The organism is Paraburkholderia sp. J8-2, from assembly GCF_905220195.1.
Classification (GTDB): domain Bacteria; phylum Pseudomonadota; class Gammaproteobacteria; order Burkholderiales; family Burkholderiaceae; genus Paraburkholderia.
Genome location: NZ_CAJMZA010000002.1, coordinates 1 through 57,671 on the forward strand (window position 1 = coordinate 1; position 57,671 = coordinate 57,671).

Annotated in this window: 41 protein-coding genes and 1 pseudogene (1 of these 42 running past the window's edge); 24 read left to right on the forward strand and 18 right to left on the reverse strand. The window is 61.9% G+C overall.

The window, feature by feature from the left end:
* The 6 genes and pseudogenes from U5A52_RS05355 to U5A52_RS05380 form a co-directional block, all read left to right on the forward strand.
* A pseudogene (locus U5A52_RS05355) lies at window positions 1-226 on the forward strand (C4-dicarboxylate ABC transporter substrate-binding protein); the annotation flags it as partial.
* A 437-nt stretch (window positions 227-663) separates the two neighbouring features.
* Window positions 664-1,983, forward strand: coding sequence for an FAD-binding oxidoreductase (locus tag U5A52_RS05360; protein ID WP_321934185.1), 1,320 nt, complete (start codon window positions 664-666; stop codon window positions 1,981-1,983).
* The gene (locus tag U5A52_RS05365; RefSeq protein WP_321934186.1) at window positions 1,983-2,726 is read left to right on the forward strand and encodes an SDR family oxidoreductase; all 744 of its coding nucleotides are present in this window, start codon (window positions 1,983-1,985) and stop codon (window positions 2,724-2,726) included. Before U5A52_RS05360 ends, U5A52_RS05365 begins: the two co-directional genes overlap by 1 nt.
* Window positions 2,723-3,148 carry a GtrA family protein gene (locus tag U5A52_RS05370; RefSeq protein WP_321934187.1) on the forward strand — a complete coding sequence of 142 codons (426 nt, stop codon included), beginning with the start codon at window positions 2,723-2,725 and terminating at the stop codon, window positions 3,146-3,148. Before U5A52_RS05365 ends, U5A52_RS05370 begins: the two co-directional genes overlap by 4 nt.
* A 150-nt stretch (window positions 3,149-3,298) precedes the next feature.
* Window positions 3,299-4,729 carry a UbiA family prenyltransferase gene (locus tag U5A52_RS05375; protein WP_321934188.1) on the forward strand — a complete coding sequence of 477 codons (1,431 nt, stop codon included), beginning with the start codon at window positions 3,299-3,301 and terminating at the stop codon, window positions 4,727-4,729.
* Between the two features lie 461 nt (window positions 4,730-5,190).
* Window positions 5,191-6,369 carry a hypothetical protein gene (locus tag U5A52_RS05380; RefSeq protein WP_321934189.1) on the forward strand — a complete coding sequence of 393 codons (1,179 nt, stop codon included), beginning with the start codon at window positions 5,191-5,193 and terminating at the stop codon, window positions 6,367-6,369.
* Window positions 6,370-6,616: 247 nt separating this feature from the next.
* Here U5A52_RS05380 and U5A52_RS05385 read toward each other — a convergent pair whose 3' ends face one another.
* From U5A52_RS05385 to U5A52_RS05395, 3 genes are all read right to left on the reverse strand, one after another.
* Complete coding sequence (locus U5A52_RS05385) at window positions 6,617-7,783, reverse strand: hypothetical protein (protein WP_321934190.1); 1,167 nt, start codon at window positions 7,781-7,783, stop codon at window positions 6,617-6,619.
* Window positions 7,784-7,949: 166 nt separating this feature from the next.
* Window positions 7,950-9,821, reverse strand: a complete 1,872-nt coding sequence (locus U5A52_RS05390; RefSeq protein ID WP_321934191.1) for an HAD-IIIC family phosphatase — start codon at window positions 9,819-9,821, stop codon at window positions 7,950-7,952.
* A 323-nt stretch (window positions 9,822-10,144) separates the two neighbouring features.
* Window positions 10,145-11,083, reverse strand: coding sequence for a glycosyltransferase family 2 protein (locus U5A52_RS05395; RefSeq protein ID WP_321934192.1), 939 nt, complete (start codon window positions 11,081-11,083; stop codon window positions 10,145-10,147).
* Window positions 11,084-11,876: 793 nt separating this feature from the next.
* Here U5A52_RS05395 and U5A52_RS05400 point away from each other — a divergent pair.
* The 9 genes from U5A52_RS05400 (at window position 11,877) to U5A52_RS05440 (ending at window position 32,460) form a co-directional block, all read left to right on the forward strand.
* On the forward strand, window positions 11,877-12,587 hold the full coding sequence (locus U5A52_RS05400) for a 4'-phosphopantetheinyl transferase family protein (protein WP_321934193.1): 711 nt from the start codon (window positions 11,877-11,879) through the stop codon (window positions 12,585-12,587).
* A gap of 433 nt (window positions 12,588-13,020) precedes the next feature.
* Window positions 13,021-22,944: a non-ribosomal peptide synthetase/type I polyketide synthase gene (locus U5A52_RS05405; RefSeq protein ID WP_321934194.1), complete on the forward strand. Its 9,924-nt coding sequence runs from the start codon at window positions 13,021-13,023 to the stop codon at window positions 22,942-22,944.
* 3 nt (window positions 22,945-22,947) lie between these two features.
* Window positions 22,948-25,251, forward strand: coding sequence for a condensation domain-containing protein (locus tag U5A52_RS05410; protein WP_321934195.1), 2,304 nt, complete (start codon window positions 22,948-22,950; stop codon window positions 25,249-25,251).
* Window positions 25,252-25,282: 31 nt separating this feature from the next.
* Window positions 25,283-26,503, forward strand: coding sequence for an SGNH/GDSL hydrolase family protein (locus tag U5A52_RS05415; protein ID WP_321934196.1), 1,221 nt, complete (start codon window positions 25,283-25,285; stop codon window positions 26,501-26,503).
* Between the two features lie 41 nt (window positions 26,504-26,544).
* A complete protein-coding gene (locus tag U5A52_RS05420; RefSeq protein ID WP_321913024.1) occupies window positions 26,545-27,531 on the forward strand; it encodes a cupin-like domain-containing protein in 987 nt (328 codons plus the stop codon).
* Between the two features lie 195 nt (window positions 27,532-27,726).
* The gene (locus tag U5A52_RS05425; RefSeq protein WP_321913025.1) at window positions 27,727-28,809 is read left to right on the forward strand and encodes a glycosyltransferase family 2 protein; all 1,083 of its coding nucleotides are present in this window, start codon (window positions 27,727-27,729) and stop codon (window positions 28,807-28,809) included.
* Complete coding sequence (locus tag U5A52_RS05430) at window positions 28,802-29,257, forward strand: GtrA family protein (protein WP_321934197.1); 456 nt, start codon at window positions 28,802-28,804, stop codon at window positions 29,255-29,257. The genes U5A52_RS05425 and U5A52_RS05430 overlap by 8 nt, the downstream gene beginning before the upstream one ends.
* A gap of 391 nt (window positions 29,258-29,648) precedes the next feature.
* Window positions 29,649-31,415 carry a hypothetical protein gene (locus tag U5A52_RS05435; RefSeq protein WP_321934198.1) on the forward strand — a complete coding sequence of 589 codons (1,767 nt, stop codon included), beginning with the start codon at window positions 29,649-29,651 and terminating at the stop codon, window positions 31,413-31,415.
* Between the two features lie 127 nt (window positions 31,416-31,542).
* Entirely contained in the window at window positions 31,543-32,460 is a 918-nt protein-coding gene (locus U5A52_RS05440; protein WP_321934199.1) for a transcriptional regulator, read from the forward strand.
* A gap of 224 nt (window positions 32,461-32,684) precedes the next feature.
* Here U5A52_RS05440 and U5A52_RS05445 read toward each other — a convergent pair whose 3' ends face one another.
* From U5A52_RS05445 to U5A52_RS05495, 11 genes are all read right to left on the reverse strand, one after another.
* Complete coding sequence (locus tag U5A52_RS05445) at window positions 32,685-33,761, reverse strand: glycosyltransferase (protein WP_321913029.1); 1,077 nt, start codon at window positions 33,759-33,761, stop codon at window positions 32,685-32,687.
* Window positions 33,762-33,793: 32 nt separating this feature from the next.
* Window positions 33,794-34,900 carry a glycosyltransferase family 1 protein gene (locus U5A52_RS05450; RefSeq protein WP_321913030.1) on the reverse strand — a complete coding sequence of 369 codons (1,107 nt, stop codon included), beginning with the start codon at window positions 34,898-34,900 and terminating at the stop codon, window positions 33,794-33,796.
* Window positions 34,901-35,155: 255 nt separating this feature from the next.
* The gene (locus U5A52_RS05455; RefSeq protein ID WP_321934200.1) at window positions 35,156-36,250 is read right to left on the reverse strand and encodes an acyltransferase; all 1,095 of its coding nucleotides are present in this window, start codon (window positions 36,248-36,250) and stop codon (window positions 35,156-35,158) included.
* Between the two features lie 21 nt (window positions 36,251-36,271).
* Window positions 36,272-37,180: a glycosyltransferase family 2 protein gene (locus tag U5A52_RS05460; protein WP_321934201.1), complete on the reverse strand. Its 909-nt coding sequence runs from the start codon at window positions 37,178-37,180 to the stop codon at window positions 36,272-36,274.
* A 130-nt stretch (window positions 37,181-37,310) separates the two neighbouring features.
* The gene (locus tag U5A52_RS05465; RefSeq protein ID WP_321913033.1) at window positions 37,311-38,609 is read right to left on the reverse strand and encodes an oligosaccharide flippase family protein; all 1,299 of its coding nucleotides are present in this window, start codon (window positions 38,607-38,609) and stop codon (window positions 37,311-37,313) included.
* Entirely contained in the window at window positions 38,602-39,876 is a 1,275-nt protein-coding gene (locus U5A52_RS05470) for a hypothetical protein (RefSeq protein WP_321913034.1), read from the reverse strand. Before U5A52_RS05470 ends, U5A52_RS05465 begins: the two co-directional genes overlap by 8 nt.
* Window positions 39,877-40,065: 189 nt before the next feature.
* A complete protein-coding gene (locus U5A52_RS05475) occupies window positions 40,066-41,283 on the reverse strand; it encodes a glycosyltransferase family 4 protein (RefSeq protein ID WP_321913035.1) in 1,218 nt (405 codons plus the stop codon).
* A complete protein-coding gene (locus U5A52_RS05480) occupies window positions 41,271-42,374 on the reverse strand; it encodes a glycosyltransferase family 1 protein (RefSeq protein ID WP_321913036.1) in 1,104 nt (367 codons plus the stop codon). The genes U5A52_RS05475 and U5A52_RS05480 overlap by 13 nt, the downstream gene beginning before the upstream one ends.
* Window positions 42,375-42,683: 309 nt before the next feature.
* Window positions 42,684-44,882, reverse strand: a complete 2,199-nt coding sequence (locus tag U5A52_RS05485; RefSeq protein WP_321913037.1) for a GNVR domain-containing protein — start codon at window positions 44,880-44,882, stop codon at window positions 42,684-42,686.
* A 112-nt stretch (window positions 44,883-44,994) separates the two neighbouring features.
* Entirely contained in the window at window positions 44,995-46,089 is a 1,095-nt protein-coding gene (locus U5A52_RS05490) for a polysaccharide biosynthesis/export family protein (RefSeq protein WP_321913038.1), read from the reverse strand.
* Between the two features lie 278 nt (window positions 46,090-46,367).
* A complete protein-coding gene (locus U5A52_RS05495) occupies window positions 46,368-47,474 on the reverse strand; it encodes a sugar transferase (RefSeq protein ID WP_321934202.1) in 1,107 nt (368 codons plus the stop codon).
* Between the two features lie 586 nt (window positions 47,475-48,060).
* Here U5A52_RS05495 and U5A52_RS05500 point away from each other — a divergent pair.
* From U5A52_RS05500 to U5A52_RS05510, 3 genes are all read left to right on the forward strand, one after another.
* Window positions 48,061-49,452 (forward strand): calcium-binding protein, encoded by a 1,392-nt coding sequence (locus tag U5A52_RS05500; protein WP_321934203.1) that lies wholly within the window; start codon window positions 48,061-48,063, stop codon window positions 49,450-49,452.
* A gap of 130 nt (window positions 49,453-49,582) precedes the next feature.
* Entirely contained in the window at window positions 49,583-50,686 is a 1,104-nt protein-coding gene (locus U5A52_RS05505; protein WP_321934204.1) for a glycosyltransferase, read from the forward strand.
* 132 nt (window positions 50,687-50,818) lie between these two features.
* Entirely contained in the window at window positions 50,819-50,953 is a 135-nt protein-coding gene (locus tag U5A52_RS05510; RefSeq protein WP_158757106.1) for an entericidin A/B family lipoprotein, read from the forward strand.
* 35 nt (window positions 50,954-50,988) lie between these two features.
* On the opposite strand, the gene U5A52_RS05515 is transcribed toward U5A52_RS05510, so the two are convergent.
* Complete coding sequence (locus U5A52_RS05515) at window positions 50,989-51,117, reverse strand: hypothetical protein (RefSeq protein ID WP_321934205.1); 129 nt, start codon at window positions 51,115-51,117, stop codon at window positions 50,989-50,991.
* Window positions 51,118-51,459: 342 nt separating this feature from the next.
* Here U5A52_RS05515 and U5A52_RS05520 point away from each other — a divergent pair, with 342 nt between their 5' ends.
* Complete coding sequence (locus U5A52_RS05520) at window positions 51,460-51,915, forward strand: host attachment protein (protein ID WP_321913042.1); 456 nt, start codon at window positions 51,460-51,462, stop codon at window positions 51,913-51,915.
* A 72-nt stretch (window positions 51,916-51,987) separates the two neighbouring features.
* Here the strand turns inward: U5A52_RS05520 and U5A52_RS05525 are convergent, their stop codons facing one another.
* Together U5A52_RS05525 and U5A52_RS05530 are read right to left on the reverse strand one after the other, a co-directional pair.
* Window positions 51,988-52,164 (reverse strand): DUF1427 family protein, encoded by a 177-nt coding sequence (locus U5A52_RS05525; RefSeq protein ID WP_321913043.1) that lies wholly within the window; start codon window positions 52,162-52,164, stop codon window positions 51,988-51,990.
* A 27-nt stretch (window positions 52,165-52,191) separates the two neighbouring features.
* Window positions 52,192-53,160 (reverse strand): zinc-binding alcohol dehydrogenase family protein, encoded by a 969-nt coding sequence (locus U5A52_RS05530; RefSeq protein ID WP_321934206.1) that lies wholly within the window; start codon window positions 53,158-53,160, stop codon window positions 52,192-52,194.
* Window positions 53,161-53,430: 270 nt separating this feature from the next.
* On the opposite strand from U5A52_RS05530, the gene U5A52_RS05535 reads away from it, so the two are divergent.
* Window positions 53,431-54,534 (forward strand): acyltransferase, encoded by a 1,104-nt coding sequence (locus U5A52_RS05535; RefSeq protein ID WP_321934207.1) that lies wholly within the window; start codon window positions 53,431-53,433, stop codon window positions 54,532-54,534.
* An 83-nt stretch (window positions 54,535-54,617) separates the two neighbouring features.
* On the opposite strand, the gene U5A52_RS05540 is transcribed toward U5A52_RS05535, so the two are convergent.
* Window positions 54,618-55,505 carry an MBL fold metallo-hydrolase gene (locus U5A52_RS05540; protein ID WP_321934208.1) on the reverse strand — a complete coding sequence of 296 codons (888 nt, stop codon included), beginning with the start codon at window positions 55,503-55,505 and terminating at the stop codon, window positions 54,618-54,620.
* A gap of 116 nt (window positions 55,506-55,621) precedes the next feature.
* On the opposite strand from U5A52_RS05540, the gene U5A52_RS05545 reads away from it, so the two are divergent.
* The 4 genes in view from U5A52_RS05545 to U5A52_RS05560 are tightly spaced (at most 29 nt apart) and all read left to right on the forward strand, a layout consistent with a single transcriptional unit that may run on beyond the window.
* Window positions 55,622-55,969, forward strand: coding sequence for a metalloregulator ArsR/SmtB family transcription factor (locus tag U5A52_RS05545; RefSeq protein ID WP_321913047.1), 348 nt, complete (start codon window positions 55,622-55,624; stop codon window positions 55,967-55,969).
* Window positions 55,966-56,400, forward strand: a complete 435-nt coding sequence (locus tag U5A52_RS05550; RefSeq protein ID WP_321913048.1) for a YeeE/YedE family protein — start codon at window positions 55,966-55,968, stop codon at window positions 56,398-56,400. Before U5A52_RS05545 ends, U5A52_RS05550 begins: the two co-directional genes overlap by 4 nt.
* Window position 56,401: 1 nt before the next feature.
* Window positions 56,402-56,854 (forward strand): YeeE/YedE family protein, encoded by a 453-nt coding sequence (locus U5A52_RS05555; RefSeq protein ID WP_321934209.1) that lies wholly within the window; start codon window positions 56,402-56,404, stop codon window positions 56,852-56,854.
* 29 nt (window positions 56,855-56,883) lie between these two features.
* On the forward strand, window positions 56,884-57,671 hold the beginning of the coding sequence (locus U5A52_RS05560; RefSeq protein WP_321934210.1) for a TIGR01244 family sulfur transferase. 832 nt of this gene lie beyond the right edge of the window; 788 of the gene's 1,620 nt are visible here — the first part of the coding sequence; it begins with the start codon at window positions 56,884-56,886; its stop codon lies off the right edge, out of view.

Consider the following 57,671-nt stretch of genomic DNA (forward strand, 5'->3'; position numbering starts at 1 on the left):
AAACCTGCAGGATCACGGCCATCCGAAGTGGAAGCAGGTGAAGCTTGAACTACCCAGCCTCGGCAAAGGCTGGCAATACTATCAGCCCGTCGAGCGGCGCCTGAAGGCGTGTTTCGCGCATCGCGCCGCGGTGCAGGCGGCCGCGCCACCGCGCGCCGCCGCCACGCAACAAGTCAATGCGCGGCCATGCTCGGACCAGGAGCGCCTGCTGCTGCTTTGCAAGTAATGACACGAAGTCGACATCCACCAACAGGCGGCGGAACGTGTGCGCGGAACCGCGCGACAAAGATGAATCTTCGTGCAACTGGCTCGTGATCGGCGATATCGCGCAATAATTCGAGCGCAACCTCAAAATTCGCAATTCTGAACCGACAAATGACAGGCTTGTTCCGCCACGCGGCGCAGCCGTGCCCCCGGATGCGCTAAAAATACAGCGCGCCGACCGCGAGACGACCACGCGGTGCACTCGCCCCGCGTTCGGCGACACCACGTATCGTTTATTCTTAGGTACGTATCGCGATCAGATGGGAGCGCGTGTGATCCCGAACCCTGTCAGCCAGGGAGCATGCGCGTGTTCGAAGGCGGGCTTTGTGCTCCGGCGAACGGTAATCCCGGGGCGGTCTGCCTAACATGCGTCAATTGTCAATTGTCCGGCGACTGCACATGAGCGTCTCGAAGCTCAGTTCCTGGGGCCACTACCCGTACGCACCACAAACCGGCCGTGAACCGGGTTGGCGCGAGAACGCGCAATCCGCACTACGCGACGCGGGTACCCGCTTCGGCACGACGTTGCCGTTCGGCAACGGTCGCAGCTACGGAGATAGTTGTCTCGCCGCCACCGATCACGTTCTTGCGCTGCGTGGTCTCGATCGCTTCATTTCCGCAGACTGGAAAACCGGCATCGTGCGCGCAGAGGCGGGCGTCACACTCGGCGAAGTGCTCGAACTTGCGGTACCGCGCGGCTGGATGTTGCCCGTTACGCCCGGCACGCAATTCGTCACGCTCGGAGGCGCACTCGCCAACGACGTACACGGCAAAAACCACCATGTGCGCGGCACCTTCGGCCGACACGTGCGACGCTTTTCGCTGCTGCGCTCCGACTGTGAGCCACTTGAGTGCGCGCCAGAAGAAAACGCCGAGTTCTATCGCGCAACAATCGGCGGTCTTGGCCTCACTGGGATCGTCGAATGGGTGGAACTGCAACTGATGCCCGTCGAGTCGAGCCGCCTCGCCACCCAAACGATTCCGTTCGGCAATCTCGACGAGTTCCTCGCGCTGTCGCACGAATACGACGCACAGCATGAATACGGCGTGGCATGGATCGACTGCCTGGGGCGCGGCACGTCGCTAGGACGCGGCATTTACGTCTGCGCCGACCATGCCACCGACCAGTGTTTCGATATGCCGCGCCGCCCCATGCGGCGGGTACCGTTCGCCCCGCCCTGGTCGCCCGTGAACCGTTACACGCTGAAGCTCTTCAACGAGTTCTACTACCGCCGGGCAGCGAACAAGGCAGGCCCCGCCGTGGTCAACTGCGCGAGCTACTTCTACCCGCTCGATAGCATCAGGGACTGGAATCGCCTCTACGGACGGCGCGGCTTCCAGCAGTACCAACTGGTCGTGCCCGACGCAACGGCCCGCGACGCGTTGCACGCGTTCCTTGACACGATCGCGTCGACCCACGCCGGTTCGTTCCTCGCGGTGCTCAAGCGCTGCGGCCCGCTCGTCTCTCCAGGACTGCTCTCATTCCCAATGCAGGGAATCTCGCTTGCACTCGATTTCCCCCAGCACGACACACGCAACGCCACGCTTTTCGCGCGCCTCGACGCGATCGTTCGCGAAGCTGGCGGCCGCCAGTATCCGGCCAAGGATGCTCACATGAGCGGTGCGGATTTTCGCGCCGCCTATCCAGCGTGGCAGGCGCTCGAACAACTGCGCGACCCGGCCTTGATGTCGCGCTTCTGGCAACGGACAACCCGGTAATGGACAAGAACATTCTGATCATCGGTGGTTCCTCCGCCATCGCAGTGGCGTGTGCTCGAGAATGGATCAAGCGCGGCGCGAACTTCATGCTGGCCGGCCGCCATGCGACGCGTCTTGAGGTCGTCGCGCAGGATCTGCGAGTACGTGGCGCAGGGCGTGTCGGCACCTTCGTTCTCGACGTCAACGATTTCGAACAGCACCGCCCCATGCTCGACGCCGCAATGACCGAGCTTGGCCGCATCGACATCGTTCTGCTCGCGCACGGCACGCTCTCAGACCAGTCGGAGTGCGAGCGCGACCCGCAGGCCGCGGTGCGAGAAATCACCGTCAACGCACTCTCGACTATCGCACTACTCACACTCCTCGCCGGTGCGTTCGAAGCACAAAAGAGCGGTTCGATCGCCGTTATCTCATCGGTAGCGGGCGACCGCGGACGCCCTTCGAACTACGTCTACGGCACCGCGAAGGCCGCCGTGACGACCTTCTGCGAAGGGCTGCGCGCGCGGCTCTTCAAGTCGAACGTGAAAGTACTGACTATCAAGCCAGGTTTCGTGAACACGCCGATGACAGCCGGACTTGCGCTGCCCGGCCCGCTTGTCGCGTCGCCTGAGCGCGTGGCGACAGACATCGTGCGCGCCGTCGAGCGCGGAAAGGATTCGATCTATACGCCGTGGTTCTGGGCCGAAATCATGCTCGTAATCCGCTCGCTGCCCGGCTTCGTATTCAAGCGGATTTCTCTATGAGCAGCCCGGCCACCGGCGTCGTGCTGAGCCGTTCCCGCCTCGTCTTCTGGTACGCGGTGTTCGCCGCCATTTCAATCGGCGCGAATCTAGGCAGCCAGAGCCTGGCGTTCCATTTGTACCAGGGTGCATTTGCGGTACCCATTTCGGTATGCGTGGGTACAGGCGTCGGGCTCATCGTCAAATACCTGCTCGATAAGGCCTGGATATTCCGCTACGAGCACCGCAGCGTCGCGCACGGCGTACGCACGTTCACGCTGTATGTCGCCATGGGGCTCGGCACGACGGTCGTTTTCTGGGTCGTGGAATTCGCCGCGGACGCGCTCTTTCACAATGAAATCGCGCGCCTCGCCGGCGGCGCACTCGGTCTGGTGATCGGCTATGTCACAAAATATCACCTCGACAAGCGCTTTGTATTTGCGTGAACCCGTGTGCGTTGCAGCACAGACCCCGCACGGCACCGCGATTACGATGCTTTCCCGGATCGCGGACCGCGCACGTGCCGCCGGTGCCGCACTCCGACCAACGCCTCACGAAGTGATCCCCTTGTTCCTGCCCCGGCACGGAGAATGAACATGGCCACGCCCGCAACCCACCCAGTCCCGCTGTGTGTGGATCTGGACGGAACGCTCACTCGTACCGATCTGTTGTTTGAAGCGTTCTTCGTGCTCGTCAAGCAGAGCCCACTATCGATCTTCCTGTGTTTCGCTTGGGCGCTGCGCGGGCGCGCCTACCTGAAGGAGCAGATCGCACAGCGTGTGAACATCGACGTTGGCGTGCTGCCCTACAACACTGAGTTGCTCGCGTGGCTGCGCAACGAACGGGCAAGCGGGCGCGAGTTGTATCTTTGCACGGCCACAAACCAGCGTCTCGCCTCCCAGATCGCCGCACACGTTGGGCTCTTTACCGGCGTGCTCGCGAGCACGGTCAGCAACAACCTGCTCGGCAAAAACAAGGCGCGGGCGCTCGTTGAGCAGTTCGGCGACCACGGCTTCGACTATTGCGGCGATGCGCGCGCGGACCTACCGGTATGGCGCCAGGCACGCCAGGCGATCGTGGTTGGAGACAAACACATTGCCGCCGCGGCACGCAAGACTAACGCCGCCATCATCTTCTTCGAGCAAAAGCGCCAGCTGATTCCGCTCGTGCTCAAGGAGATGCGCGTGCATCAATGGGTGAAGAACGTGCTGATCTTCGTGCCGCTTCTCACCGCCCACCGTTTCACAGACCGTTCCGCGCTCGCTGCCACCTGCATCGCGTTTCTGTCGTTCAGCCTGGCCGCGTCGTCGGTGTACCTCCTCAACGACATGCTCGACCTGGACGCCGATCGCCGCCACGCGCGCAAGCGCAGCCGGCCATTCGCTTCGGGCAAGCTGTCGCTGAAATTCGGCATCGTGCTGACTGTCGCGCTGTTCGCTGCAGGCGGTGCCCTCGCGGCACTCCTGCCGCGGGAGTTCGGGGTCATACTCGCCGCCTATTTCGTCGCGACGGTCGCCTACTCGTTCGTTCTCAAGCGCATGACACTCGTCGACGTGTTCACGCTTGCGTGCCTGTACACCGTGCGTGTAATCGCCGGCGGCTCGGCGACCGGCATTCCGCTCTCGTACTGGCTGATCTTGTTCTGCGTGCCGATCTTCCTCTCGCTCGCAATGGTCAAACGCTATGTCGAACTCGACACGATCCTGCGCGAAGGCAAGACGGAAGCCGCGGGGCGCGGTTACATCACGCAGGACATTTCGATCCTGCGCTCTTTCGGCACGGCTTCCGCTTATCTCGCCGTGCTCGTGCTCGCGCTTTATCTGAACACGCCGGAAATGAAGACGCTATATCTCCACCCGCAGGCATTGTGGGCCACGTTCGCGCTCACGCTGTTCTGGGTGAGCCGGATCTGGATGTGCGCGTTTCGTGGCACGATGCACGACGACCCCATCGTGTTTGCGTTCAAGGATCGTGCGAGCCTCGCCGTAATCGCACTGTCTGGGCTCAGCATGTTGCTCGCCATCTGAACATGCCGCGATGAAAGATCTAGACACCGTGCACCTGCTCCTACGGTGACAGGCCCAGGAATGCCACTGTCTGCGGAGATGAGGCATGGTGACGCGTACTTGGGGCACCCAGCACCCGTAAGTGGGACGTCGTTTTGGCGTTCGCGTTCGCCTTAGCCGGTGACGTACGCTGGCGTACAGACGGACGCACCACAATGCCCTACGGTTGTTCACTGGGTCCGGTAAGGCTCGAGCGACATTCCGAGGAACCTGCGAACACTGTTCGCGCTTGCGCCCTTTGAGCTAAGCCAAAGAGGGCTCCCCACGTTTCACCGACGAATGCACGATAAACCGATCACCCTCACGATCCAAGCCCGTGTGAGCTGCGCTGCGATCGCCCGGGGAATTCGAGGATGAAACTCGTGTTTAACCATCAAACCTGCCATGATTTTTGACGGTCATTGATCGAGATGGGGACATAATTGAAGCTAGAGACGGGGACCGCTAACGACAACAAGGCGTGGCCGCTATGGAATTTATCTGCGGCCACTTGCTCCTTATTGGTTCTCGCATTCAGCGGGCAAACTGACTCATTCTTCTGGGACTACCACGTCTATGAGAAAGGTTTGAGTTGCTATTCGTCTGCACCGGACCCCTACGCGTGTGCTGCGGGCGATTTTCCATTTGTCTACCCACCCGTTTTTCTCAAGATATTTTCCGTTGTCGATTTCCCAACCTCTTTTGTTCTCCTGGTTCTAGCTTCACTGGCGGGAATTGCATGTGTTTGCATTAGTCTCAAACGCTTCATTCCATATCATCGCCTGGCGCCCTGCCTGATTCTTGGCTTTCTCATTGGGGGCGCTGGCTTTGCTTCGATCCAGACAGGCAACATGAGCGTCTTTGCGCACCTGGTGCTCGTGTCCCTCTCATATTTTCTGTTCAAGAATCGGTCGATCTATGCGTTGACGGCGCATGCAATCGCCATCATTTTCTTCGCGGCCATAAAACCCTACTTTCTTGCCTACGCCTTCCTTTATCTTTTTCTGCCCCGACGCAGCTTGTTCGCATTCGTCACGGTGCTCATATCGGACGCCGTCATCTACATGGTGCAGCCTATCTTTTATCCGAAACTATGGGCGGGATTCCAAGGTGCCATCTACGGCCAGATCGTTCAGCATGGCGACGCGGGAATCACACTCCTTGGCATATTTTCAAGATTTGGGATGGGAAAAGTGGGACTCTTTCTCCATCTTCTCCTCATGCTTCTCGTTGTGCTGACATCGATAGTCTTCAGACGCAGGCACACCCAACGCCCTCTACGGATATGCTCCGAAAGCGAGTTGTTCTACTTTCTCGCAATTCTCATTCTGCTAAATCCAAGACTAATGTCATATGATTTCAGTGTTTTTTCAGTCTGCCTATATTTGTCGATGATGCTTTCGTCTCGAGGTAACGGTTGGGTGGGCTTATTCTTAAGAATTTTCCCTTTCCTGACGATTCTGCCGCTATGCCTTGAAGGTTTGTTTCATATTCGCGTGCATTCCCTAACCTATTACTTCCTCGCGACTTATGTCCTACTGGCTGCGGCAATGGCCTGTCAATGGCCTTTGAGCGTTGCCTGGACAAAATACACGTTCTCGCGCGCCGGCCACCGGAAGTAGCCGCATATAAGCGGCGCCAACGAACCTGGATGTTGCGCCGCAAAAGTCGCGTCGAAAGTGACATGGCGAGACGCAAAAGCCACAACGAGCTTCGGGCGACACTGGAATCGTTGATTCCGGTCTCTCATACCGTCACCCCGCCTGGACGCATACCGCCTCCCGCGTCTTTGTGCTCACTCGCATCAAGCTGCGGGCCGCCTGACCAACGGCGGCCATCGATATAGTGAAGCGCAGATGCGACTCGTCGTCAGGCGTGTCTCAATCGTCCAGCCGCGAATCCCGCCCCTTCAGCCATCCGATTTATCATGAAGATCAACGAAACAATCACGGGGAACACAAAAAATCGCTCCAGATAGATCGGAAAGAGAATCAGATGCAAGGAAACAAAGATCATTGACGCGATAAATATATAGTCCAGATCCGAAAGAGGGTTTCGCCTATATAACCGCATACCGAAAAGCACCGAGGAAAACATGTAGACAAGAAGGTGTTGGCTATTGTGTGATCTCTTCGCACCCGAAATATACGCATTCACGTAGTCAGCGATATGCGTTGAATTTTTCATTGTCGCCGGGTACGGATCAACGCCGAATAGCGTGAAATTGAAAACGCGCAAAAATCCGTAGTTGCCGTTGAAGTGATTGTCGGCAACAAGCAGCCCAATAGACAGTGCCGCGGAAAGCAACGCGAGCCTTGTCGAAAGGAGCCGAAATGAGAACACGCACAGAATCATCGATAAAATGACAAAATCAGTTCTGGCCAACGGAAGCGCAACGATCACCGCAAATACCCATCTGCTGCGCTTCACCAGAAGCAACAGCGCCAGCAACGATAGCAAGCACGCGAGGACATCCGGGGAGGAGATTCGCCCGATGGTAGTAAGTTTAGAAATAAAAATAATGGCCGGAAGATAAAGCTGAGAAATCTGAAAATGCTCGAGCAGCAGCGCCACTACGATCACACAAAGGGCGCCGTATATTGCGTCTACGCGGATCGATGAACTTGAATATGAGTGAACGAAATGGTCGACGACTCGAATCGATTGCAGATACAGTACACGTATCGAGTAAAACGGTATTTGCTGCTCGAGTGAGACGGGATCGTTGAATACTGTCGCACGATAACTTGCGTCCGGAACCTGTTCAACCAGACTGGATCCGCTCTGGCCTCGGGAAGCACCCGCCGTAAGTTTTTCGAGGTCGCTCTCACCCACTTCTTTAAGAACGTTCGCGAAGACGGCACGCCTCAATGGCTCGCCAGAAAGACCGTCCTGCTTGTACATGGACGCCACATAGCCAATGATGTCCCAGTTGAAACCACTGTGATCGGGCTGTGTCAGGCCGACACGTAGTACCCAGCCACAGCATACGGCGACGATCAGCACACCCAGCCACTTTCTGATGTTGTTTGCCATAATCAACGTCTCGAGTTGACCGCCTGATGATTACGATCGACACGCCTCAACGAGTGCCAACAGAGGGCCGAAGGGCCTTTCAAACTGGATAACCGCTACCCTGGCAACGATTGCCTTGAATGGATGTCCGCCGCGGATCACTTCGGATTTTTGGAACCTTCCCCGTCTAAATCCGCACAGGGGGGAAGTCGGCAGCACCCAGGTTCTCGATCTCGATGTAGGACGGCAGTTCGTTCGCGGTACGCGAGTACAAACCCGCCGCCGTTTGGGAGAATCCAAGCCGTCGGAAATAGTCATGGCAGGTCGCATTCCTTCCGGTATCGACCAACTCGGCGCAAACTTCAGCGCCCGCCTTCAGCGCCAACCGCGTCGCAATCGCCCCCACGACCAGTTCCGCACCAAGCCCAAACACGCGGCACGACAGCACGACCTGGACGATCTTCTCGCCTTTGATCAGGCAAACGGAGATGATGCCGTTGTCAATCAATTTGTCGCGCAGAGAGGAGACCACACAATACCCGCCGTGGTTTATGAACGCCTCAAACTCCGAGCGCTCCCATCTTTTCCCGGTCGTGTTGAACTGATTCGTCTTGTTGATGAGTTCGAATGCCCGATCAAAGTATCTGGATTGCGGCGTCTTGATCAGAAAGAATGACTGGCGAAGCTGCAACGAAGCCAGCCACTCTTCGCGCGAAACACCATCATTGGCATCGGCGCTGGCTTCGCGCTGCGAGATTGCGCGCACGAGTTCGGTGCGACGCGATGACTCTTCGGTGACGATGGGGACCTGCGTTTCGGCCGACCGCAGAATGATTCGCCGCCAGTCGTAATGATTGCCGCCAAGGCAGCGAATGGCGGGGATCGCCGCCTTCACCTCCGACAACTCACGGTCGTTGTCGTCGATAAAGACACAGTTGCCCGGAAGCAGATTGACCTCCTTGATGATCTCAAGGATGTTCTGCGACTTGGGCCTCCAGTTGATACGCACGCACGCGAAGTCGTCCATGGTAATGGCGCCGCGCCAGATGGCGTTGAACCGTTCAACGGTGGGCGCTTCTTCATTCTTGCTGCAAATCGCCAGCAATCCGCCGCGCTTTTTGAAGAACAGCAAGGCTTCAGCCAGACCGATCGGCCAGCCTTCGATGCGTTGCTCCAGGCTCACGTTCTCGCCTTCCGCTGCCACGCCGCGCCACATGGTGTCATCGAGGTCGACGATAATGAGCTTCACTGGGTCTTGCTGCTCGATGACCTTGACGATTGCCTCAATCCGCGACAGGAACGCGAGGGTAAATTCGCGAGACGCGACCTCATAGGTGAGGATATTTCCAATTGCTTTGGGCGCAATCAGTCGATTCGCGTCCAGCTTGAAGTCCCAATCGTTGATGAACGAGGCATGTGAACTGCTCAACAGGACATCGTCCTGCAGGTGCCGGCGGCCGATGAAATTCAATATTTCGTTGGCGTCGAGAAAATAGCAGTTATTTGTCTTGCGCACAGCGTCGGACAAAAGCCGGTTGATCTCGCGCACCAGATTTCCAGGCGACGTCATACCGAATGGATCGATGAGATCGCCGTCGTAATTGAAGCTCGGCTCGAAAAACGACATGAAGATTATCGGAGCCGACGTGATCTGCGCGGCGACCTGCGCCACCTTCTGGGCGATATATTCCCCTGTCCTCTCCAGGAAGACGCGAGCATCGTCGTCTGAACGCAGGCGCGCAAAAGCCATGTCCACCACCGGTTCAGGCGTTTGCGTCACTTCGCCGAGAATGTGACGGAGCGTGAGATTCACGACGACGACATCGTCGCTTGGCGCGGCATCCGGGACAGGGGCGTGGCGTCTCGAGCCCATCAATATGTGCCGGATGTTGTGCCCGGAGTTCGCGCTTCGCTTGACGAGCATCTCCACAGAACACGTGCCCAGCAACAAGATATTGAGCTTGCGCGACTGGATCGCAAGCGACGTCGGCGGCAGCGGTAAATTGACCTGTTTATCGGCGACGGACGAGTAGAACAAATCGCGGACAAATTGACGCATTTAGGACCTCGAAATCGAAACGTACTCCACACGCGGCCGGTATCGGCTTTGAGATTAAAGCAGAGCGCCGATGCACCATCTGTGCGCCGACAGACACAACCCGAACCGGGTGCGGCGCTGCGGGATCCTCGCAGCGGCATGCGGGACGTTTATAAACGTCCTCGACCCAGCGGGGGCCGATCACAGAGACGGAAAAAGGGGAAGAACGAGTGGTTACCGAGAGCCTCGAATTTCAGAGGCGCTGACTGGCGGGGATGAAACTGAATGTACAAGATTGCCGGGGCGCGCCGGCTATGACTTTTATTTTTCAGGGCAGATTCAACTCAGGTCGAATAATCCTCAGTCTGGATTATCCGCATCAACTGCTTGATTAAATTCACACCTCCCCAACCAATAATCAACCTCGCAAACAGCGCCGCCCAATCCTTGCTGGGAATCTCTATCTCTCTCAACAAAACGCGTTCGACGATGGCAAATCTCAAGGTGATACTCATTTTCTTGTAAATCAAAACATTAAATATAAATGACGAGACATGCCCCTTTGACATCAGCTTTTCATATTTCTCAAAAAATACGAGACTGGGTTCACAACTGACCGCCTTCGATATTCTTGCGGGGCTCTCGCTCAAGGAATACTCCACCAGCGCGTCGTGCAAATAAACGAAAGCACATCCGGCCATTTCAGCTCGAATGGCAAAATCCCAATCCTGATGACGGCGCAATGCCCCGTCGAAACTGATCAGCGGGTACTGATGACGCCACATCATGATCGATGACGTCTGGATATAGCCCCCCTCCAGCAGGATGAAATCGAGCATCGGCCGGCCATCGTAGGGAGAGCGGTTACCCGGGATGCGCCGGCCTGCGTCCGTTAGCACGACGTTGCTGAACAGCACCTTCGCCTCGTTCCCGGCGGGCTTGGGGCCAAAAGCCGCCACGCAGCGCTCGAGCTTGTCCGGAAGCCAACGGTCGTCAGCGTCCAGGAAAGCGATCAGATCGCCGGTGGCCTCTTCAATGCCCCGGTTTCGACACCACGCCGCGCCATGGTTCTCGCTTTCGCGAATCAGTCTCAAGACAATGTTGTTTCCGCAACGACTCGGCAAGTCGAACTGCAGACCGGACGCGTCGTCTACGACGATAATTTCCTGCGGGGCAACGGTTTGACTGGATATCGATTCTATTGCTACCCACAGCAAATCAATGCTGTTGTAGTGTGGAATGATCACACTTACGTTGTAGACATTGTCAAAATCACACCGCATCCCGCACCTCGATTCTGAATTTCGACAACTTCCTCGTGCAAAGAGTAAAACTATCTGTCTTGATCTGATAGCGCGTCAATCACACATATTCTTACCGTTCCTTACCGAGCACTTATCCATCCCTTTCCGACCCGCGATTAACCTTACACAAACATTAAACATACTTTCTAATTGCATTCGAATACAGTTGAAAAACCTTCTCCCAATGGTTTTCAGACCAGTCTTCTCGAAGGCCATAGCGCTGAATCAATTCAATAGCGAACGCAACCCGCGGGCGTTCTGGAAGCCAAAGCCATAGATGATCCGTCCGGCACCGCATCGAGTCGCAAAGGACCCTGCAGCCCAGCTACGTTCGGAGAGCCTCACAGGTCTTATGCCGGCGCCATATTTCGACAATTGCCGCGACGGCTTGTCGGCGAACGTTGCCATACGCTTGAGCGTGTCCTGAAACAGCACGCTGCGATACCTGGCACGTCGCAATACGCCTTCGTTGCCGCTATGTACTGGCGCTAGCGCAAAACGCGCACGCACGCACACACGCACGCCGTGCAGCGTAATTGCATCACGCTCTGACAGATCGTAGGACGTGTCCCTGGTATCGTTCCGTGGGTTGCCCAACAAATCCACGAGAGTTGTATGTGTACATTCACTCGTGCGTCAGCCGCTCCTCGACCAGGCGGCAATGCAACCGGCGTGCATGGTTCGCAATGCGTGACTCAAACGGATAGCGCGTCGCCCTATGTCGCACCTCATCGAGTCGACATTTCCCACTGCAATTCGAATCAGGCTATCCATGTCCACGCCGCCACTCACGCCGCCAACCATGCAGGAAGTCCATGTCTGGCAATGGGACCTCGATGCCTGCGGTGGCGAATTTGACCGGCACCGGGACATGCTATCCATGCAAGAGCACGAGCGCGCCGGCAACTTTCGCTTCGAGCTGCATCGCCGCCGCTACGTGACCGGGAGGGGAAAACTCAGACAGATCCTCGGCCGCTATCTCGCGCTCCCCCCACAGGCGGTCGCACTCGAATATGGTTCGGAAGGCAAACCATTTTGCACGAACCAACCCGTTGGATGGAGGATCTGCTTCAACCTGAGCCACAGCGAGAATACGGCGGCGCTCGCCGTTTCGGGCGGTTTCGAGGTAGGTATCGACGTAGAACAGATACGCCCGATCGAGGAAAGCATGCCGCTCCAGGTGTTCTCCTCACGGGAGCGTGAACAATTCGACGCGCTCCCGCCATCAGAACAGCAAACGGTCTTCTTTGAAACCTGGGCGCGCAAGGAGGCCAGCCTGAAAGCTCTCGGTACAGGCTTCATCCTGCCGCCCGAGCATTTTGAGTTCGATCTTTCCGATCATGGCGACACCATGCCCCGCTTCGTCGGGGGTGCGGCGGACGAAGCTTCGCATTGGCGCGTTCGCGCGCTGTCACCCGGTCCGGCCTGCGCGGGAGCGGTAGCGGCGCGCCAAACTGGCTGGTCGGTCATCCACATGAACTGACCCGACAAGGGCTCGGACGAACTCCTCTCGTCCCGCCCAGCGGTTCGATCGAGTTGTTGCCACGCACAACGCCGCACACGAATTGCCAGTCCTCGCCTCGATGCAACACGCACTCGGCCAATGCCGCGATCGTCGCCAAACCCACCCGCACGGCGGCAGGCGGGGCGCAAGCCTGCGCGCCGACGCACCCGTGCCACCCCGCTGCAATGTGTTGCTGCAGCACATCGTGTGTGCGACGGCGAACGGATAGGTATCCCGCGGAAGATTAACTTCCTCCTACAGCAAATTTCAAAGTTGGGACACAAGCCAGGTGCGCAAAGCCACCTGCCGCTTGCGCTTCCCGTGACCGGACGCCGTTCTGCGCAAGCGCCGCGAGTTCTTCGCCAAGCCTGCTCAGCACCGGACCTTCGTCAAAATTGTGGGGGAGTAGCAAATGTCACACAGAGATGGACTTTCAGGCGTTTTGCCGGGCGGGACCGATCATGTGCCTGGCGTGGCAGCGCGCTTCGATGCCATATGTGCCGGGTTCGGCAATCATCTTGCTGTGATTGACGCCACGGGCGAGGAACAGTATGCCGCCCTTGGCGAACGTTCGGCGCGGCTCGCCACCGTCCTGCACGAAATGGGACTGGAGCCGGGCGATCGCTGCGCGATCATGGTTTCGCGCAGCCGCGACACGCTGGCTTTGATGCTGGCGATCCTGCGTCTGGGCGCCGTCTACGTGCCGCTGGACCGCGCCTACCCCAAGGCGCAGCTCGACTTCATCGTTTCCGATTGCTCGCCCAAGCTCATCATCGCCGAGGCGGCAGCGCTCGCCAGCGTTGGCGAGCTGAACGGCGTCACGGCCGATCTCGAACATGTCGTGGCGGCTGCGGAGGCCGCGCAGCCCGCTGCGCTCCATGCCTGCAATCGTGACGACGCTGCCTACGTGATGTACACCTCCGGCTCGACCGGCAAGCCCAAGGGCGTGATCGTGCCGCACCGTGCGATTCTGCGCCTCGTGCAGGGCCAGACGTTCACCGAGCTTTCGCCGGACACGCGCTTCCTCAACCTCGCGCCGCTCGCCTTCGATGCGAGCACGCTCGAGATCTGGGGACCGCTCCTGAACGGCGGCTGCGCCGCCATCATCAACGAGGTCCAGCCCTCTCTCGACACGATCGCGTCCGAGATAGCGCGACTCGGCGCTACCAGCGCCTGGTTCACGGCTGGCCTCTTCAATGCGCTCGCCGACTATCGGCTGGAAGCCTTTCTTCCGCTCAAGGAGGCGCTGACGGGCGGGGACGTGCTGTCCCCCGTCCATGTACGCAAGGTCATGGAGGCCCACCCGGGTCTGCAGATCATCAACGGGTACGGCCCGACCGAGAACACGACCTTTACCTGCTGCTACCGCATTGCGCGCGACGGTGAGTCGCTCGCGCATGGCGAGGCCATTCCCATCGGCTACGCCATCGCGGGCACGAGCGCCTACATCGTGGACGACAAGCTCGCGCCGGTTGCCGATGGCGAAGTCGGCGAGCTGGTCGCGGGCGGTGACGGTGTCGCGCTCGGCTATCTCAACCGCCCCGAACTGACGGCCGAGAAGTTCGTCGACGACGTTTTCGCCCCTGGCGCCAGACTCTACCGCACCGGCGACCTCGTGCGCCGCCGCCCGGACGGGGCCATCGAATTTCTCGGCCGCAACGACCGGCAGATCAAGATTGCGGGCAAACGCATCGAACTCGACGAAATCGAACATGCGTTGCGCGTGGCGCCCGGCGTCGCAGATGCGGCCGTGGCGGCGTTCGAAGGACGCAACGGCAAGGCCATCGCGGGCTTCGTGAAGGCCGACGCCGCCGACGCCGCAGGTCTTCTGAACTCAATTCGCGCGTATCTCAAGTCCGCCCTGCCCGATTACATGATGCCGACGGAGCTGCGCGTGCTGCCGGATTTCCCGCTGACGCCCAACGGCAAGATCAACCGCAAAGCGCTGCTTGCGACTATCGATACGCAATCCGAATCATCGGCGCAGCCCTCTCCGGTGGACGACGACGTTGCCGACAAGCTCGCGTCCGTATTCGAAGGCCTCCTCGGCAAGCCCGTCGATCGGCGCTCGAACTTCTTTGATCTCGGCTTGCGTTCGCTCGATATGATGCGCGCGCACGCCATCATCGCGCGAGACGTCGCCGCCAAGGTCGCGCTGGTGGATCTCTTCCGCCATCCCAATGTCGAGGCACTGGCTTCGCATCTGCGCACGACGCTCCCGCTCGAGAACACAGCGCCAATCCGTCAACGCCGCGGCGTGCAAAGCGGCGCCATCGCCGTCGTCGGCATGTCCGGACGGTTTCCGGGCGCACGCAATGTCTCCGAACTTTGGGCCAACATTCTCGCGGGACGCGACTGCGTCACGCATTTCGACGTGGCGGAACTCGAAGACAGCTTCGACGACGGCTTGCGCCGCGATAAGAGCTACGTCAAGGCACGTCCGATACTCACGGATGTCGACCACTTCGATGCGGGCTTCTTTGGCATGCTGGCGCGCGAGTCGGCGCTGACCGACCCGCAGCAGCGGCTCTTCCTCCAGATTGCGTGGGAAGCGTTCGAAGATGCCGGCTACGACCCGGCGACGATCGCCGGCGCGGTCGGCGTGTTCGCCGGCACGTCGATGAACACCTACTTCCTCAAGCACATCCTGTCCGATCGCGGGGTCATCGACGAATTCACGAGCCAGTTCCAGATCGGCGAGTATCAGAAGCTCGTTGGGGCCGGTGATTTCGTCGCCACCCGCACCGCGTACAAGCTCGGGCTCACGGGACCGGCCGTCTCCGTGCAGACGGCATGCTCCACTTCGCTCACCGCGATCAGCCTCGCCGTCGAGAACCTTCGCGCCGGTCGCTGCGACATGGCGCTGGCCGGTGGCGTCTCGATCACGTTCCCGCAAAAGCGCGGCTACTTCTATGAAGAAGGCGGCATGGGCGCGCCCGACGGCGTGTGCCGCCCGTTCGATGCCGACGCAAAGGGCACGGTGTTCGGCAGCGGTGCGGGCGTCGTCTTGCTCAAACGGCTCGAAGACGCCATCGCCGACGACGATTCGATCTACGCCGTGATCCGCGGCGTGGGCATCAACAACGACGGTTCCGACAAGGTCGGCTTCACCGCGCCGAGCGTCGACGCCCAGGCACGCGCCGTCGCCATCGCGCACGCTGAAGCGGGCATCGATCCGGCCTCGATCGGCTATGTCGAGGCCCATGGCACGGCAACGCCGCTCGGCGATCCGATTGAATTTGCGGGCCTCGTGCAGGCTTTCCGGCTCGGTGGCGCAGAAGGCGGCCAGTTCTGCGCGCTCGGCTCGGCGAAGGCCAATGTCGGGCACCTCGACGCGGCCGCGGGCGTGACGGGTTTCATCGCCGCGTCGCTCGCCCTGCGCAACCGCACGTTGCCGCCGCTCACGCATTTCCGCTCGCCCAATCCCGGCATCGACCTCGCGAACAGCCCGTTCTACTTCAACGTGGCGGCGCGCCCCTGGACTGACGGCGCCGCGCCGCGCCGCGCCGGTGTGAGTTCCCTCGGCGTCGGCGGGACGAACGTCCATGTGGTGCTCGAGGAGGCGCCTTGCCGCGACGCCTCGGGCGAGCAAAGCGAAGGACTCCAGATCCTGCCGCTATCGGCCCGCAGCACGGCGGCGCTCGAACGCGCGAAGGCGAATCTCGCCACGCATCTCGCGAGCCATCCGGAAATCGCACTGGCCGACGTGGCCGCGACGCTGCAAACGGGACGCCGCGATTTCGCGCACCGCGCCGTCGTCGTCGCCGAGAGCGTGGAACAGGCCCAGGCCAAGCTCCAGAAAGGCGCAATCGAAGCACAGGCGCCCCAGGCCGCGCCTGCGGTCGTCTTCATGTTTCCCGGCCAGGGCGCGCAGTATCCGGGCATGGGAGCCGCGCTCTATCGCGCCGAGCCGGTCTATCGCGAGTGGATCGACAAGGGCGCCGAGGCGCTGGCGCCGCATCTCGGGCTGGACATCCGCACGCTGCTGCTGAGCGAGGCGCCGGAGGGCGACGACACCCCGCACCCCATCCGCTCGACGATCTATGCGCAGCCCGCGCTTTTCCTGGTCGAATATGCGCTGGCGCAGTTGTGGATGTCGCGCGGCATCAAGCCGGCGGCCATGATCGGTCATAGCGTGGGCGAGCTGGTCGCCGCTTGCGTGGCCGAGGCGATCGCGTTCGAGGATGCGCTGCGCCTCATCGCACAGCGCGGCGCGCTCATGCAGTCGGCCGAACCGGGCGCGATGCTGGTCGTGCGTCTCCCGGAGGCGGAACTCAGCCCCATGTTGCCCGGCGACGTCGATCTCGCCGCGCTCAATGCGCCGACGCTCAGCGTCGTGGCCGGCCCCTTCGCGGCCATCGAGGCATTCGAGACCACGCTCAAGGCACGCGATATCGAGCATCGACGTTTGCACACGTCGCACGCGTTCCACTCGCGCATGATGTCCGGCGTCGTCGACGATCTGGCCAAGGTAGCGAACAGCCTTGCTTTCGCGAGGCCCAAGATCCCGTACGTGTCTTCCGTCACCGGGCAATGGGCGTCGATGGATCAGCCGGTGTCGGGACAGTACTGGGCGAGCCACTGCCGCAATGTCGTGCGCTTTAGCGACGCGCTCGCCACGGTCACGGCAGAGGGCAAGCCTCTTCTGCTTGAAATCGGTCCCGGCCGCACGCTCTCGACCTTCGTCCTGCAGGGCTTGCCCAAGGACCGGCATCAGGGCGCGATTGCCTCGCTGCCCGACTTCGCGACACGCGAGCGCGAGCTTGCCGTGCTCGCCGAGGCGACCGGGCGCCTGTGGCTGAACGGCGTCAAGCCGAGCTGGAAAGCGCTGCGGGCTGAAACGGGCCGCCGCGTTTCGCTACCGACTTATCCCTTCGAGCCGGAACGGCACTGGATTGACGCCCCGGCAACCGCCTCTTCACGTCAGCCAACGACCGTTGCCCCGGCGATTGCCGCGCAAGCCTCGTCCGAAGCCCTAAACGATATTCCACAGACCGCCATGACCCAGACCGTCCAAATCGACCGCAAACCGCGTCTCATTGCCGAACTCGCGTCACTGCTTGCCGAGATGTCCGGCGAAGCACCGGATACGTCCAACCCGGACGTGACGTTCTGGGATCTCGGTTACGACTCGCTGTTCATGGGGCAAGTCTCCCGGCAACTGCGCCGCCGCTACGACGTCACGATCAGCTTCCGGCAGATCATGAGCGACTATCCGACGCTGCCCGCCCTCGCGCAGTTCCTCGATGGCGCGATGCCGCCTGACCCGGAAGTGCCTGCCGAGGCAGCTCCCGCGCCGGTCGCTGTCGCCGCTCAAGCGGTCGCCGCGCCTGCCGCCGTTGCGGCAGTGCAGGTCAGCGCGCCCGTCGCAGTGCAAGCGCTTGTTGCGCCGGCCACGGGCGACCTCCAGTCGGTGATCCGCGACCAGCTCGCCGCCATGCAGTCCGTGATGGCGCGCCAGCTCGAAGTGCTGCAAGGCGCGCCGCTGGCCGTCCAGCAACCCGTAGCGGTGCAGATCTCCGCGCCGGCCGCAGCGCCCACCGTCTCCGCCCCGGCCGTGGCAGCCGCAGCGCCCGCGCGCGCCGCCGCCGGTCCCGAAATCAAGTTCGAGGAAAATCGCCCGTCGCGCTTTACCGCCTACAAGCCGGGCGCCTCGCACTCGGCCCAGATGACCGACGCCCAGAAGGCGTTCATCACCGATCTCGCGGCGCGCTACTCGGCCAAAACGGCCACCTCCAAGGCGCGTACGCAGTCCTACCGGGCGGTGCTTGCCGACCCGCGCACCGCCAGCGGCTTCCGCGAGGAATGGAAGGAGCTTGTCTATCCGATCGTCGCCCAGCGCTCGAAGGGCTCGAAGATCTGGGACGTAGACGGCAATGAATATATCGACGTGGTCAACGGCTACGGCCAGACCGCATTCGGCCACACGCCCGATTTCGTGGTCGCCGCGGTCAACGCGCAACTGGAGGAAGGCTTTGCGATTGGACCGCAGTCGCCGCTTGCAGGCGAAGTCGCCCAGATGTTCTCCGACATGACGGGCCATGAGCGCGTCACGTTCTGCAATACCGGCTCGGAAGCCGTGATGGCGGCGATGCGCCTCGCGCGCACGGTGACCGGCAAGGACAAGGTCGTCTGCTTCGACGGCGACTATCACGGCCAGTTCGACGAAGTGCTCGTGAAGCCCGGCAGCGAAGCGGGCGTGCCGCGCGCGTTCCCGCTCGCCCCGGGAATTCCGCAGACCTCCGTGGGCAACATGGTCGTGCTGCCCTATGCCCGTCCCGAAAGCCTCGAATGGATCAAGGCCAATATCGACGATATCGCAGCGGTGCTGATCGAGCCCGTGCAGTCGCGCCATCCCAACTTGCGCCCCAAGGAGTTCGTGCAGCAGCTGCGCGACGTCACGGCGGCCAATGACTCGGCCCTCATCTTCGACGAGGTCGTGACGGGCTTTCGCGTGCATCCCGCCGGCATGCAGGGCCTGTGGGGCATCCAGGGCGACATGGCGACCTATGGCAAGGTGGTCGGCGGCGGCCTGCCCATCGGCGTGCTGGCAGGCACCACGCAGTACATGGATGCGCTCGACGGCGGTCAGTGGCAATTCGGCGATGCTTCGGTACCCGAAGTTCCGCCTACGTTCTTCGCGGGCACGTTCGTGCGCCACCCCGTGGTGCTCGCCGCCATGAAGGCCGTCCTCCTGCACCTCAAGGAGGCTGGCCCGGCGCTGCAGGAAGGGCTCGGTGCACGCATGGAAGGACTCGTGCAGCGCGTCAACGCGCATCTGGAGAAAGTCGGCATCGCCGCGCGGGCGGAGTCCTTCTCGAGCTGGTTCTATGTGAATCTCGCGGGCGAAGATCGCCTCGGCAGCCTCTTCTATCCGTACATGCGCTACCTCGGCGTGCATATCATGGAAGGCTTCCCTTGCTTCCTGACGACGAGCCATTCGGACGAGGACATCCGCAAGATCGGCGACGCCTTCATCGCGAGCATCGACGCGCTCCAGCGCGTCGGCATTCTCGGCGGCGCGCTGGACGCCGCGGCGCATACGCCGGCCGAACCGCCGCTCACGCAGTCTGCACTCACCGAGCCCCAGAAGGAAATCTGGATGTCGGCTCAGCAAGGCCACGAAGCCTCGCTCGCGTTCAATGAGTCGTTCACGCTCGAACTCAACGGCAAGTTGAACGAGGCCGCGTTCGAACGCGCCTTCGCCGCGACCGTGGCCCGCCACGATGCGTTGCGCGTCCACTTCTCGCGCGTCGGCGACACGATGTTCGCAGACGCGGCGACGACCGTTGCGCTGGTCCCGATCGACCTTTCCGGCCACGCCGATCCGGCGAGCGAGCTCAAGGCCATCATCGACGCGGAAGCCCGCGAGGTCTTCGATCTCACCCGCGCCCCGCTCGCGCGCGCCGCGCTGGTGCGCCTGGAAGCGCAAAAGTGGGCGTTCGTGTTCACGGCACATCACATCGTCTGCGACGGCTGGTCGATCAACATCATCCTGCGCGACCTGGCCGCCCTCTATGCGGCGGAAGTCTGGGGCACGCAGCCGGAACTGGACGAAGTGCAAAGCTTCCTCGCCTTCGCCAAGGAGCAGGACGCGATCGGCGTGGACAAGGAAACGCGCGACTTCTGGATGAACGTCCATCGCGAGCCGGCGCCGCAGCCCGACTTGCCCGGCGATCGCCCGCGCCCCGAACGCAAGAGCTTCAATGGCGCCTCGACGACCCGCCATCTGGGAGCCGACCTTCTCAAGCAGGTCAAGACCGCTTCCTCGAAGCAGGGCTGCTCGCTGTTCGCCACGCTGTTCGGCGCGGCCCAGGTGCTGTTCGGCCGTTTGTCCGGCAATGACGACGTGGTCATCGCCGCACCGATGGCCGGCCAGTCGCAAGCCGGCGAAGCGCTGCTGGTCGGCCACTGCGTCAACTTCCTGCCGCTGCGCGTGAAGTTCGACCGCGAAAAGCCTTTCGCCGCACACATGAAGGCGGTGCGCGATCACCTCTACGATGCTGGCGACCGGCAGAACTACACGTACGGTGCGCTCGTGCGCGATCTCGGCATCAAGCGCGATCTGAACCGGCTGCCGCTGACCGATCTGCAGTTCAATCTGGAAAAGGTCGACGGCGAACTCGACATGGCCGGCGTGACCACGCACTTCACGCCGAACGCCAAGGCGTACAGCAACTTCGATCTGTTCCTGAACGTGATCGAATCGGCACAAGGTCTGCGTCTCGATTGCGACTTCAACACCGACGTCTATGACGAAACGACGATCCAGCGCTGGCTCGGCTACTACGAAACCTTGCTGAGCGCGATCGCACGCGATGCCGAAACGCCGGTCGCCGCGCTGCCGCTGCTCAGCGATGCCGAAATCCACCATCTGCGTGACGAACTGAACGCGTCGCAGCGTGACTACGATCTCTCGCAGACGACCCCGGCGCTGATCGCCGCGCAGGCCTGGCAAGCCCCGGATACGACGGCCGTGTCGGACGAGTCGACGAGCCTGACGTATGGCGAACTCGATGCGCGCGCGAGCCAGATCGCCCGCCGGCTGATGGCCGCGGGAATCGCCTCAGGCGGACGCGTCGCCATCGCGATGGAGCGCACTGCGACGACCGTCGCCGCGATGATCGGCGTATGGCGCGCCGGCTGCGCCTATGTGCCGCTCGACATGACGATGCCGCCTGCACGTCTGCGCCAGATTCTCGATGGCGCCGACATCGCCGCCATCCTCAGCGATGAAGCCAGCCTCACGTTGCTGGAACCGGGTGCGCATCGCGTGCTGGACGTCGACGCGCTCCTCGCGCAGGACGATGACGAGACGATCGCGCTGCCCGTCGTCACGGACGCGGATTCGGCCTACGTGATCTTCACGTCGGGCTCGACGGGTCAGCCCAAGGGCGTGGAGATCGGCCACCGCGCGCTGAGCAACTTCCTGTTGTCGATGGCGAATGCGCCGGGCTTCTCGGTCAGGGACAGCATCGTCGCGGTGACGACGTTCTCCTTCGATATCTCGGGTCTCGAACTGTTCTTGCCGCTCATCTCCGGCGGCCGCACCTTCATCGCCGGGCACGCAGAAGTGCGCACCGGCTTTGAGCTGGTGACCCGCCTGAGGGAAGAAGCCGCCACCGTTCTCCAGGCGACGCCTTCGCTGTGGCGCATGCTGCTCGAGGCAGGCTTCAAGGCGCCGAAGGGCTTCAAGATCCTGTGCGGCGGCGAGCCGTTGCCGCGCGACCTCGCCGACGAGTTGCTCGCGACCGGCGCTGAGGTCTGGAACCTCTACGGCCCGACCGAAACGACGATCTGGTCTTCAGCCTCGCGTGTCGTTGCGAACGCACCCGTGGTGATCGGCGCGCCGCTCGCCAATACCGACCTGCACGTGCTGACCGACGACCTGCATCTGGCGCCGGAAGGCGTGAGCGGCGACCTGTGGATTGGCGGCGAAGGCCTGGCAAAGGGCTATTTCAACCGCCCTGACCTGACCGATGCCGCGTTCAAACCGGTTGCCATCGAAGGCGCTGCGCCGCGCCGGCTCTACCGTACCGGCGATCTTGCGAAGCGGCTCGCCGATGGCTCGCTCCAGCATCTGGGCCGCCGCGACCAGCAGATCAAGCTGCGCGGCTTCCGCATCGAGATCGAGGAAATCGAGTCCACCTTGCGCAAGGCGCCCGGCGTTGCCGCAGCCGCCGTCGCCCTGCACACGGTGAGCGACAGCGCGCGCCTCGTGGGCTACCTCGTCGGTGCGGGCTCCGACAAACCCGACCAGGGCGCGGTCGCGGCCTATGTCGCCGGTCAGCTGCCGTCCTACATGGTGCCGACGCTGTGGATGACACTCGACGCCCTGCCCCAGACCAGCAACGGCAAGCTCGACCGCAAGGCCCTGCCGGTGCCGACGCCGGACATGGTGGCCACGCCGGTGCGTCAGCCGCACGCTGCGCTCAAGGTCGTGCCGCAAGCGCCGATGCCGGTCGAATCCGCGGCCACCGAACCCGAGGCGAGCGAACCGGCGCAGATCACCGCCGCCGTGGCCGAACCCGTGACGCTGACGCCGACGCAGACCACGATCGCCGCGATCTGGGGCGATGTGCTTGGCCTGCAGCATGTCGGCATCGACCAGAAGTTCTTCAGCCTTGGCGCAGACAGCCTCCAGTTGTTCCGCATCGTCGCGCGGATGAACGAGCGCGGGCTGGGCGTCGATGCTCGCCAGCTCATGAAGAACGTCACGATCGAGCAGTTGGCAGCCAGCCTTGACGGCACGCAGACGGACGAGCCGGCCGAGGCGCCCGCCGTGGCGAGGCCGTCGATCCTCAACTTCAAGCGCAGGATTGCTGAAGGAGCCTGAGCGATGAACGGGATAGCCTTGAATATCGCGCCTGTGCAGGAGGTCGAGGCGGGCCATGCCCTGTTCCCGGCGACCGCCTGCCAGGTACGCTACTGGCACGAGCAGAAGGCGTCGCCGAAGGCCTCCGCGCTCAATATCGCTTTCCGGCTGCAATTGTCGGGACCGCTCACGGCCGCGAGCATCGAACAGGTGCTAGCCGAACTGGTCGCGCGGCACGAGATATTGCGCACCGGCTTTCTGATGACGGGCGCGGGGCTGCGCCAGCAGGTCTGGAGCCGCGCCCCCTTCCGGCTGGAAGTCGTGGATCTTGGCGGTCTGGACGAAAAGGCGGCGCTCGCCGCGGCGCAGCGTGTGGGTGAAGCGCAGGCCCGCACGCCTTTCGAGTTGTCGTCCGCCTCGTTTTTCCGCGCCGTGTGGTTGCCGAGGTCGGGCACGCAAGGCGAATTGCAGCTGACCTTCCATTCGCTCGTGATGGACGGCTGGTCGTTCGCGATCCTCGTGCGCGAACTCGTAGAAGGGCTCGCGGCGTTGCGCGCGGGCCACGATCCCGACCACCCCGACGTCGACCTTCACCACGGCGACTACGCACTGTGGAAGGGCGAGTTCCTGGCCAGCGCGGCGATCGATCGCGCTCGCGTGCATTGGCGCGAGGAGCTTAAGGGCTTCAGCCGTTTCGATGTGGCGGGCGATCGCCCCCGGCCATCGGAACGGCGCTTCCAGGGCGTCATTCGCTCCATTCTGTTGCCGGACACGCTGAGCGAACACCTGATCGCGGCCGCCAAGGCGCAAGGCGTCACCCTCTTCAGCTTGGCGGCCGCAGCCCTCGCGATGTCACTGCAAAAGGCGACCGGCCAGGCCAAAGTCGCCATGGGCACGCAGATGTCGGTGCGCGATCAGCAGGAACTCGAGGGCGTCGTCGGGCCGCTCATCAACACGGTGATCCTGCGCCTCGACGTGACCGATGGCAGCACCCTTGCCGACGTGACCGCGCAGTGCGGCGGCAAGCTCAGCGACGCCATCGAGCATCTTCACCTGCCGTTCGAAGAGATGATGGAAATGGCGGGCGAAGTGTCCGAAATGAATCGGCCGCCGCTATGCTCCGTCAACTTCGCTCTGCAGCAAAGCTTCGTTGGCATGGGCGACGAGGTGCGCCGCCAGGATTACGCCGCGACGACTTCGCCCTCTTTCAACGCGGGCGCGCTCTACGACCTCAACTTCTTCATGGTGCGGCGCCCGGAAGGCTGGCGCATCTCCTGCGAAGGCGACACGGACCTTTACGACATCGAGACGATCGACCGGCATCTCGCCAATTGGCGCGAGGTACTGGAAACGGCAGAAGTCATGCCGCAACGCCCGCTCGCGCCCGCGGCCGGGAGCGAGACAGCGCAAGTTGCGGGCGGTGTGGGCGTGAGCGGTTTTCTCAGCCGCGCCGAGCTGGAGGCGAAAGCGCACAACATCGTGCGATTCAACGAGGATGGTTCGCAAACGCCCATCATCGTGCTCAACAACATCGCGGTTCTCTATGAGCTGGCCAAACAGGTCGGTGACGAGCGAACCATTGTCGACGTACCCATGGTGCCGAAGACGCCTCAGCCCAACTTCCCGTTGCGCGCCTTCGAGGATCTCGCCGCGGACGCCGTGCGGCTCATCCGGCTGATCCAGCCGCATGGCCCCTATATCCTCATGGGCTACTGCGTGCTGGGCGCGATGGCGCTGGAAGCGGCCCACCAGCTGCGCCGCGAGGGCGAAACGGTGGAACTCGTCGTGCTCACCGATTCCTGGTGCCCGGGTTACCGGGAGACGATGCCCTGGTACGATCGCCTGTTGCGCAAGTTCCAGGTGCGCATGGACGACATCCCGCGCGACTATCGCCTCGCAAGGCGCGGCGAGATGTCCATGATTGCGTTCCTCCAGCAGTTTCGCACGGTTCGCCTGCTTCGTCTCACCCAGCTCGCCGTGAAGTTCGGACTCTTGAAGAACGACAACGCGAACAACATGATCGACGACAACCTCTGGTACGGCCGCAATATCGGCTATCTGCGCGAACAGCAGGTGCGCTATCGCCCGAAGGCCTATGACGGCAATGTCCAGATCTTCCGCAGCGGTCAGGTGCTCAAGGGCCGCCTGTTCGCGCAGGACATGGGTTGGGGTGAAGTGGTCACCGGCAAGCTGGTCGTCACCGAGGTTCCCGGCATGCACAACCAGATGTTCCGCGCGGCCGGCGCTGCTGTCATGGGCAAGCAACTGCTTGAACGTCTGGCCGCAACCGTGCGAGGCAAACAGGAAAGCGCGCTTGAGGGACCATGATCTCGATGCGTCACATCAAGGTAATTGGCCTATGTCCCGTTCGCGCAAGTTCTTGCTGGTCGCCTGCTTCGGCGCGCTGACCGTGGCCGGTCTTTTTGCCAGGCTCGCCCTTCCCGGCCTCTTTCGCCGCGCCCCCGTTGCTGTCGCTGTCGCGGCGGAAGCCCCATCCGGCAGGATACGACTCGCAGTGCTCGGAGACTCCAACAGCGAGTCGTACCATGACACGCTGACGCCGGGTGGTCCGGGCACGCGAGGCGGCAAGTGGAGCGCGACCACCTGGCAGTGGACCGAGGTCCTGGGTCAGCTGCGCGGTGACCAGATCGATCTCGGGGAATGGGGCGCCTGGGGCACAGGCAAGTACCGCGCCATTGTCGGGGAAGCCCTCGGTTCCCTCTCTCGCACGCCCCCCAAGGTGGACTACCGCTATAACTTCGCGATTAGCGGCGCGACTTGCGACCAGCTGATGGGCAAATCGCAGCGCCAGGCCATCCGTCTCGTCGATTTGATGGACACAGAACCCCAAGCCTGGCGAGGCGGCATCGTGTTCATTCGCATCGGCGACAACGATCTCAGCAGCCACGAGCTATTCGACGAGATGTCGCGCGATCCCGCTGCACCGCACCCCGCAGCCGTGATGGACGCCTGCATCAAGTCGATTGGCGAAGCCGTCTCGCTGATCCGCATAAATCATCCGGATACCTATGTCGTGCTCTCAACCGCGGCCAGCGGCGCGGATTGGCCGGGCGAGTTCGACAGCTGGCAATCCGCCAGAGAGATAGCCAATATCGACGCCGGCGTCGAGCACTTCAACAATGGCTTGCGCGCGCTCGCTGCGGCGGATCGCCATGTCTACGTTCTCGAAGACAACGCGTGGTTCAGAAGCATGTGGGGTCAGCGCGACGCCCAAGGTCGGCCAAACTACAAGACGGTTCGCCTGTCGCCTGGCTGGGCCATCACCAATACCTCCGGCGACGATCCGCACAACGTCTTCCTTGCAGACAGCCACGCCGGCGTAGTCTGGAATGCGCTTTGGACACAGTACCTCGTCGTCTCGCTGAACAACGCTTTCAGATTGCACATCAAGCCGATTACGGATGCCGAGGTCGTTGATTTTCTGCGACCCAGCTTCAAAGCCGCTGACACAGCGTCGGCGTCCCGCCATGAACCAGCCAGGGAAACCGCCCAGTTCCGGGTAAACGTCAAAACGGGTTTGGATGTTCGTCAACGCACATCGGGTGAAGAGGCGCAATAGTAGCCTGCAGGCAGTGTCCCTCCTACCTACGAAGGTGTGCCATGTCTGTGACTAGCGATGGTACGGTGTTGGCCGATGCATCACGCCGACTGACCTCAGACGACAAAATCCTGCACGCTTCCAGCACCGAATTCAAAAGCAATTTCAATCTTCATCCATTCAAGTTCAATCACGTATTGCATGAGAGTGGATTGTTCGAGATCCCGAGGGTCGCCGAACTCGCCCAACTGATGCTCGAAAAGAACGGCAACGCTCGCGCGATCAACTTCAAGAATAGCGCGCTGGATGCCAAGTTCAGCGCCATGCCACATAGCAAGCAGCTGGCCGAGGCGTTTGCCCGTGTTCACGAAAACGACTCATGGATCAAGCTCACCCAGGCACACCTGTTCGATGCCGACTATGCTCAGGTCCTGGATGCAATCACATCCGAGCTCGAGGATTTGTCCGGTTTCCCGCTGCGCAGCGACATGACCCTGGTGACGATGACACTGTTAGTCTCCTCGCCCAATATCTCGACGCCCTTCCATATCGATCACGAAACCAACTTCCTCTTCCAGTTGCAGGGTTCGAAGGACGTCTGTCTCTTCCCCGCAACCGATCGCGAGCTGGTGCCCGACCAGGAAGTCGAACGTTACTACGCCGGCAACTTCGAAGCGGCGCGCTATCGCTGTCAGTTGCAGAGTCGCGGAACGATCTTCCGGCTCAACCCGGGGGAGGTAGTGCATCACCCGTCATTGGCGCCGCACTGGGTCAAGAACGACAACAATGTTTCGGTGAGCATCAGCATCAACTACTGCATGAAGTCGCTGGAGCAACGCGCCAGGGTCTATCAGGCCAACTACGTTCTGCGCAAGATGGGTCTGAAGCCGCTGCCGCCCGGCGTTTCGCCGTTGCGCGACAAGCTGAAAAGGAAGGTCATCTCGACGCTGGAACACCGTGACCCCAAGACTTTTTCGGAAGTCGTTCACTGGCCGGTGACCCGATTAAAGTCCCCGCTGGATGCGGTTCTGCGCCTCGTCAAACGCTGAACCGCTACGGCGATCAGTGTGCCCGAGCGCACGAACGCCGGGCACGCATCGCTCTAGACTTTAAATGCGTGCTGTTCGGGCGCTCTGCTTTGTAGCAAGTCCTGAACGGACAGACCGCCGGGGCAAGCCGCGAACAACGTTTGCGATGAAACCGTTACACCAGCCGGACAACCGCGGCATCTCCGCGAGGTAACCATGGACTATGTCGGCCGACCTCACTTTCTGGTTCCGGAGACGCTTCTGAGGGAAGCGCCAACCTCGCCGGCCGCTTCGCGCGATACGACCGCCCAGTCCAATCCGGCGCTCGCGCAAACGCCCGTGGTCGACGAACCGTGCCTTCTGTCGCTCGTCGTGCCGTTCTACAACGAGGAGGAGATGATCGGGGCGTTTTTCAGCGCGGTGATTCCCGTACTCGAAGCGATCGACGGAACACAGTTCGAGATCGTCTGCGTCAACGACGGCAGCCGCGACGACACGCTGCGCATGCTGATCGCCAGGTCCAATGACGACAGCCGCATCCGCGTCATCGATCTGTCGCGCAATTTCGGCAAGGAGGCAGCACTGTCCGCGGGGCTCGACGAAGCTCGCGGCTCGATCGTGATCCCTTTCGACGCCGACCTGCAAGACCCGCCGAAAGTCATTCCGTTATTGGTCGAGAAATGGCGGGAAGGCCATGACGTCGTCGTCGCCAAACGCGTCAGCCGGCTCACGGACTCCTTTCTGAAGCGCCAGACCGCAGCCATCTTCTACCGCATACACAATGCGATGTGCGACACGAAGATTCCGGAAAACGTCGGTGATTTCCGCTTGATTACGCGTGAGGTCGTGGACGCCCTCAAGCAGCTTCCGGAAACGCGCCGCTTCATGAAAGGCCTGTTCGCCTGGGTCGGATACCGGACTGCGGTCGTCGAATACGTGCGCGAACCGCGTCTGGCCGGCAGGTCGAAGTTTTCCGGGTGGAAACTGTGGAACTTCGCCCTGGAGGGCTTCACGAGTTTCAGCACGCTGCCGCTTCGCGTATGGACCTATGTCGGCAGCTTCGTGGCGCTTGGCGCTATCCTGTATGCGTCGTTCCTCATTGTGCGCACCCTGATTCAAGGGGTCGCCGTACCCGGCTACGCTTCGCTGATCTCCGCCGTCCTTCTGCTCGGCGGGGTTCAATTGATCGGCATAGGCGTGCTCGGCGAATACATCGGCCGCATCTACCACGAATCGAAGAGCCGGCCGGTCTACCTGATTCGCAGACGCTATCAATCCGCAGGCCCCAACGATGCCTGATCTGCGCGCGGCACGAAGGTTTGTGGTCTATGCGGGCGTCGGTGCGATCGGCACTGTCACGCAGTATGCGATCCTGGTTGCGATGGTTCGCTCCGGCTTTTCTCCGGCCCTCAGTTCGATGGTCGGGGCGAGCTTCGGCGCAATCGTCAACTACAGTCTGAACCGCCAGATTACGTTCCGAAGCAAAAGCAATCCACTGTCGACCGCGCCGAAGTTCGCCATTATCGCCTTGCTTGGCGTGCTCACGAACGGCTTGTGCATGAAGTTCTTCGTCACCAGTCTTGGTATGAACTATTTGATTGCCCAGCTGGTTACGACTGCCCTCGTTCTCGGCTTGACCTACCTGCTCAACTCCGCGTGGACGTTCAATGAGAAGGGGCGCTTCTCCGCAGCGGCCCCCACTGCGCCTGCCAAGGTCCCGACGGCAGGCGACACATCGTCGTCCTGAACGTTGCGCAACGAGCAACGCACGCCCATTCGCCTCGCGCGATCGAAAGCCGCGTTGCCCAACGCACAGAGCGGTTCGAATCCACCGGCTACATTCGTCGCGTGACTTGCCTACACGGACGTAAGCGAGACGCCCTGCTGTCACACGACGGCCGGGACGACATCGAGCGATGAACGAGGCGTGCAGACACACGCTACAGATTCCGGGAGGTTCGCCACACTGCGCGGGAAAGTTCCGGATCTTGGCGGCGTTCGCGGCCGACATGGCAATCATCGGCCCGTGCTCATACTTCGACTGATATTGGGCGTTAGCAGCTCGTTTCGCTGATTGGACCACTGGGCGACTAACCCTTTATCGATTGATCTTCTGGCTGCGAGCGTGGAGGTGCTACATGACAATAAAGTGGTCACGGGGGAATGTGCATCTGATCCTGTCCTGGATCGTTGTCGGCGTACTCGGTATCGTCGAAGGACTCTACGGGCGGACGCAATACTATGGCGACTGGATCTCCTATCTCAATGTGAGCTGGGCCGTCACGCACCTCGATTGGCGCGAGATTTTCAATCCCTTCTGGAATCCAGGATATCCCGCATTGGTTGCCGGTGCCCGGGCGCTGGCGGCCCCCACTCCGGAGGGTGAGTGGTATGCCATAACGGCAATCAACTGGGTCATCTATCTGGTTGCTTATGCCGCCTGGCGCGGACTGATCCGGAGCGCTCTCGCGCTGTTTTGGCCTGATTCGATTGCGCTGGGCAAGCACCCATTTACGATCTGGATCGGGGTTTGCGTTTTTCTCGGCGCGTGTCTGGCGCTGGACTCCGTTTCGGCCGCGTGCCCCGACTTGCTCGTGACCACGGGCTTTATCCTTGCTTCGGGACTGCTCCTCTCCCTGATCCGCCGTCGGGACCTGCTCACTGCGACTTTGCTTGGTCTCGTCCTTGGTCTCGGCGTTTGGGTAAAAGGCGTCTTCACTCCATTCGCCTGCCTGTTCCTGCTGACGCTTTTCATCTACTGCTGCATGAGGGGCGGCTTGTGGAAATCGTTAGGTGCGGTTGTGGGAACCTTCGGTGTTTTCTTTGCCGTCTATATCGCGGGGATTTCCTGGTCTTATGGGGAATTTACGCTTGGCGCTTCCGGTGCCTTGAATGTCCCCTGGCACGTGAACGAGCTGCCTCACCTGACCAATTGGCAGGGCGGCCCGGCGCAGTTCGGCCGGCCAATCCATCCGACCAGTCAGCTTGTGGCGGGCCTGCCTGCTTTCGGCTTTGGCACCCCTTTCCACACGACTTACCCCCCCTATAACGACGTCGCATATTGGTACAAGGGCTTCAAGTCGTTCTTCAGCCTGAAAATGCAATTGATCGCAATGGGCCGGTCGCTGTGGAGCTTGCAGCAGATAATCAAGCAACATCCAACGGTGCTTTCGCTCGCCGCGGCTCTCTTGTTTATCGTTGCCAGACGTTCATGGCGTGCATCGCTCGTCAAGGCAATCATTCGAACGTGGCCATTGCTGTTGCCGACCGTCGGCGGCTTTGCCACCTATTTCATTGTTCATGTCGAAGATCGCTACCTCAGTGCGTTCGTTATGGTCATTGCGCTTCTCACGTGGGCGCCATTGCTCGATGTCACGCTGCAATCTCGCCGCCTGCTCACCACAGCCCTCGCCATCATCTACAGCGCCGGTCTGATCGGAGAACTCGCAATAACAGATGGGCCTTCGTTCGTGGCGGCGGCCCGTCAAGCGGACTTTCACGACGACCCGAAATGGCGGATTGCCGACGCGCTGACTGCCCAAGGGTTGCAGCCGGGCGACCCGATCGCTGTGATCCGGGATAGCTATCCCACTGTCAGGGTCAGCTGGGCCTACGTGTCGCGCTTGCGCATCGTCGCCGAGTTTGGCGGTCTCCCGTACCGTGTCGAGCCCCAGGACCGCAACCGCCTTGACCGCAAAGACGAAGTCCTCTGGCCGAATTTCAGTGAGACATTCTGGACGCAGCTCACGGCGCAACAGCGTGATGAGGTCATGCAGGCGTTCCGTCAAACCGGCGCGCGAGCGGTCGTGTCGCTAGCGATGCCGAACATTGAACCCGGCCCTGGCTGGGTAGCCCTGAAGGGAACGCCCGCGTGGCTTTACAGGTTCGCCGATGCGGCCAATTAGACCCCAGGCCGCAACTGACTTTAGATAACGAGTTGTACGTGTTTCGCGCGGTCCAACGCAATTGGGTGCCCAAATACCAAGGGATATTGCTTATCCCAACCCTCATTAGATTGAAAGGAGCGATCACATGGAGACCACTACCGTTCCCCCGGTTCTCGAAGCGACATTGCCTGACAAGTGGATCGACGCGGATGCTGCGGTGTTTCGGGAAAACTTCGAGCGGAAGAGCTTCGACGTCTCCCACCATCTGGCATCCCATCCGCTCTTGCAACTTCCTCAATTGATGGAATTGGCGGAGCGGACCCTGAAAACGCGTCCAGCTGACCTCTACTACGACATGGGTGACGTCTCGCCTGGTCAAAAATGGAATGATACGAATCGCGCGTTCTCGCCGCTGAATGCATTAGAGCAGCTGGAAGATTCCAACGCCTGGTTCATCTTCAGAGGCCCGCAACAAGATCCTGCCTACGCCGAGCTGTACAGGCATGCGATGGCGGAAATCAAGGGTATGGTGGGCGGCGACATCGAATCCATGATCAAGCGGGAAGACCTCATTATTTTCGTGACGTCACCGAAGCGGGTGACGGCGTATCACATCGACCGCGAATGCAATTTCATCCTTCAAATCCACGGGCAAAAGGATTTGTACGTCTTCGATCGGGAAGACCGGCAGGTTCTGCCGGAGGCGGAACTCGAGCGATTCTGGACCGTCGACCACAACGCGCCGAACTATCGACCCGAGTTGCAGGACCGGGCGAAGACGTACAGACTGGCTCCCGGAAACGGCGTGCACGTTCCGGTCAATTGCCCGCACTGGCTGAAGAACGGCGACAATATCTCGGTGACCTTGAGCGTAAATTTCCAGTTTCTGAACACTTTGCGCGCCGACGTCTATCGGGCCAACTATTACCTTCGAAAACTCGGACTCAACCCCACTCCGCCGGGACGAAGCGCCGTGCGCGATCGCGCCAAGGCCGCAGCGTTTTCGGCGGTGAATGCCACCCGGCGAGCTGCGATGTCGACTTTTAAAGGGGGCGGCGACTAGTATTACGTTCTTACCAGGAGTGATTCGCCCGCCCCAGGCCTCGACGATACTCGGCCTGCGGCGCGTGAAGCTCCGGCTTGGACGAAAGACCGGGACGGTCACGACCGCGTTTCCGGAATTGCCCTGGCCCGCCCGGCCCGCCGTGGCGGGCCTTGCTTTTTTAATGTGCGAGATCGCCAGCGGTCATTGAGCCCGCGGCGTTCGGTCCAGCACGATCGAGCGGATTACCCGACCTTCTCGACCAGATCTCTCCAACTGGCGAGTATCGGTTCGCGCGCAAACATCCGCAGATGCGCGCGCGCCTGGGCAATGCGCCGGAGGCGCTCCTCTTCCGGCATTTCCGCTAGCGAGTACATCCCATACGCGATCGATTCACGAGCAAGCGGATCGGCGCACAACATCGCGTCGCCACCGACTTCCGTCAAGATGCTCGCGCGGGAAACGAGGCATGGCAAATCGTGCTCTATCGCCTCGATCACCGGCATTCCGAATCCTTCCAGCAGACTCATCAGCACGAAACCGGATGCGTTGCGGTAAAGCCAACGAAGCTCGTCATCTCTCGTGTATCCCGGCATCACCACACCGGGAGATTGCCTGGCGAGTTCAATAGCGACGTCGGCGCCAGACTCGCGCCCGCCGACAATGACATACTGCCAGCCTTTCTCCACGAGACCGCTTGCCGAGAACGCCTCAATACAACGCGCCTGGTTCTTGCGATCTCCGATACTCCCCACCGTCAGCAGAAAACGGCGCGAAACGCCTTCCACCGGACGCACCTCTCCTTCCTTGACCCCCAGGCGAGTGGGAATGTAGATGACGTTCGACGAGGCGAAGTCATCACCGTACAGCCGGTGAAATTCCCGCTGGGAAGTCTTGCTGACAAATACCATGTGCGGCTTCATTCGCTGGATCTGCTCATAGGCGAGGAGATACAGGTCTTTCACACCCGGCGCGAAGTACTGCGGATGCGTGATCGGACCCACATCGTGGCAGAGCACAATGTCGCGTGCTTCCAGACGATGGCGCACGACACTCAGTGGATCGAGATGCAGCGTTGGGCGTGGATCGCGGATGGCCGGCAACAATGAAACCAGCCGGGAGTGGCGTACCCGCGCAATGGTTTCCTTGTGAGTCAACCGGCCGACGACCCGGCGCATCAGGTCGCTGTGGGGAAATTCGTGAAATCGTCCGTAGTGCACCCTCGTCACCCTGGCTCCGAGCGTCGAAATGATGTCCTTCCCCAAAAATAGCTTGCCGGTTCGATCATTGAGCGCCAATGAGAAGTCGACATCAATAGACATTGCGTGCCCCCGAAAGCTCTCTTTTAAGATGTTCAGCCGCTCGCGGCCTTCACGGTCTCGAACACGCTGCGCGCCGCCTGTCTCCAGGTGAAGCCGCCTGCCTGCCGGAGTCCAGCGGATATCAGGGATTGCCGCACGTTTTCATCGTTGAGTATGGCCAGAATATTCAGCCGCCATGCGTCCGGGTCCAACGGATCGGCATACAGCACCGCCTTGCCGCAAACTTCCGGAAGCGCACCAAACGGCGCAGCGACGACCGGACAACCTAGCGCCATCGCCTCCAGCGGCGGCAAACCAAACCCTTCCGTCAGCGAGGGAAAGGCCAGTGCGCCGGCATGGCTCATCAGCCCAACGAGCTCGGCATCGCTAATGCGTCCGGTAAATCGCACGTTAGGAGGCACGGTATGCCCGAGATATTCGAAGTCGGCCTGCGTCGCCCCGCCGAACAACACGAGTTCGACGTCGCTCAGCTGTGCGCCTGCGAAGGCCTTCAGCAGAATGCCGATGTTCTTGTGCTTCTGCGTGTTCGCGAGTGCGAGCACATAGCGCCGCGGCTTCAGGCCCAACACAGCAAGCTGCCGCGCGTCGGGCTGAACCTGCAGGACATGGTCGCAGCCGTTATGCACAACGACGATCTTGTCGGCGTCGGCAACGCCATAGCGGACGAGCTCGCCCTTAGAAAACTCGGATACGGTAAAAATGATCTTGTGCCGCTTACCGATGAAAAAGTAGAGCGATTTGTACCAAAGCCGAAAAGGAAGCGAATAGGATTCGGGGGCCGAATACACCTGGGCGTCGTGTATCATCGTCGCCGAATCCCGGTGAATCAGTGGCCCGAGGTTGCATAAATTGAGTATGAAGTCCCTTCTGCGAGCCAGCGGGAGATAGCATTGCTCCCACGCGATCCGGTGAATCTTGCGGACCCAGCGACTCTCGCGAACGCACGAAATGTTACGGTAGGGCGGGATCTCGACGCGGTCTCTGACTACGAGTGCGCAATCGACGCCGCTGCCAGTTTGCCCGGCAATCAACGCGTCGATCGCGGCAACGAGTTGCTCGGCGACCTTATGCACGCCCGTCGGCCCTGCCCCGAAGAACTTGCCGTTGAAAGCTATCGTCTTCGACGCGATCGTTTTCATAATCCACCCCCACGTTCAAGCGTCAATTCTTCTCACACCGTGTCCAGGCAACCGATCGGATGACCGCTCGAACGGCCACGGCGATAGCCGCGGAGTTTCCGGGCAGTTTCGCGCAAACGCGCCTTCCCCCTTACGCGGGGCAATGTTGTTTTCTCCGACGCGTATGCTATCGACACAGCCAGCGCGGCACTGCTGGATACCGCACGCAAACGCGCGCATATCCAGCGTGCCCGCGGGCGAGCGCCGCGCGCCGGCTCAAACGGGTGTGTCGGCCGCCGTGGTGTCGAGAACCGGTTTAGGCGTCGATCGGCCAAATCGGGAAACGAGCCAGGCGCGTATCGGCGTATCGATGAACCGCATGATGAGATAACTCGCCAGCAGGATCGCTGGCAAGAACACGACAGCCTCCAGAATCGGATCCTTTCTGTGCATCAACTGCTGATAGGTGCCGTTGAGCCAGACAAACGTGGGGTAATGCAACGCGTACACCGGATACGACAGTTCGCCAAGAACGAGCGCGACTGCCCGCACGGGCCCGGTGAGCGCAATCGAAGACCCGCCGAGGATCAGCAACGGCATCACGCCGGCAGCCCACAGCCACTGTACGAAGAAGGGGATCTGGCCATTCCACCCCATAATGACCACGGTCATCACGCACGCTGGAAGAAATAGCGATTTCCAGATCTTCAACGAGAGCAGCCCGAATTTCACATTGCCGTGATAAAGCAGGACGCCCAGATAGTAAGCGCCAAATACGCGTGGAAAACCGGAAAGGAAAGTCTGCGGTGTATCGCCTCCCATGCCAAACACCGAGGTAAGCGTATAGCCCGCGATCGCCATGACGAGTGCGAACTTCATTCCGTCAAATCGGCGTGTGAGCATCCAGAAGAGATTGACGACCAGCTCGAGAAAAAGCGTGTATTCGGGGCCATTGAGCGGAAAAACCTGTGGCCCTCCAATCGCATGCGGAGCACCGAAGGTCGGAATACATGATAGACCGAGAAGCGTGGCGGCCGCGAGCCAGCCTGGCGAAATGTCGGAATCGTGAAGTAGAACATATCTCGCCGCCAGATACGATGCACTCAACAGGGTTCCGATTACGATCATCGGCATCAGCCGTATGAGTCTGACACGCGCGAAAAGCGCGCCGCTCATCCCTCTTTCGAAGCGGCCACGGTACGCCACGCACAGGACATAACCCGACAGGCCAAAGAAGAAGTCGACAGCAATGCCCGCGTTGGGGGCCAACCATGGGATCCCAAGCCAGTGATTGAGGTGAAAGAGCAGGACAGATATGGCTGCGAGGCCGCGCAGGCAATCTGGCACCGCCAAATGGGAGTCTTTGTTCATCGCTAGCGACTGCCACTTTCTCTAAAAGCTCTCGGGTCGCTCGGGCGTCAGCCTTCCTCGAAGGAAGTCCCACAACCCGATCAAATTGCCAACCAGACGCCCTCGCCGGTCGATCCATGGCTCCGGTGCGAAGCTTCGAACAATATTGCTCGCGATATTGCGCATGACATGATCGACCGCCGGGCGCAAAGGCATCGTCTTCTTTTTCACCAGATAGAGCGGGTTGATCACCTGCGAATAGCCGAGTTTGCATCCGGACACCCTGCCGCGCTTGACTCCCAGGTGCACGCCGAGCGCAGTATTGATACGCACGACGAGATCGCCCCGGTTCCAGATCTGGCCTCCGAAATCACGATCCTCCTGCCAGCCATAAAGAACGAGGCGCTCATCGAAGCGCAGGCCAGCGATGCTGCTGGCGCGGAACGCCATGTTGCACCCATAAGGGCCACCGGTCGGCGCGACGATCATCTTTTCCGGCACTTCGCCGATCCGGGCAACGAGTGCGCGCCCTTCATCGAAGGAATAGCCTGGCCCATGAATGCCGTCCGCGATGACGGTGCCGGTGACACACGCAATAGACGGATCGCTATCCAGAGCCTTGAGCGCTTGCGCAATCCATTCGCGGTGCATCAGAAAGTCGTCGTCCAGAAAAATCACGACGTCGACATCGTTCGGCACATGATCCAACGCGTGATTGCGTTGCGTCGTGAGCCCAGGGCGCCCCTTCAGCACGATCATTCCAGGTTGGACGGCCAGGTCGCCAACATCCTCATCGCAGACGCAGGACACGATTATGAGATCAGGCTTCACCGTTTGCACGTTGGCGAAGGCAACGACGTCCTTGAGAATGTCTGCGCGACCACGCGTTGCAAAGATCAGGCAGATTTTCGGATCCTTGCCAAATGAAGGCCGACTCATTGGCTCGGCCATCGTGACTCGCGAACTGAAGCTCGATTCCATCATTGACCTCATCGACCATTGCCCGCAGGAATGCGCAAGACGTATGGGCTGTCTTCACGCGTACACCACAACGCATGTGCAAAACGATTCGCGTATGTCGCTATTCGAGCCATCTTCCAAATCTCGCCGGTAAAGAGACGCCTTCGTTGATCCCGAGAATCTCGCGGAACAACCCCGCCTTCCAGATCCCGAAAATCAACATCACCAGCAATGATCCTTCCGCCAGTATCCGCGCGTACACCATGCCCGCGGCCCCCCAGTGGCTGGCAAGGGGAATGGCCGCCACCAGGTTCACCACTGCGCTGATCACACCGCTCCAGGCAAGCAGCTTCTCGAGTTTGCGGGGAATCAGAAAATAAATGCCCAATACCCGCGTGCAAACGGTAAGCGGCAGAATGAACACCATAATATTCAGAACCGGTACGGCATGACGCAGCTCCGGTCCAAATATCAGCGGTATGAGCCATTCAGAGAGCAATCTCGTGAGGATCACACCGGCTACCGCTCCCACAAAAAAGACAGCAAATGTTCGGCGGGCAAGCAGATTCGCTCGGGCCGGGTTGCGGGTCACCAGATACATGACCTTCGGCGCCAGGATCTGCGCGGCGGGCGCCATGATGCTCAGCGCGGCTCCCACCAGACGCTCGGAGAGACCAAAGGCACTCACTTCCTGGGCCGCGGCCAGTAGCGACAATATATAGGTGGATGCATCCAGCACCAGGACTGCCGTTCCGCTGTATATGAAGATCGTAGCCGAGCGCTTGATCAGACCCACTGCCGCACGCACGGGTGCAGTGAAGCCGGTGTATTCCTTTCGAACCAGCCAATATGCCACCAGCGTCTGGATCATACTGGAGGTGAAAATCACCGGAAACGCCAGGTCGACGTCAGTCGGCTTGCGAATGAAGGTGAAGATCAGCGCGAGCGAAAGCAGAAGTCCCAGTACTTCGATCAGGACGTTCGTGCGCGGACGTCCCGTGCTGGTGAAATACCAGCCGATGTTGAAGGCGGACAGCAACCCTCCCGCGACGACGAAAAGGCCTGCAAAAGGCACATTGGCAATAATTTCCGACCTGCTGACCGCAATGCCTCCTACGATCGCACCGGGAATGCTCAATAGCAGCCGGGCCGTAAATTGATCCCGAAAAATCGTATCGCGTTCGCTCGCGATTTCGGTATGGACGATATCCCGTCCCCCGATGGTAGAAAACCCGAAGTTGACGACCAGCCAGAGAGCACTGGAAAGTGACAGCCCGGCCAATACCACACCGTAACCACTGGAACCGAGCACTCTTCCGTAATAAGGAATCAGGATGAGCGGGTAAAGGTAACGAATTGCGTACGAAAAATAAACGGCCAGTAATTCAAGCTTGGATAGCGACGCCTGCACCTTATTCATGAGCCCCCCTGGCAACCCACCCACCACGCGCGGGCACACGTCGCAGCACACGCGGCGAGAGTGCGCCCGCTGCGGCCGCGAATATATAGAAACAAGAACCGAGTTCGAAAACGCTAAGCGAGGCCGAGGCGACGATCAGCGTGGCGATCATGGCGTGCCGCGCCGAATAAGAGATGGCGCGCTCCGTGAACGGATAATGGGCAGGCACGGGCGCGAGCAGCGTCTTGCCGAGGAACGTCCCGTAACACACTATCCCCACGACACCAAGGCTTGCCACCAGCACCACCAGGAAACTCGACGCGCGAATGCTTCCCAGCCCAACGCCTATTCCATACGTCTCGAAGAAGTTGGTGATCCCTTGGGAATTCCATCCCATCCGCTCGACGCCGGAATCACTATCCGCCTTGCTCAAAATCGCGGCGTCGACGAAATCCCCGAGCACTTTCACCACGCCCGGCAGAAAGACGATCACATAGAGCACACCCAACAGGCCCGCGCAAGCCGAGATAACGCACAGCCGTTGCTTGCGTACGGGAGCAAAACGCGAGATAACACCAGGCCGGCTGAAGAGCAGTACGAACTGATACACCCCCAACCCGACATACGCCGTTCCCGAAGTCGACAGCAGCAGCAGGCATCCTGTTGAAATAGCCAGCGGACCGGACAATTTCGAACGATAGCCGACGAGCCAGAGATTCAGGCAAAAGACAAAGATCGGCAGCGTAAAAGCCGCGAAACCCGAAGTTTCACTGAACGTGCCGCTGATGCGAACCATCCCGGCCATTTCCTGGCCGGTCAAATCGGCGAACTGCGCTGTCTTGATGGTCGAGAGGATGTCGAGGCCCGCCGCGTGCGCGACGATGTCGATGACGCCGGCAAGCACGTCAAGCGAGGCAAGCAAAAAGATGGCGTTTGCGAGCGTCCGGTACACACCGCGATATTGCAGGAACGCAAACATGGAGCAATACACGATGACGTCCGCGATGCAATAGATCGACTGAGACAGATTGCCTGACACAGGGCCAAGCGGCTGCAAGATGATGAACTGGCTGCTGCGGTCGACGGGGAACACGAGCGTCGCACCGCTCAGCAATCGCGGCAGCAGAATGGCACCCGTCACACCCCACAGGCAGGTACAAAGCAGCCAGAAGCCGGGCTTGTCCAGCGTGACCGCGTCGGCAAGGCCCTTCCCGCCCGCGAGATTGAACGCCCTGATGGCGAAGAATGCGAGAAAGACTTGCGCGGGCAGAATGCCGATGCCGCCCAATGAGAGCGCGAGCGTGCATCCAAACAGGGAAAACACCGCCATGCCGTAAATCGCGCCGCGATACGACACATAGAGCGCCGCCAGTCCGGCGACGAACACGATGACTCCGAATATCGTCAGTTCCACTTGCCGATGCCCCCATCCGTTCACCCAGCATTCGTGCGTGAACGATCTCGTTATCGCGCCAACTCAGGCTGAGTGCCAGCGCCGCACCACAGGCGGCACATCGGCAAACCCTTTGTCGGCATCCATCGCACGCTCCACGACGCTTAAAAACTCCTGCTTGAATCGCTCTTGCGTAAAGCGCATCGCATTGCGACGGCAGACTTCCGCTTTGATCGGTGGCAGCCGTTCGAAACGCTCCAACGCATCAACGATCGATTCCACACTCTGTTCGCTGAAGAAAATCCCGGTGCCGCGTTCGGGGTCCGGCGAATCCACCACGATTTCGCGCGATCCTCCACGCCCCAAAGCGATGACCGGCGTGCCGCACGCCTGCGCCTCGACAACCGAAATGCCAAAGTCCTCTTCCGCGGCGACGACGAAAGCGCGTGCGCGTTGCATGTAGTCCACCAGAACCGTGTCGGGCTGATAGCCGAGCAAGGTCACATTGGACGTCGCGCACGCCTTGACGCGGGCAAAGTCGGCGCCGTCGCCGATCACCACGAGACGCCGCGACGGCATCGTGGCAAATGCCTCGACGATGAGCGGGATGCGCTTGTACGGCACCATGCGCGAGGCGATCAAATAGAAGTCTTCATGGCGGTCAGCCAATTCGAACCGTTCCACATCGACTGGCGGATAGACCACGGCGGCTTCGCTGCCGTAGGCCTTGCGAATGCGCCGCCCCACAAACGCGGAATTGGCGACGAAGGCATCCACGCCATGCGCCGTGCGCTGGTCCCAGATTCGCATGTAGTGAAGCAATGCACGCACGACCCAGCTTTTCATGCCTCGCTGCAACCCCGCCTCGCACAGATATTGATGCTGCAGATCCCACGCGTAGCGAATCGGCGAATGGACATAACTGACGTGCACCTGGTTCGGCCCCGTCAAGATGCCCTTCGCCACCGCATGGCTCGAAGAAATCACGAGATCGTATGACGAGAGATCGAACTGCTCGATGGCGAGCGGCATGAGCGGAAGGTAGCTGCGAAACGATTTGCGCGCCCGCGGCAAATGCTGAATGAACGAGGTCGTCGCGTGTCTGCCGCCCAGCACGCCACGCAGCGACTCCGGGAAGAAGTCGACGACGCTGTAGAGATCCGCCTGTGGAAACAACTGGAGAATCTGCTCCACGACTTTTTCCGATCCCGCGTAGGTGACGAGCCACTCATGCACGACCGCGACACGGCCGAACCTGCGTGTATCGTTAGCGAGATTCGATGCGAGCGTTACGTTAGCCACGGCGAGATCTCCTCGATCAACCTGGTGGCAGTTGCTTGCCAGGTGAGTTCCGCAGTCCGGGCGCGGCCTCGCTCACGCAGACTGTCACGCAACGCGGCATCGCTCGTGATTCGCTCAAGCAAGCTCGCGAGCTCCGCAGGATTGTCCGGCGAGGTGTAGAGCACGGCGTCGCTGCACGCCTCCTGGACAGCCGGCAACCGCGAAGCGATGACCGGGCAGCCAAGCGCCAGCGCCTCGACTGGCGGCAGTCCGAAGCCCTCATAGCGCGACGGATAAACGAAGCACGCTGCGCGCCGGTAGAGCGCCGCGAGTTCGCCGTCACTCACGTACCCGAGATGTTTCACGAACGCGGGCAACGCGTCTTGCCCCGTTCCGTAGACTCGTGCATCGCCGCCGCCCACCACGACGATGTCGAACTGCGCGTCGCGGATCAGTCGCGCCGCATCGGCGACAAGCTGAAAATTCTTGTGACGATTGAGGCTGCCCACCGCAAGCACGAATGGACGCTCGTCGAACGAATTTGCCGCCTTGCCGCCATCCTGTTGCACACGCAACATGTGCTCGCCGCTCTCCGACACGACACCGATCTTCTCCGCAGGAATGCGGTAGGCATCGCACAGCTCGCGCCGCGAAAATTCGGACACGGTGATCACGCGGCGCGAAATGCGGCCAAGGCGCGGCGCCATCAAGCGATACCAGGCGACAAATGACCGGCTATAGCTGTCCGGCACGCGCGCAGGCGCCGCGTCGTGCAGCACCGTAATTTGACGGCGATACAACAGCGGCCCGGAGTTGCAGAGATTGAGCAGCAATCGGCCGCGTGCAGCTTGAGGGAGCGCCAGTTGCTCCCAACGCAGGCCGCCGCCTTTTCCGCTCGCTCGCAGCGCGACGTGCCGAAACGGATTCGGCATGGCGGCCAGCGCTTCGGGCACGATGATTTCGGTCCGCACCCCGGCGACGCGTGGATCGCCCGACTCGATCAGTTGGTCGAGTGCACGGATCGTCTCGAACGCAAAGCGATCGACACCCGTCGCGCGGCGTCCAAGGAAGCGGCCGTTAATCGTCAGATTGGGGGCAAGCACGTGTTTCATCCCAAGGTGGAAGGCATCGCGCACAGCCGGAATCCGACGGGCTGCGCCATGCAATTCATATGTCTTGAAGTGTCGCCGGTCTTGGCACCGGCGAATGTTCGCCGTCGCTCATGTCGCGCCAACTCACGCGTCTCGAGGCGTTTTCGAAGAGTCGCTTGCGAATTGCCACGGAAAGTCGCCGCTAGTGCGAACGACGGGTGACAGGAGAGCGTGATGGGTTCGCGCCGAAGGCGCGGGCTGAAGCAGGTCGAATCCGCTCCAGCCCATTTTTGAGGCGCCGCCTGGCTGGCAATTGCCGGCAGTACGCGGCTATTCCGCCCTTGCCGCGCCCGTATCCTTGGCAAAGCCGTAGCTCGAATAGCCGTACGCGGCATATTCGTTGCCATAGCGCCCCGGACGCGAAGTCATGTCATTGAAGATCACGCCGCGAATCGGCACGCCAACCTGTTCAAAGCGACGCACGGACTCGCGCAGATCAGCGACGCTCGTCGCACCCTGGCGCGCGATCACGAACACGGTGCCAGCCAGCCTCCCAATGATCCCGGCGTCGGCCACCGGCAAAATCGGCGGTGCGTCGATCAGCACGAGGTCATACGTCGAGTTGGCCCATGCCACGAAGTTCCTGAACGCGTCTTTGCGCAGCAGTTCGCTGGCATTGGTCACATAGCCCCCGGTCGCGACGAAGTCGACGCCTGGCATCACGTCGCGATTCACCACGTGGTCATAGCTTTGGCAGGGCTCGAAAATGTTGGTGACGCCCGGCATGCCCGGCACCGCCATATGCTGGTTCAACGTGCCGCGCCGCAGATCCGCGTCGACGAGGAGCACACGCTTGCCCGACGCACCGAATACGGCCGCCAGGTTGACCGAGACGAACGACTTGCCGACCATCGGTGTCGGCCCTGCCAGCAGCACGACACGGTTTTCTGCCTCCTCCAGCGAATGTTCGAGCGCGCTGCGGAAGCTGCGCAGGCTCTCGACCGCCGGATCGAACACGGCCTTGTGGGCGAGCACCGTGTTCGTATCCGGCGCGCCGTGCGGCAAGCGACGCGTGAGCGAATGCTGAATGCGGCTGCGCGGTACGGCCGCGAAGACTGCCAGTCCGGTGCCCGCTTCGATCTCGTCCACGACGGTGACACCGCGGTTGAGCCGCTGACGCAGCAGCACGAGTGCCGCACCGGCAAACAATCCGGTAAACACGGCCGCGACCACGATGATGGCGCGCTTCGGCCGGATCGGTCCTTCAGGCGGCACCGCCGCGTCGATCATGCGCACATTCGACACGCGCCCGGCTTTGATCAGACGCAACTGCTCGCGGCTGTTCAAAAGATTCGTGTAGATATTCGTATCGACGGTGACTTCGCGCTGCAGGCGCACGAGCTGCTGCTCAACCGGCGGCAGCGCGCGGGTCTGTCCAGCGAGGCGCTCCAGCGACTTCTCCGCTTCGGACAGTTGCCCGTTGATGGCGACGAGAGCCGGATTGTCGTCGGTGAAACGGGCCATCGCCTGCGCGCGTTGCTGCTGCAGGTCGGCGATACGCTGCTGCGCCAGTGCCGAACTCTGCAACAGCGCCGAAGCTTCGGCATCGAGATTGACGGCGCCGTGCTCGGAGCGGAACGTGTTGAACTCGTTCTCGGCCTTCTCGAGCTGTGCCTTGAGCAGAGGCAGTTGCCGGTCGAGGAAGGCAATCTGCTTTTCCGCTTCTTCCTGCGTGCGCTGGGCGTTCTGCCGGATGTACTCGTTGCCGATTGCATTGAGAATGGTGCTGGTCAGAACCGGGTCTTCGCCATCCAGCGCGACGCCAATGACATCGGACTCCTTGCCCTTTTCCGTAATGGCGACCGCCGTCTGCAGCGACTGGATCGCGCTCAGTTCGGACACGCGCATCACGTTGAAGATCGTGCCCGGTTGGCCGTCTATCCGGCCCACGAGGAGGTCGATCGCGCCGCCCACGGTCGGCGCGTGCAGCGCTTGTCCCACATGCCCTTCGAGCGTGAGGCCGGCGCCTTCGAGCGTGTAGGCGCCGTTGCCCCGGTAGGTCAAGACGAACGGTCTGCCTTGCAGGCGCGCCGGCACGTCGAATTGCGTCACCTCGATCGCCTCGGCACCCCATGCATATCCGCCCCAACCCGACCAGCCGTCGAGGCTCAGATGCCGCGCAGCCCAGCGGCCCACCACGGGGAAGTAGCGCGGCGTCGCCTTGATATAAAGCTTCGTCGCATCGACGGCGGACGACACGACCATCCGCGAACGCAATACCTCCATTTCCGCCGACGCCTGGGTCTTGACCGCGAACTGGGAGGACAGATCCGCCAGCGCCGATTTCGCCGCGTTCGGGCTCTCCTCCACCTGGATGAGCATGTCCGATTGATAGACGGGCGACGCCAGTACCGCGTAGAGGGTGCCGATAAGCGTAAAGATGATCGTGACGATCAGGATCGTCTTGCGGCCCGCATATAGCGTATCCAGCAGATTGCCCATGTGTCCGCCGTCGGGGGCGATCGGCATGATCGTCTCCGCTGGCCCTTCAAGCAGGAAGTCGCGGTTATTCATCGTGTTCCCCCGATTTCGAACAGGTCGGCTGACGCGGTTCGTGTGGTTTGCGTTTTTCATATGGACATCAATATCCAATCGCACGGCTGGTCGCCGCGGCCTGGGTTGTCGGCAATATCAGGCTGATGACACGACTCCACTTCACGAGAGCAGACGTATCGACGAACACGACATCGTTGGGCTTGAGCTCGAACGAGTCGGCCGTGGCCATGGCAGAAGCGCTGCTCGCGTCGAGATGGAACACGACCGGCTGGCTGGTATCGCGTCCACGCACGACATACACCTGCGAGGCATCGCCCGACGACTGGTTGATCCCTCCCGCGTTGCCAAGCGCCTCATTGAGCGACATACGTCCGTTATTGAACATCACGCCGCCAGGACGCTCGACCTCGCCGACGACGAACACCTTGCTGTCTGTCTGCGCAAAGATCCGCACAAGGTCGCCGTCGCGCAGAACGATCCGGTCGGGATTGAACCCCTTGCGGATCATCGCCGGCATATCGATATCCACGGTCGTGTCGCCACGTGTCACAGACACATGCGAGCGGTCGGCATTGGCGGTGAAGCCACCCGCGCGATTGATCGCCTCGGGCAACGTCATCGGTCTGTCGTTGAGCACTTGCACGCCCGGCGTCTTGACCTCGCCGTCCAGATACACGCGCTTGCTGCGATAGGTCTCGATGCGCACGGTGATCTGCGGCTGACGCACGTATTTCGCGAGCTTCTGCGCGAGGACGTCGCGAACGCCCATCTCCGAAAGACCCAGGACTTTCAGCGGACCAATGTACGCATACTGAATAAATCCGTTGTTATCGACTGTGTAGCCGGACGCAACCGAACTAGCGCCCGAAGGAGCGTCGCCGGCACCGGCGCCGCCGGGCAGGTTGAGCTCAGGGTGATCCCACACCACGATGGTGAGAATATCGCCGGGGCCGATTTCATACGGCGTGGCCTTGGCGAACATCTTCTCCACGTCCTCGGGAATGCCCTTGGGGCGCGCCGCAGCTTCCTTGTCCACCAGGTCCCTTGTAATCTCGACGAGCGTGCCGGATGGCGCCCCCGCGATTCCCTTGGTCGCCACACTCTCGGGCACAGCCGTGCCAGATGCCGCACCGGCGCCCGGGTTCGTCCCGGCGGCGCCCCCTCCGGCGGTGTAGGTCATGCCCGGCGCAAGGGCACAGCCGCTGAGCGCCGTGAGCACGAGGCAAACGGCACACGCAGCCCCGCGGCGCAGCGCACCCGCCAGTCCGAATTCCCGCACGACACGCGCGTGCTCAGTCCCGATCCAGTTCATCGCGTTGAGTCCCATCGCAACACCCCCAATCCGTTACACGCGTTCCGGATCATGCCGTGTGACCCGGATACCTGATATGCCAAGCGCGCCTGCCGCTAACACCTTCGCAGCCCGCTTTCCGTTCCCGCCTGCGGCCCGTCTTCAGTTCAATACGCGCCGGTGCCGCGGATCACCACGAAAAACGTCTTGAACAGAATCCCGATGTCCTTCCGGAAGGTCCAGTTCTCCACATACGAAACGTCGAGCAAAACGCGCGTCGCGTAGTCGATATCATTGCGCCCGCTCACCTGCCACAGGCCCGTAATACCCGGCGTGACCATCAGGTAGTACTTTCTCGCCTCGCCATAGCGCTCGAGCTCCTGATCGATGATCGGGCGCGGCCCGACAAAGCTCATCTGGCCGCGCAGGACGTTCCAGAGCTGCGGCAGTTCATCGAGGCTCGAGCGGCGCAGAAAGTGGCCGACCCGCGTCACGCGCACGTCGTTCTTCAACTTGAATTCACGCTCCCATTCGGCGCGGGCTTCGGGATCGCGCTCGAGGAGTTCCTTGAGCACCTGCTCAGAATTCATCACCATCGAGCGGAACTTGAGACAGCGGAACTTCTTGCCATGGCGTCCTACGCGCGTATGGCCGTACAACGCCGGCCCGCCATCGCGCTTGACCAGCAGCGCGAGCATGACGAGCAGCGGCGAGAGCACGACAATCGCGCCAACTGCCGCCACAACGTCGAAGAGGCGCTTCAAGGCATGCCCGACGACGGCGCTGCGAACCGCGTCGCGCGCACCGACCTCGAGCGTCTCCCGGCGCCACCAGGCACGCGTCACGCGCAACACGCTCAATTCCGAAAAGAACAGCGTGTGCGAGAGCAGCAGCGAAATACCCGTTGTCAATGTCCAGTACATGAACCACGGCAGCGCCAGCAAGTGATCGTGATGAATCGCATAAAGCAGCACGAGTCCGCAGAGCTGCACCGCGAGCCAGGCGAACGCCGTACGGCCCGCGACGCTGATCGGCGACCGGCTGCCACGTGTGCCATAGGTTCCGCAGGCGGGAAAGACCGAGAGGGCAAGCGCCGCGCAAAACGCCACCAGCGTGGGATCGGGGTGATGCACCGCGGCCACCTGCCCGGAATTCAGATTCAGGTGTACGGCGCATATCGCGCCCAGCACGATCAGCACGACATCGACCGTACGTTGCAGCACGATATCGACCGTACGTTGCGTAAGCTCTGACCGTTGCGTTAACTCTGACATGTCCCTGCCCCAGTGCGTGTCGTGTTCGTCAGACGTTTGTGGCCGATGCGTTCGTCCGCCAGGAGCGGACACACGGACCCCGTGCCCCGAGCGATTCATGCATACGCTGCTCGCCCGACGGCCACGACAACACATTACGGTGTGAGCAACAGGCAGACCGTGCGCAATCCCACCAACTGTCTGTGATCGTCGGCGGCGTCATGCACAAGCCGTGTGACTGGGCGCATGCGCGCAAAGCGTTATGTGCGTTCGCGCACATAACGCAACGGCGATGCGCTTCGCGGGGGAGTGACGGTGCGTGGAATCAGGACTTCCTGTCCTGCCATTGCAGCCCGTTTTCAGATGTGCCCGAAAGGGGGCCGATTGATATGAAGGATTCCTTATTTTTTTGTAAGGCATCGGTTGTAGCAGGAATTTAAGCTTTCGCGGAATGCCCATCCGTTCGCCGTCGCACACACGAAGGCGGCAACTGCGCATCAAAATGGGCCCTGAAATCCGCTCCAACCGGGACAGAACCATCGAGACGCCGCCACGAGAGGCAAGGCGCGCGCATCCGGCGGCGGCCGCCCCACGCGAGGAATACGCCGTGAAGCATCCCGTAGCACTCATCGCTGGCCTGCTCGCCAGACGAACCGCCTCCCAGCGTTTGCGACACGTAAGCCTGGCGAAACCGCGTGGGCGGCCTGGCACGCGTGTCGCCGGAAGCCTCGCGACCGGCTTTTGCGCGCTCGCCTGCGCAACGGCGGCGCACGCGAGTGGCGCGGCACAGGCAATGCCCGCCGACGACTTCCTCCAGACGCTCGCGGTCGTGACCCACGTCAGTTACACCGACGGCGCGTACGTCAACGTGCACAACGTCGCCGACGATATGGCATGGCTCGGCATCCACCACGTTCGCGATTACGCGCCCGGCTCGTCCATCCCGTTCTCGAGCTACGTGTATCTCGCGCAGCGCGGCGTGAAATTCAACTTTCTGATGGGCGCGGACTTTGAGAAAAAAATCGCGCTGGCCGCGAAGTTGAACACCGAGGTGCCGGGCAGCGTCGCGGCCATCGAAGGCCCCAACGAGCTCAACAATTTTTCGATCACTTACCAGGGACTTACCGGCGCCGCAGCCGGGCTCGCGGTACAGCGCGATCTTTACGCACGCGTGCACGGCACGCCGGAGCTTGCAGGTGTGCCGGTATATGACGCGACCGGCTTCGACCCCAAGTCAGTCGAGACGCGCACGAATTCTGCCGACTACGCGAATCAGCACGTCTACCCGCAAAACGGCGAACAACCGCTCTGGAATGCAAACGGCGACAAGTGGATGCTTGCAGCCATTCACCTCGGCCAGAGATTTCAGTTACCGCTCGTCATCACCGAGTTCGGCTACTTCTCTCTGCCACAGGCGGGCTGGTACATGCTCGGCGTCGACGAACCGACACAGGCCAAGGGCGTGCTCAACGGCTATATGGACGCTGCGGCAGCGGGCGTGAAACGGCTCTACGTGTATGAACTGCTCGACGAAAAGCCCGATCCGGAGCGCAAGAACGACGAAATGCATTACGGGCTCTTTCGCAACGACAACAGCCCCAAACCCGTGGCCTACGCGATTCGCAATCTCACCTCGATCCTGAACGCCAACACGACGCGACGCACAAGCGCTGCGGCGCGCAGCACGCTCGCATATACGCTTTCGGAGATGCCGCCATCGGCAAACAGCCTGCTGCTGCAGAAGAAGGACGGGCGCTTCGTACTGGTGCTCTGGAATGAAACGCTCATCTGGAACCGGGCGACGGGAGCGCCACTCGCGAGCCCCCCTGCGCGCGTCGATGTCGACTTTGGCGGAAAAGCAAAGCGTGTCGACCTGTACGATCCGCTCACTTCGGCGCAGCCGCTTGAAAGCCATCGCGACTTGCGCCAGCTCTCCGTGAACGTGCCGGATCACGTCATCCTGCTCGAAATCACTCCCGCGGACACACCGGGAACCTGAGCGCGCGGCCAGTCAATGACTTGTCCTGACCGGAGCCCACGCGCGCCGACGCCCTCAGGAGGTTCGGCGTGTGCGGCGTGCCCGCCTTTGTATAATCGCGCATTCCTCCTTCCGGTCGCGGTTTCCTTTCATGCTCAGTTTCGCCCTCGGCTTTCTCGTTTCATTGCTGGTCACGCTGCTGATCGTGCGCTACGCGCATCTGCATGAAAGGTTCTCCGTCGACTCCGACCTTGCGGGCGTGCAAAAATTTCACGTGCGGCCCGTCCCGCGCATTGGCGGAACAGGCATCCTCGCGGGGCTCATCGTGGCGGCTGCGCAGTTGCACGGCGCGTATCCGGCCGTTTCGGGCGGCATACTCGGCATCGTCGCGTGCGGGCTGCCCGCGTTCACTTCGGGGCTGATCGAAGACCTTACCAAGCGCGTTTCGCCGCTTGCGCGCCTCCTGTGCACGATGGCCGCCGCCGCGCTCGCGTTCTGGTTTCTCGGCATCGCGGTCACGCGCATCAGCGTGCCGCCGCTCGACTTCCTGCTTTCCTACGCGGCGATTTCCTTCGTCATCACCGTGCTCGCGGTCGCGGCGCTCGCCAACGCGATCAACATCATCGACGGCTTCAACGGCCTCGCCTCGATGGTCGCGTTCATGATGTTCGCCTCGCTCGCCTACGTGGCGTTCCAGGTGCACGACCCGGTGGTGCTTTCCGCGTCGTTCATCATGATGGGCGCGGTGCTGGGCTTCTTCATGTGGAATTTCCCGGCGGGCCTGATCTTCCTCGGCGACGGCGGCGCGTATTTCATCGGCTTCATGCTCGCCGAACTGTCGATCCTGCTCGTCATGCGCAACCGCGACGTGTCGGCCTGGTATCCGGTGCTGCTCTTCATGTATCCGATCTTCGAGACCTGCTTCTCGATCTACCGCAAGAAGTTCGTGCGCGGCATGTCGCCCGGCATTCCCGATGGCGTGCACCTGCACATGCTCGTCTACAAGCGCCTCATGCGCTGGGTCGTGGGCGCGCGCAACGCACGCGAACTCACGCGGCGCAACTCGCTCACTTCGCCGTACCTGTGGCTGCTCTGCCTGATTGCCGTGATTCCGGCCACGCTGTTCTGGCGCCACACGCTGCACCTGTTCTGCTTCGTCGTGCTGTTCGCGCTCACCTACGTGTGGCTCTACGTGAGCATCGTGCGCTTTCGCTCGCCGAAATGGCTCGTCGTGCGCAGGACGCGCAGGCGCTGAAAACGGCTAGCTGCGCAAGCTCGGCGCATATGGCCCCGCTTCGCGCGTAGAATCGAAAGGAACGGCGGCGCGCATGCCTCATGCCCGCCGCCGCTTCTTTTCGACGTCCATTTCGATTCAGGGAGAGCCGATATGAGCCGTTATCTCGCGTTTGCGCTTGCACTGTTCGCCGTCACCCTCGCCGCCTGCAACACCATCGCTGGCGCGGGCGAGGACATCTCGAAGGGCGGACAAGCCATCACCAACTCGGCGGAAAAAGCCAAATAAGCCGCTTGTGGATGAGTTGCGGTGCGAGCGAGCGCTCACGCCGCGGCACCTTCGCGCAAGCGCGCGACTTCCGCCTCCAGTTTGCGCATACGCGCCTCGCGTTGCGCCGCTGCCTCTTCCAGTTCGCGAATGCGCGCCTCGCGCTCGTCTAACGCCGACTTCACGTCCGCCGCCTCGAAGCGCTGTGGAATAGGCTGCGCGCCGCGGAGTCGGCCGCAGCGGCCAAAGAGTAGTTTCTTCCGCTAAAAAAGAGAATCCGGCAGCAACGAGAATCGTCCTCTCGAATTCCGGGAAGAAAAACGGCCTGCGGGGGCATGCGGCTCGCCGGCCCGACGCTTCGCGCCACGCGCATGCCGGCGGCGCACGAGGCACATAGTCGGGCGCGGCGGCATTTCCCGCGCCGTGCGGCCCGAAGCGCGCTACCCTTGATATTCACGCCGCGTGGCGCGAGTCCTCTCAACCGCCCGGCTGCCTCATGCGCCGGACGCCATGGCAGGGAGTCGAACATGTCGAAAACGATCTGGATTGTCGTCGCCAACCGTGTGACCGCGCGCATTTTCGCCGCAGAAAGCCCGCTGGGCGCCATCGACGAAGTCGAGACGCTGCTGCATTTGCAGGGCCGCATGCTCGATGAGAACCTCGTGACCGACAAACCGGGGCGCACCACCGACCGCGTCGGTTTCGGCCGCAGCGCGACCGACCCTGACACCAGCCAGCACGACCACGAAGCCACCGTGTTCGCCGCGGAGATCGCGACGACGCTCACGAAGGGCCGCAACGACGCGCGCTACGGCACGCTCGTGCTCGCGGCGCCTCCGGCGTTCCTCGGCGTGCTGCGCAAGGCGATCGACGCGCAAACGCGCAGCCTCGTCACGCTCGAACTCGACAAGGATCTTGCGGCGCTCGATGCGCGTGCGCTGCGCGCACGCCTGCCCGAGCGGCTCGTGCGGGCCGAGGCGTGAGCTAGCTGCCCAGTAACATGCGCGCGGGCCGCTATCCCGCGCGCGGGGCAACGATTGCCCCGCGCAGCCCGCTCACCCCGCAAGGTGCGCGACGCACGCGCGCACGAGGCCGATGACGTTCTCGCCCGCCAGCATGCCGAGCAGCCCGACGAGCGCGATGGTCGGCGGCGCCGGCGACTTCACCTGCAGCACGTTGTAGAGCAGCCCCGCGAGCGCGCCGACCGCGAACGACACCAGATACCCCTTCATCGCCCTCTCCCGTTCGTCGTCCGGCGCTCACGCCATGTCGATCACGACGCGCCCGGGCGTGCCCGCCGCGACCGCCTCGTAGGCCTCGCGCGAGCGTGCGAGCGGGAAGTGCACGGCCACGACCGGCGGCTCGAACCGGCCCGCATCGAACGCTTCGGCAATCGCACGCATGAGCGGCGCGGATTCTGCGACGCCGAGCTTCGCGCTATCGGCGCCGAGCAACTGCGTTTCGTTGTGATAGAAGTCGATCAGGTCGAACTCCACGCGCCGCTTGCCGGTTGCACTGATCTCGACCACGCGGCCACGCCGCTTCGCAAGCGAGAGCGCCAGTTCGAACGCCACGCCGCCCACGGCGTCGTAGACCACGTCCGCGCCCGCGCCGCCCGTCAGCTCGCGCACGCGTTCGGCGGTGTGCTCGTTCATGGGCACGAAGGCGTCGATCAGACGCGCGGCCGGCGAGCCGGCAAGCGGCGCCTCGCGGCCCACGCCGATCACGCGCGCGCCGCGCGCCTTTGCGATCTGCGTGACCGCGCCGCCCACGCCGCCCGATACGCCGATCACGGCAATCGTTTCGCCCTCGGCGAGATGCGCGTAATCGACGGTGCCAAGCCACGCCACGACGAAATTCACGCCAATGGACGCGGCCTGCGCATGCGAAAGCGCCGCGGGCTTGCGCGCGAGCGCGGCCACGGGCACCTCGATGAACTCGGCGTGCGTGCCGTCGCGCGTGAAGCCGATGTCGCCGCCCGTGCCCCAGACCTCGGCGCCGAGCCAGTGCGCCGGGCCCGCCACCACCACGCCGCTGAAGTCGCGCCCCGGCACGCGCGGCGGCACCGTGTGCTCGAAATGGCCGGAGACGTTCTTCACGTCGCTCGGGTTGACCGAGGCGGCGCGCACCTGCACGAGCGCACTATCGGCGCCGGGCACGGGCGTGGGCAGATCGACGTATTCGAGCACCTCGGGCTTGCCGAAGGTCTTGAACTGGATGGCTTTCATGGCTTCACTCCGTGGAATCGGCTTTCGCGCTACTGCATATGCAAACGCGGTATCGAACTGGAGGCCAATGTAATGTGTTGCCGGCCGGTTGTGCGGACAGAGACTTTCGAATTTCGGACAAGGTAATTCTTTAACTAATTGCTGACTTCTGTACGCTCGCCCACAAAACTACGCATTCGCATAACTTTCAGCAATGTCAGAATAGCCGCGATCAAACGCAGCACATCCGCCCCGGCCGCCATTGGCGAACGCGCAGACCGCGCACCCAACATGCAAAAGTTAAAGTCGCTCACCGTGCTGCGCGCCGTTGCAGCCACAACGGTCATCTTCTTTCACATCATGTCGCCGACTGGACACACGTTCGGTGAATTTGGCGTCGACATTTTCTTCGTCATAAGCGGTTTCGTCATCGCCCTCGTGCTGGACAACCCCGAATTGACCGCACAGCGCTTTCTCGCGGACCGCATTGCCCGCATCGTGCCGCTGTACTGGGTGCTGACGTTTGGCGTATTCGTCGGAGCACTCACCGCTCCTGAGCTGTTGAATTCGACGACCGCCGACCTCGGGAATCTGCTGAAATCGCTGTTTTTCATTCCCTATCGCAAGGAAAGTGGCCAGATATTCCCGATGTTGTTCGTCGGCTGGACGCTGAACTACGAAATGCTGTTTTACGCGGTCACCGCCGTCTCGCTGATCGTGATGCGTCGTCACCGCCTGCTGCTCACGTCAGCGTTGCTCCTTGCGATCTTTTGCGCGGCGAAGGCATCGCACTCGCACGGGGTATTTGCCGCGTTCTATACGAATCAGCGGATGTTCGAGTTCCCGCTCGGTATTTTGGCCTACCAACTCTGGAAATTCGGAGTCTGGATCAAGCTGCCGCTTGCCGGATGCATGGCCGTAGCAGCCTATGCGTGGATGGCCTGGATCAACTGGCACGACCTGTCTAACGCACCGCTGCTGTATTACGGCCTGCCCGCTTTCGTGCTGATCGCCAGCACACTGAGCCTCGAATCGGCGACGGGTTCGGGCTGGGTGACTCGCGCGGCGATATTCATCGGCAACGCGAGTTACGCCATCTATTTGAGCCATCCATACTGTGTTGAAGCGGCGCGCAAGCTGCTGCCGGACGCGATCGACGGCTTTGACGCGACTGCGCCGCTCGGCGTGGCGCTCACCATGATCGTGGCTACGGCCATGGGCGCCGCGCTCTACCAGTTCGTCGACTGGCCACTGCACAGGCGCGCGCGCCGTCTGTTGCACGCTGTGCCGGCCATACGGCTGCGCAGGTCCCGGTTCACCGGCGCGGACCATGCAGGCAAGGCTGCCCTCCAGGAGCCGACCGACGACCTGCCAGTCAACGAGGACGCGAACTGAACAGCGAAGAGCGCGGGCAGCGTGCGTTCAAAAACGGTTTCCCCGCTCCCAGAAGCACATCGCGCAACGCGTACAGCAACGATTCACAGCGCGTCGACCGGAATCTTCAGATAACGCACGCCATTGGCTTCGGGCTCCGGCATGCGGCCCGCGCGGATGTTCACCTGGATCGACGGCAGGATCAGGTTCGGCATGGCGAGCGTGCGGTCGCGCGCGGTGCGCATCTCCACGAACGCCGCTTCGCTCACGCTCTCGTTCAGGTGGATGTTGCCGCTGCGCTGCGCGCTCACCGTGGTCTCGAAGCAGGGTCCGCGCGAAGCGGGCGGATAGTCGTGGCACATGAAAAGGCGCGTGTCGCCCGGCAGATCGAGCAGCTTGCGCGCCGAGCGGAAGAGCGTGTGCGCGTCGCCGCCCGGGAAGTCGCAACGCGCCGAGCCCACGTCGGGCATGAAAAGCGTGTCGCCCACGAACACGGCGTTGCCGATCTGGTAAGCGAGGTCCGCGGGCGTGTGGCCGGGCACGTGCAGCGCGCGGGCCTCCAAAGCGCCAACCTGGAACGTCTCGCCGTCCTGGAACAGCACGTCGAACTGGCTGCCGTCCGGACTCAGCGTCTCGCCCAGATTGAACACCGCGCGAAACACGCCCTGTACGGCGCGAATATGCTCGCCAATCGCAATGCGCCCGCCCAACTGCGCCTTTAGATACGGCGCCGCCGAAAGATGATCGGCGTGCGCGTGCGTTTCCAGCAGCCACTCGACACGAAGCCCGTATTCGCGCACGAACGCGATCACGCGCCCGGCCGATTCCGTGGAGGTGCGGCCCGATTTGGGATCGTAGTCGAGCACCGGGTCGACGATCGCGCAGGCCGTGCCGCGCCCGGCGTGCACGACGTAGGTGACCGTGGCCGTGACGGGGTCGAAAAACGGCTCGACGTTGGGTTCGGGTGTTGGCAGCTGGGCTGGGTTGGACATCGCGGGCTCCACAAAAGTGACCCTCTATTGAAACACATATTATAAATTTATATAATGTTTTTAGACAAAGTATAATGCGACGGATCGCCGTTTAACGGCGTCCATCGAGGCGACAAATGAACTCACCACTCGCTCCCGAAGCGCTCGCGGCCCTGCGCGAGTCCGCCGAAAAGTGCTGTGCGCTGCTCAAGGCGCTCGCGCACGAAGACCGTCTCCTGCTGCTTTGCCAGCTCACCGAGGGCGAGCGCAACGTCGGCGAGCTCGAGGAACTGGTCGGCGTGCATCAGCCGAGCCTTTCGCAGCATCTGGGCAAGCTGCGCGACGAAGGCCTCGTCGATACGCGCCGCGAAGGCAAATACATCTACTACCGCCTCGCGAGCCCCGAGGTCATCCAGGTCATGCAGACGCTGTCGAGCCTCTACTGCGGGCGGCTGAAGGTGCAAGCGCCGGGACAAGCGTCATGAGCCTCGACCTCGCCCACTTCACGCCTTACGCCTCGTTCGCGGGCGGCCTGATGATCGGCGCGGCCGCCGCGCTCTTCGTGCTCGTGAACGGCCGCATTGCGGGTATCAGCGGCTTGCTGGGCGGCTTGTTGCCAGGCTCGGGAGCCGAGCGCGGGGTGAATGCCGCATTCGTCGTCGGCCTCGTCGCCGCACCTTTGCTGTGGCAGTTGCGCGCGGCGCTGCCGGCCATACAGATCGACGCGTCCGCGCTCACGCTCGTCGTGGCGGGCCTGCTGGTCGGCGTCGGCACGCGTTACGGGTCGGGCTGCACGAGCGGCCACGGCGTGTGCGGAATCGCGCGCGGCTCGCGGCGCTCGTTCGTCGCAACAGGCGCGTTCATGGCGGCGGGCTTCGCCACCGTGTTCGCCGTGCGTCACCTGGTCGGAGGCTGACATGCGAAAACTTAGCGCACTCGCGTGCGGTCTGCTGTTCGGTATCGGCTTGCTCGTCTCGGGCATGGCCAATCCGGCCAAAGTGCTCGGCTTTCTCGACCTCACCGGCAACTGGGACCCATCGCTTGCCTTTGTGATGGCGGGCGCCATCGCGGTCGCCGCACCCGCCTTCTGGCTCGCGCGCACGCGAACAACCAGCCTCGCCGGCGCGCCGATTCAGTTGCCCACGTCGCGGCGTATCGATGGCCGGCTGGTCGGCGGCGCCTTGCTGTTCGGCGCGGGCTGGGGGCTCGCGGGCTTCTGCCCCGGCCCCGCGCTCGTCGCCGCGGGCGGCGGCCAGCCGCGCGCCTGGCTCTTCGTCGCCGCCATGCTCGCCGGCATGGCGATCTACGCGGTGCTGGAGCAGCGCCGCCGTTCGCAGGAAACCACATTGAGCAGCACCGAACCACACTAATCTGCGCCAGCCTCGGGACCAAAAATTACATGCAAATCACGCAACACGACGCGCGCTTCGCAAGCGCCGACCAGATCACACCCGACGACCTCGCCGCCATCCACGCGGCGGGCTATCGCTCGATCATCTGCAACCGGCCCGATGGCGAAGGCGGCGAAGCGCAGCCCACGTCGCAGGCGCTGCGCACGGCGGCGGCACAACTCGGCCTGCAGTTCGCCTATCTGCCGGTGAAGCCCGGCCAGATCACCGCCGACGCCGCCGCACAGTTCGCCCAGTTGCTCGTCGACCTGCCCGACCCCGTGCTCGCGTACTGCCGCAGCGGCAACCGCGCCACGAACCTCTATCAGCTCGCGCAGCAAGGCGCGCCGGTGCCAGCGGCAACGCAAGCCGCGACTGCCGCGCGCGCTGCGACGGCGGCCTGCGCGTGGGAGGGCGAAACCTGGGATGTGGTCGTGATCGGCGGCGGCACGGCGGGCATCGCCGTCACCTCGAGCCTGCTGCGCCGTGAGCCGAACCTGAAGATCGCCATCGTCGAGCCAAGCGATCATCACGACTATCAGCCCGCCTGGACGCTGGTCGGCGGCGGCGCCTACGACGTGACGAAAACGCGCCGCCCCATGGCGAGCGTCATGCCCGCTGGCGTGAAGTGGTTCCGCACGGCCGCCACGCGCGTCGAGCCGGAGGCAAACGTCGTGCAGCTCGACAGCGGTGTGCGCGTGGCCTACCGCCAGCTCATCGTGGCGCCGGGGCTGCGGCTCGCGTGGGAGCGCATTGCGGGCCTCACGGAAACGCTCGGCAAGAACGGCGTGACCTCGAA

What these genes read in the sequence shown, in the direction of transcription:
- U5A52_RS05400 (WP_321934193.1), top strand. Translation starts at nt 11,877, where the DNA reads ATGTCCACGCCGCCACTCACGCCGCCAACCATGCAGGAAGTCCATGTC.
- U5A52_RS05440 (WP_321934199.1), top strand. Translation starts at nt 31,543, where the DNA reads ATGGAGACCACTACCGTTCCCCCGGTTCTCGAAGCGACATTGCCTGAC.
- U5A52_RS05510 (WP_158757106.1), top strand. Translation starts at nt 50,819, where the DNA reads ATGAGCCGTTATCTCGCGTTTGCGCTTGCACTGTTCGCCGTCACCCTC.
- U5A52_RS05490 (WP_321913038.1), bottom strand. Translation starts at nt 46,089, where the DNA reads ATGACCTACACCGCCGGAGGGGGCGCCGCCGGGACGAACCCGGGCGCC.
- U5A52_RS05420 (WP_321913024.1), top strand. Translation starts at nt 26,545, where the DNA reads ATGTCTGTGACTAGCGATGGTACGGTGTTGGCCGATGCATCACGCCGA.
- U5A52_RS05405 (WP_321934194.1), top strand. Translation starts at nt 13,021, where the DNA reads ATGTCACACAGAGATGGACTTTCAGGCGTTTTGCCGGGCGGGACCGAT.
- U5A52_RS05520 (WP_321913042.1), top strand. Translation starts at nt 51,460, where the DNA reads ATGTCGAAAACGATCTGGATTGTCGTCGCCAACCGTGTGACCGCGCGC.
- U5A52_RS05425 (WP_321913025.1), top strand. Translation starts at nt 27,727, where the DNA reads ATGGACTATGTCGGCCGACCTCACTTTCTGGTTCCGGAGACGCTTCTG.
- U5A52_RS05450 (WP_321913030.1), bottom strand. Translation starts at nt 34,900, where the DNA reads ATGAAAACGATCGCGTCGAAGACGATAGCTTTCAACGGCAAGTTCTTC.
- U5A52_RS05530 (WP_321934206.1), bottom strand. Translation starts at nt 53,160, where the DNA reads ATGAAAGCCATCCAGTTCAAGACCTTCGGCAAGCCCGAGGTGCTCGAA.
- U5A52_RS05495 (WP_321934202.1), bottom strand. Translation starts at nt 47,474, where the DNA reads ATGTCAGAGTTAACGCAACGGTCAGAGCTTACGCAACGTACGGTCGAT.
- U5A52_RS05455 (WP_321934200.1), bottom strand. Translation starts at nt 36,250, where the DNA reads ATGAACAAAGACTCCCATTTGGCGGTGCCAGATTGCCTGCGCGGCCTC.
- U5A52_RS05375 (WP_321934188.1), top strand. Translation starts at nt 3,299, where the DNA reads ATGGCCACGCCCGCAACCCACCCAGTCCCGCTGTGTGTGGATCTGGAC.
- U5A52_RS05465 (WP_321913033.1), bottom strand. Translation starts at nt 38,609, where the DNA reads ATGAATAAGGTGCAGGCGTCGCTATCCAAGCTTGAATTACTGGCCGTT.
- U5A52_RS05485 (WP_321913037.1), bottom strand. Translation starts at nt 44,882, where the DNA reads ATGCCGATCGCCCCCGACGGCGGACACATGGGCAATCTGCTGGATACG.
- U5A52_RS05385 (WP_321934190.1), bottom strand. Translation starts at nt 7,783, where the DNA reads ATGGCAAACAACATCAGAAAGTGGCTGGGTGTGCTGATCGTCGCCGTA.
- U5A52_RS05415 (WP_321934196.1), top strand. Translation starts at nt 25,283, where the DNA reads ATGTCCCGTTCGCGCAAGTTCTTGCTGGTCGCCTGCTTCGGCGCGCTG.
- U5A52_RS05410 (WP_321934195.1), top strand. Translation starts at nt 22,948, where the DNA reads ATGAACGGGATAGCCTTGAATATCGCGCCTGTGCAGGAGGTCGAGGCG.
- U5A52_RS05430 (WP_321934197.1), top strand. Translation starts at nt 28,802, where the DNA reads ATGCCTGATCTGCGCGCGGCACGAAGGTTTGTGGTCTATGCGGGCGTC.
- U5A52_RS05460 (WP_321934201.1), bottom strand. Translation starts at nt 37,180, where the DNA reads ATGGCCGAGCCAATGAGTCGGCCTTCATTTGGCAAGGATCCGAAAATC.
- U5A52_RS05365 (WP_321934186.1), top strand. Translation starts at nt 1,983, where the DNA reads ATGGACAAGAACATTCTGATCATCGGTGGTTCCTCCGCCATCGCAGTG.
- U5A52_RS05445 (WP_321913029.1), bottom strand. Translation starts at nt 33,761, where the DNA reads ATGTCTATTGATGTCGACTTCTCATTGGCGCTCAATGATCGAACCGGC.
- U5A52_RS05505 (WP_321934204.1), top strand. Translation starts at nt 49,583, where the DNA reads ATGCTCAGTTTCGCCCTCGGCTTTCTCGTTTCATTGCTGGTCACGCTG.
- U5A52_RS05370 (WP_321934187.1), top strand. Translation starts at nt 2,723, where the DNA reads ATGAGCAGCCCGGCCACCGGCGTCGTGCTGAGCCGTTCCCGCCTCGTC.
- U5A52_RS05480 (WP_321913036.1), bottom strand. Translation starts at nt 42,374, where the DNA reads ATGAAACACGTGCTTGCCCCCAATCTGACGATTAACGGCCGCTTCCTT.
- U5A52_RS05360 (WP_321934185.1), top strand. Translation starts at nt 664, where the DNA reads ATGAGCGTCTCGAAGCTCAGTTCCTGGGGCCACTACCCGTACGCACCA.
- U5A52_RS05525 (WP_321913043.1), bottom strand. Translation starts at nt 52,164, where the DNA reads ATGAAGGGGTATCTGGTGTCGTTCGCGGTCGGCGCGCTCGCGGGGCTG.
- U5A52_RS05540 (WP_321934208.1), bottom strand. Translation starts at nt 55,505, where the DNA reads ATGTCCAACCCAGCCCAGCTGCCAACACCCGAACCCAACGTCGAGCCG.
- U5A52_RS05390 (WP_321934191.1), bottom strand. Translation starts at nt 9,821, where the DNA reads ATGCGTCAATTTGTCCGCGATTTGTTCTACTCGTCCGTCGCCGATAAA.
- U5A52_RS05395 (WP_321934192.1), bottom strand. Translation starts at nt 11,083, where the DNA reads ATGCGGTGTGATTTTGACAATGTCTACAACGTAAGTGTGATCATTCCA.
- U5A52_RS05555 (WP_321934209.1), top strand. Translation starts at nt 56,402, where the DNA reads ATGCGAAAACTTAGCGCACTCGCGTGCGGTCTGCTGTTCGGTATCGGC.
- U5A52_RS05550 (WP_321913048.1), top strand. Translation starts at nt 55,966, where the DNA reads ATGAGCCTCGACCTCGCCCACTTCACGCCTTACGCCTCGTTCGCGGGC.
- U5A52_RS05545 (WP_321913047.1), top strand. Translation starts at nt 55,622, where the DNA reads ATGAACTCACCACTCGCTCCCGAAGCGCTCGCGGCCCTGCGCGAGTCC.
- U5A52_RS05535 (WP_321934207.1), top strand. Translation starts at nt 53,431, where the DNA reads ATGCAAAAGTTAAAGTCGCTCACCGTGCTGCGCGCCGTTGCAGCCACA.
- U5A52_RS05435 (WP_321934198.1), top strand. Translation starts at nt 29,649, where the DNA reads ATGACAATAAAGTGGTCACGGGGGAATGTGCATCTGATCCTGTCCTGG.